Raw genomic sequence first — 57,671 nt, 5'->3', positions numbered from 1 at the left:
ACTTTAAGTTTAATACTACCTTGATGGCTATGATAACGTTTATTCAAATAATAGTTATAATCCAACGAAATAATCGTATTCTTAACACTTCCTATAATACCCCCTCCTAAATTATAGGCTGTTTTTGCTTGTTTCGGTATTATATGATTTTGCGTAAATTTATTACCTTGTATTTGAATAGTTCTATTTACTCTCTGAGTTTTTTCATTGAAATTATGCTCTATGGAACTATGCAGCGTAAGCCCTAAATTATTATTTTTTAAAGGTATTTTCGTTTTAGCACCGATAATTCCTGATAATATATTATTTTCTTTCGTTGCAAGAGCTATTTCTTGAATACTAATACCTGTTTCATTATATACACCATCTCGTGATTTTCCGTATCTTAAACCGATATTTGGCGTAATGACTATATTATTTGTAGCCAGATAATTATAATTAAGTAAAGCTTCTGCGTTATAGCTATGGTTACGATGTTTTACATTACTCTTAAATTTAGTATTATTAAATAAATAAGTAGTTTTATTTTTAATAAAGTTCTTAGAAGCAACAACTAAACCTTGCAATACAAAATTTTTCGGTAATTCTTTTTGCCCATAGATAGAAACTATATGACTTTTAATAATTTCTTTATCATTATTATTGTTATTTTTAAACTTAAATACTGAATGAACGTTACTATAAGCAATACCTATAATATTATTATCGATCTCAACGTCAAAACCAACAGTACCACCTTTATTAATACCTCTATAGCCATTAATATTATTAACTCTACCTTGGTTATTAACACCGTACATAGTACGCATCCATAGACCTCTTTTAACTGGTGACTCTTCATCACCAGCTGCTATAGCAGCGTTATTATCTTCATTAATTTTAACTACTGCAATAGAATCAAGTCTAGTAAAAATAGAATCTTTCGTCACTTTCTGAACAGTTTGAATTTGTTGATTAGTAGTAGGAGCAATTGCTGCAACACTCTTTTTTACTTCTTCTACTGCTTGCGGAAGAGGGATAGTTGTAATTGCATCAATCTTTTTAAGCGGTTTACTATATTCTAAATCTTCTTCTATACCTGAATCATAATCATCATCACTATCTATTAATTTTAAAAAGCTATCTTCATCCTTTTCGCCACTCTTTAACCTTAAGAAACTACGTTTATCATCACCATCTTTTAATTTTAAAGAATCATTTTCATTTTCTCTACCATCGCTTAATGCTAAAAGACCATGCTCATCATCACTACCATCACTTAGCCCTAAGAACCTATCTTCTTCCTCTTTACCATCACTTACTCCTAACAAGCTATGTTCACTTTTTCTGCCATCACTTAGCCTTAATGAGCTAGGTTTATCCTCTCTACCATCACTTAGCCCTAAGAATCTATCTTCTTCCTCTTTACCATCACTTACTCCTAACAAGTTATATTCACTTTTTCCGCCATCACTTGATTCTGATGAGCTAGGTTTATCCTCTCTACCATTACTTACTCCCAAGGAGCTATGTTCATTAGTTGATAATAATAGTTGATCAGAAGCATCTTCAGTTTTTGTACCAATATTTGCGTTAGGTTGATCGTTTAAGCCTTTCGCTGCAGTTAGTGTTTCAAGTTCTGAATTTATATCTGCAGTTATTTTTTCAAAGCCTTCTAGAACTTCTTTAAATTCTGCATCTCTATCTATCTTAGACTCATTGTTTAAGCCTTCAGCTTCAACTAATTTTTCAAATTCTACGCTTAAGTCTTCTTTACTACCAACTAGATCACTAATGCTATGAACTGAAGCATATTTCTTTAACGGTGTTGCACTATATCCTTTAGCCTTTATTTCTACATCACTATCTGATGAATTACTAAGGCTATCATCTTCTAGACTCTTGACCTCTGCTTGCAATGACAACTGCTCAGATAAATTAAGTGCTTCCATAGCTAACTTTTTAAGCCGTGAATCCTCTTCAACATTTTCCAGATTTTGGGGCTTCTCACTACGTTCTGCAATATAGCTCTCTTCCGCCTTTTGAACCTTATCCTCTAAATCTAAATAATCTAATATACTTAAATCTTTTTGAGTAGGTTTTACTAATTTTTCAAACTTTTTATATGCTTCTTTTATTACATCATTAACTTCTGATATAATCTCTCCATTTTCTAGTATTTCAGAATTATTCTTAAGACTTTCAAAACTTGAATCATATCTTTGAGGTGGATTTGCACTATATCCTTGAACCTTTATTTCTACCTCACTATATGATGAATTACTAGAGCTAGGAGTTGAACCTAAATCCTCTATATCTTGTTGTAACTGTGATTCTTGTTTTGATAAATTTAGAGCTTCCTGGGCTAAATCCTGAAGTGATTGTGAATTTTCAGGGTCTAATCTTTTTCGGCGTAATTCATGATATTGTGCTTCAACATTACTTTTTTTGGTGGATACTTTTTGAAGCTCTTCATCCAGCTCATCATGTTTTCGTAGTGAGGTAAATTTCTCTTCAAGTGCTAAATATTCTAAATTAGATGATGCTGGACTTTGTATACCATTACTTTTTCTACTATCTTCTTTGTAATTTTCAAATGCTTCTTCAACTAATTTTATATCATTATTATATTGTTTTAATAATGCCTCAGCTGCTTCTATTTGCCTGTTTTCATCACCATTTAAATCTTTATTTTCTTTATATATAATAAATTGCTCCCATACTGCTTTAGCTTCGTCTTTTTTCTTATTTAAATCTTTAAGTAATCTATCAAACAATACTGGACGCTTATTACTATTAGCACTATTAATTCTATGTAATGAGTACTCAATATTTTGATGTCCTAAAAGAGCTAAATTATTTTTTGGAACAATATGCGTATCTTCTTTATTAGCTGCAATAAATCCTACATTCGTCTTTATCTTATCTTGGTATCCATTTATCCTGCTTTCAATTTGTTTTGCTTCAGCAAGTTTTTCCTCAATTCGCCTATTATAGCTTATTTCATTTTGTGGCTTGTTAACTAGCTTTAATCTTAATATATTTAATTCTTGAATTATATTTTCTAAGTTTTTTTGCTCTTTTTTTATACTTGCTAAACTTGTATCAATTAATTTTTGCTGAGAAGAACTAGGTGTTTTTTGTAGGTTTTTTATTAGTCCTCCTACTTCCATATATGTTTCAACCAATGGCAACATACGTACGTTTAAATCCGCTTGAGTAAACGTAGGATATTGTTTTGACTGATCTTCTTTTTGAGGCTGCACATTTACAACTGGATCTGGAAATACTTCTATATAGTCCTGTACTGAGGGCGGGTTTGGTTTTAAATATCCTCCTGAATCATACTTGCTATTATCTACAATCCTTTGCACTCTAGGTGTTACAGGAATGCTTACATTATTAGTGTTATTTTTATTTCGAGCAGGTAGTTGCGGTGGAAAAGTAATTTGTCCTATTTCAGTTTTTATTTCTCCAGAAATCCTTTCTACTTTCTCATAATATTTCTTTATATCATTATGATTTGGCTTTTCCTTAGCCAGTTCTCCTATTATTTTTAGTTTTAAGTCTTCTTGCTTTTCTTGTTTTTTTTCTATTTTTAATAATTTCTTTTCTGCTACAGTTTTATCTTCGTACGATTCTATTCGTCCTATCCCTTCTCTTGTAGTCTCTAAAGATTCTGGATTTTGATTTAATATTTTTTTTATTTTTTCTAATTGGTTTAAATCATCTTGAACCTGCTGTTCACTCTCTTGGTTATTTAATAATACTCTTTTCTTTTCTATCTCCGCTCCTAATGCAACCATTAATAGATTTTTTTGTATCCGTGCCTCTCCTATATTATTTTTTTTCTTTGCTGCTGCGTATGCTTTAGCTGCCTGTTTTTTTCGTACTTCTTGTGCTTTTTTTTGTGCTTCTTTATCAACTTTAATTTTTTCTATTCTTTCGTTATTATCTTGCTCTATCTGTGCTTGATATTCTGCACTTTTTCTTTTTACTTCATCCGTAGTTGCTTTATTTTTATCAGCTACACCCTGCCTAGCAGCCTTAGTTCTTTGTAATTGTTCTTGAGATTTTGTAAGCTTTGTTGGCTCTTCCGCTGATGTATTATCATCTTTTTTACCTTTACCAAAAAGACGAGAAAATACTCCACATTTTTTAGGCGTGCTAGCCTGTGCAGACTTAAAATCACTTTGTGAGTTTGGCTCTTGTTGTACCGGTGAGCTATTTTTATAAAAATCTTCTATATCTTGGCTTGAATCATTACTTTTAAGGCTTTCTCTTCCTTTTTTTGTTGAAGGTCTACGTTTTACACTACTAGCTCTATTTAATGCTTTCTTATACTCCATTATATCTTGGTAAGTATCTTTGCTACTTGCTACTCCTTCAAAAGGTACTGCAATTATTGCTGCTGCTGATATAGAAGCAAGTAAAGAATATTTTAAAAGTCTTAGTTTTTTTACGGAATTATTTGTGGTTATTTTACTCATATTTTGAATACCTAAAATTTAGTTATGCTTACCAAAGTCGCATATAATAGTAATGTGGTTAATAAAAATCAATAATATAGTTAATTTATTTTAATAATTTGATCTTGCTATTGAAAAAGGATCGCTGGGCGGGTATAATGCGTTTTTAACTTATAATTGAAAATGCTAGATTATTTAAAAGCAATTTTTGAAGCCGAATATAACCATCTTAATTTATGGTATTTCGTTAGTTTCATCTGCGGAATTATAGTTTATTTTTCTTTAAATTTTGATTTTTCATTTTCAACTATTGGGATTATTTTACTTGTACTTTTAATATTATCTACTAGCAAAAGATATAGCATCATCATCAAGTTTATTTATGGTATTATTATTGCATTTGCAATTGGTTTATTAGTCGCAAAATACCGCACGGCAAGTGTGCATGGTCAAACCATTCATAAGCCTATAATTACTCTAGTTGGCGGCAAAATAGAATCTATCAAACCAACCATCATCGGAGGACAAGTAGTATTAAGCGAAATAAAAATCGAGAAAATTAATCGTGATTTACAAAAGGTAAAAATTAGTATACCGAAAAAATATTTACAGGAAATTCGTGTAAATGACTATATAACTTTACTTGCTAAGCTTTATAAACCTCAAAATAGTATATTACCTGGTGGCTATGATTTCGGGTTTTATGCATATCTTGCTGATATAGGAGCAAATGGCTATGCGATGTCAGAACCTAAAATTTTAGCACGCAATGAAACTACTATTGATAGCTTTATTTATAAAATACGTATTTTCATTTATAATAATTTAATAAATAAGCTTGGTAGTGATAAAGGAAATTTTGCAGCTGCGATATTACTTGGTGAGACGAAAGGCTTAAACAGGCAAATCATGCAAGATATGCGACAAAGCGGTATATCACACGTATTATGCGTTTCAGGGCTACATTTGTCGCTAGTGGTAATGATTATTTTCATTACTACAAGGTTTTTGCTGAATATATCAAATTATTTGGCATATAATTACAATATAAAATTGGTTTCTGCTTACTGTGCATTAATCGGCAGCTTTGGATATTTAGAGCTAAGCGGGATGCAAATCGCAGCAACCAGAGCTTTTATTACGGCAGCGATTTTTATTTATGGGATTATTATAGGAAGAGCTGGTTTTCCTATTCGTTCTCTTGCTATTGCTGCATTTATAATATTATCGCTAAATCCCGAATATATTTTTCATCCGAGTTTTCAGCTATCTTTTATTGCAGTATTATCACTTGTGGCAGGTTATGAGTTTTATCTTAAAAATTCGTGGTTACTTGGAAAGAAAAAAGGCATTTTTGGAGCAATAAAATTTTATACCATATCAAATATTTACTCTAGTTTTTTAGCAAGCATCATTACTGCCCCCGTAGTAATAAATCAGTTTTTTATATTCTCTACTTACTCAGTACCGACAAATCTTATTGCCGTGCCTATAATGTCTTTTTTTCTGATGCCTCTTGCTCTATTGTCCTTGCCTTTTACTATGATTGGGTTTGATAGTTATATTTTGAAGATTATAGGGTTTTTTATTGAAATAATAATTAAATCAGCCCACTATTTTAATAATTTACCTGGCTCAGTTTGGTATTTCGGCTATATCACAAATTTTAGTATTTTACTCTTTTTATTTGGATTTTTCTGGATTTGTATATGGAAAACTACATGGCGACTATTTGGACTAGTAATTATGGTAATATCCTTTATATTTATGCTTTATTCGCCAAAACCTGAATTAATATTTGATGCAAGTAATATGGCAATTGGTATTAAGAATAAGCAAGGTAAGCTTGAAATTTATGCCGATAAGATGGCAAAATTTAATAGGATTTATTGGGCTAATTGGTTTGGACAAGAAGATAGTATATTATTGCCGCTACAAGATAATCTTTTCATAACTAATTATGGGCAAAGAATTATCTTTAATAAAAATAACTATTGCAACGAAGCCGAAATTCATATCAATCTTAATCATAGAGCAAAATGCACGGGAAATCTGATGACTATTAATAGAGATTTTTTAAGCAAAAGTCCGGTTATACTTATATTTTGCAATTCTAAAAAATGTAGAATAAAATCTAGTCATGCAAACTATTAATAAAACATTAAACATTCCTTCAAAAGGATATGAAAAAATCTTGAATCTTCTTAATAAAAAAGGAGAAGCAAGATTAATTGGCGGCTCAGTTCGTGATGCTTTACTTGATAAAGAGAGCTATGATATTGATATAGCAACGAACTTACTACCAAATGAAGTAACAAGCATTTTATCCCAAGCTAAGATAAAAACTATCCCAACCGGCTTAAAATTTGGCACAATTACAGCTATTTTAGAAAAGGAACAGTTCCAAATCACCACTCTTCGGAAAGATATTGAATGTAACGGCAGACACGCTAAAGTAGTATTCACAAATGATTTTGCTGAAGATGCAGAAAGAAGAGACTTCACTATTAATGCTTTAAGCTATTGCCCTTTTAAAGGTAAAATATATGATTATTTCAATGGATTTGAAGATTTAAAGCAGCAAAAAGTAGTATTTATAAGAGCTGCTCACCAAAGAATTAAAGAAGATTATTTACGTATTTTACGATTCTTTCGTTTTTCTAGCTATTATGCAAATAGGCTTGATCCAGAAGGATTTAAAGCATGCGATGAACTAAAAAGCGGCTTAATGAGTTTATCACGAGAACGCATAAAAAGTGAATTTGATAGAATTATAGTTTCTAGTAATAGCCCTGAAGTTTTAAAAGCCATGTTTGAAATAAGGATTTTGGCATTGATATTTTCCATCCAAAATTATGAAATAAAAATTGCAGAGCAAGCCAAAAGCTTTAATCTAGAATTAAGTACTAGATATGCATTATTATTATATTATCAAAAAGATTTAAACCTAAAAAATTTTCTAGATTGGAAATTCTCAAAACATGAAACTATCCAGATATTATCTATATTAGATTTTATTCATAAAAATATAATCACTGAATTTGATATAAAAAAAATCTGGCTGGAGCATAAAAACTATAAAGAATATTTATTAGCAGCAAGTATATTAGGGAAAATAGATTATTCACAAATAACAAAATTTATAAATATATATGATTCATTAGAACGACCTAAATTCCCAATAAATGGTCATGATTTACTAAATATAAATATAGAACAAAAAGACATAGGCGAAAAACTAAATTACTTAAAAAAGATTTGGATAGATCAAGATTTTAAGTTAAGTAAGTCGGAGTTATTGGATATGATAACGTCATTCCCGCGTAGGCGGGAATCCAGTCATTAATTAGGAATCAAAACTATGAAATATAAAAATTTCTTTTTTCTGGATTCCCGCCTACGCGGGAATGACATCAGATCCATTCCACAACGCTGGACAAGCCGCGGGATGACAATAATCCTTCTCTCTTTCATATTCTTCAGCTTTACTAGCTACGCTAAACCTAAAATAGTAACGAGCATTACTCCAATTGCAAGTATAGCTGCAATGCTTGTTAAAGATAAAGCGGAGATAGAGAGTTTAGCCATAAGTAACGGCTGCCCGCATCATTATAATTTAAAACCAAGTGATCTAGCGAAAGTCAAAAACGCCAATATCGCTATTTATATAGATAAAGAATTTGATGGGTTTGCTGAGAAGTTAATTAATAATCATGCTAACACCATTATAAAAATCAGCGATATTAAAGATTTAAACATCATAAAAGGTAATTGGCATATTTGGCTTGATCTTGATAACGTAAAAGTTTTACTACAGGAATTTACTAAAATATTTAGTGAAAAATTTCCTGAATTACAACAAGATATTAATAATAATCTTGAGCTAGCAATGAAAGAATTACAAGATTTGCAAGAAGCTAAAAATAACGAGTTTGCTAATATAAAGGATGTGATTTTATTAAGCGACAGTAGCGAGTATTTTTTTGTTGATACAAATATCCGTACGACAAAATTATATAGCGACAGTCAAAAAAGCTTAAGATATTTCAGTAAATTAGACTCTTTAATTAAAGAGTCTAATAATAAATGTCTTGTTTTAAGTACTGAGCAAAATCCAAACTTATATAACAAATTAAATGTTAAAACAGTAATACTAAATAGTGAAAACTGGGATATCAAAAATATTGATTCCGAAAGCTACCGGAACCAATATCTACAGATGATTAACCAAGTTAGAGGGTGTTTGTAAATATTAAATGCGTAATATCTAAAAACAGAAAAACTAAATTTCTTGAATTTTTAATTAATTAGTGCTAAATTGAAACTGCTGAATTCAATTAGGCAATATTTAAAATGTATCAACGTTTTATACAAGGAGTTTTAGAAAAATTTTCTAAATTTTACCCAGTTTTAGGTATTACTGGACCAAGACAATCAGGGAAAACTACTCTTGCAAAAATATTATTTCCTCTGATAAAATATTAAAATAATCGTTATTACAAAAATTAATATAATCCTAATAAATATAGTACCAAATTCCTAAGATTGCCGCGTCAATGCTACGCATCTAACAAACTATATCATTTCAAATACTGCTTTAGATACCTACCGGTATGGCTTTCAGAGCAAGCAGCAATATCGGCAGGGGTGCCATGTACCACTATCTTACCACCTTTATCACCACCCTCAGGACCAACATCAATAATATAATCAGCTGTTTTTATAACATCTAGATTATGCTCGATAACTAAAACAGTATTACCCATATCAACAAGTTTATGCAGTACTTTTAACAATTTATTGATATCGTCAATATGCAGCCCTGTAGTCGGCTCATCTAGTATGTAAAGAGTTTTACCGGTTGAACGCCTTGATAGCTCTTTAGCAAGTTTAACACGCTGTGCCTCCCCTCCTGAAAGAGTAGTTGCCGATTGACCGATTTTAATGTAACCAAGCCCCACTTCATTTAAGGTAATAAGTTTTTCATAGATTAATGGGATTTTTTCAAAGAATTGCATCGCATCTTCTACCGTCATCATTAATATATCAGCAATAGATTTACCTTTATATTTTATCTCTAAAGTTTCTCTATTATATCTATGACCGTTACAAATGTCGCATTTTACATATACATCAGGCAAGAAGTGCATCTCTATCTTAATTAGCCCATCACCTTGACATGCCTCACATCTACCACCCTTAACGTTAAATGAAAACCTACCAACCTTATAACCTCTGGCTTTTGACTCAGGCAGTTCTACAAACCAGTCTCTAATATGAGTAAACGCACCGGTATAAGTTGCAGGGTTAGAACGCGGAGTTCTGCCGATTGGCGACTGATTAATATCGATAATTTTGTCTATATATTCAAGCCCTTTTAATTTTTGATATTTTCCTGGAAATACTTTTGCTGTAGGCTCTAGGTGCTTTAAAGCAGCCTTATATAGAGTATGGATCATCAAACTTGATTTTCCGCTTCCTGATACCCCTGTTATAGCAGTAAATGTACCAAGCGGAATTTTTATATCGACATTATCCAAATTATTAGAAACAGCTCCAATAAGCTCTATTGCTCTATTATCATGTCCTGTTCGTGTTTGTGTTGGCACTTTAATTGTTTGACGACCGCTTAAATATCTTCCTGTAATACTTTCTTCAAAATTCTTTATTTCTTCGGCATTACCCTCAGCAATAACCCGACCACCATGAATACCAGCACCAGGTCCTATATCGATAATATGATCAGCCTCATACATTGTTTCTTCGTCATGCTCAACCACTAAAACAGTATTACCAAGATCTCTTAGCCTTTTTAGCGTTTCAATTAATCTAGTATTATCACGTTGATGCAAGCCAATAGATGGCTCGTCAAGTACGTATAAAACACCGCTTAAGCCCGATCCTATTTGCGAAGCAAGACGAATACGCTGACTTTCACCTCCTGATAAAGTACCAGACTCTCTTGACAATGTTAGGTAATCAAGCCCGACATTCATCAAAAATTTTAGTCTTTCATTAATTTCTTTAAGGATACGTTCAGCGATAAATAATTGTTTTTTATTTAATTTTTGTTCTAGGTGAGCAAACCATTGTTGCAGTGTTGCAATACTCATATCTGCTACTTCACCTATATGAATATTTACTATTTTAACACATAAAGCTTCATCTTTTAGCCTATAGCCATTACAAGCCGTACATTTATGTTCTGACTTAAATTTAGCTAACTCTTCCTTGATTAAAACCGATTCTATAGTGCGATCTTTTTCTTGCAAACTCGGTATTATTCCAGCGAATGGCTGATGAATTACTTGTGTTTTAGAACCATCATGAAACTCAAATCTTATCGCTTCTTCTCCAGAACCTTCAAATAAAATTGTTTTAATATTATCAGATAAAGCTGAAAAAGGTGAGTCTATAGAAAATCTATAATGCTCAGCAAGTGCTTTTAATGTCTCTAGGATAAATTTTGAGGACGTACTGCCCCACGGCACTATTGCACCATCTTTAATAGATATTCTGTGATCTGGTACGATTAAATCACGATCGAAGAAAAACTCTTTACCAATTCCCTCACATTTAGGACATGCACCAAAAGGACTATTAAAGGAAAATATTCTTGGTTCAATTTCTGTAAGCTGAAATCCTGACACTGGACAAGAATATTTTTCAGAAAAAGTTATACGCTGATTTTTTTCGTATTCAGTATTAGCTACAGTTGGTAATTCTACGATTTCTAGGTAGGTAATACCATCAGCAAGATTTAATGAACTCTCTAAACTATCAGCTAGCCTATTGCCTAAATTCTCATCTAAAACTATCCTATCAACAATTACTTCAATATTATGTTTTTTATTTTTATCAAGCTTCGGCAAATCATCTATTTCACAAGTTTCCCCATTAACAATTAACTTCTGGAATCCTTGCTTTTTCAGATTCATAATCTCACGTTTGAATTCCCCTTTATGCCCTCTAACAATCGGAGCTAGTAAATATATCTTCGTTCCCGTAGGTAATTCGTTTATTATATCTACCATTTCAGAAACAGTTTGACTATGTATAGGCAGACCCGTTGCCGGAGAATAAGGAATCCCAACCCTTGCATATAATAACCTGAGATAATCGTAAATCTCGGTTATAGTTCCAACTGTAGAACGTGGATTCTTAGAAGTAGTTTTCTGATCAATCGCAATAGCTGGCGATAATCCAGAAATAGACTCGACATTCGGTTTATTTTGCAAATGCAAAAATTGTCTTGCATATGAAGATAAGCTCTCAACATATCTTCTTTGACCCTCTGCATAAATCGTATCAAACGCTAAGGAAGATTTACCCGAACCGCTAAGACCAGTTATAACGACAAATTTATTCCTTGGAATATCAACATTTATATTCTTTAGATTGTGCTCTTTAGCACCACGTACCTTGATATATTCTTGGTTCATATCACTCTTACTGAAAAATTTTAGGATATTTTAAAAAACCTGTAGTATTATAGGCTCTTTTATTTTATTATTGCAATAATAATATTTTTAAAATAGGTAATCTATGGCAGGTAGCTTAAATAAAGTGACATTAATAGGCAATTTAGGACGTGATCCTGAAATTAGAACTACGGGGGAAGGAAAGGAAATAGCGAATCTTTCTTTAGCCACCAACGACATTTGGAAAGACCGTGTTACCGGTGAAAAAAAAGAAAAGACCGAATGGCATAGAGTAGTGATATTTAACGAAGGGTTAGTATCTGTTGTAAAAAATTACGTTAAAAAAGGTAGTAAATTATATATTGAAGGCTCGTTACAAACTCGTAAATGGAATGATAGTTCAGGTGTGGAAAAATATACTACAGAAATCGTATTGCAAAATTTTAATTCACAATTAATATTGTTGGATAGCAAAAATTCTACTAGTTCTAGTCTTCAAGATTCAGGTCATAGTGAATATAAGCATTCCAAGCCTTCTTTTGATCATAGCGACTTAGATGACGAAATACCGTTCTAATTATCGTAACGTCATTGCGAGGAGTGGCAAAGCCTACGGTGTCATCCCGTGGCTTGGGAACTAGATCCAGTAAAAATACTAATAATATTAGTATTTTTTGTTATTTTTTCTGGATTTCCACGCTCCTTTTATTCGCTCGCAATGACGAGGAAAATAACCATTAAATACATTATGAAAAATTTTATTTGGATAATATTTTTAGTTTCTGTTCTACTTTCCGGTTGTTCTACTACCCATGATGTGGCAAGTAGAGTGAAACATTTGCAAGACATAGCTAAACAAAATAATTTTCAGCAACAACTTGTAAAAGGTGGTGATTTTACTCTTACAACTTATCAGCGTGTTACTGATCGTAATCAGCCTTTTGTATTTTACATTGAAGGGGATGGACATCTTGCAGATGGAGGCGTTAATTCTGACAACCCTACCTCTGTTAATCCAATGTTGTTAAGACTTGCTACAATCGATAAGCGACCAAATATTGTTTATATAGCAAGACCTTGTCAATATACTCCTTTAGAGATGAACGCAAAATGTGTTAATGATTATTGGTTAGATAAAAGAATGAACTATGAAGTAGTAAATTCAATTAATGATGTTATAAATACTATTAATAACGGGCAGAAATTCAGCTTAGTCGGCTTTTCAGGTGGCGGCGGGCTTACAATATTAATCGCTAGCCAAAATAGTAATGTGAAAGATATTATAACGATTGCCGGTAATTTAGATACTGAGAAATTTGACAAGCATCATAATTATCGTGGTTATCTAACTAAATCATTAAATCCAATAAATTACGCAAAGCAAATTAGCCACATTCCTCAATTGCATCTCTCCGGAGCAGATGACAAAAGAGTTCCAACTTTTATTACAGAACTTTATATAAAAGCTAGCTCATCTAACTGTGTTAAGTATAAGGTCTTCCCTAACATTACCCATACAAAAGGCTGGGATACAGTTTGGAATAATATATTAAATATTCCACTAAACTGTAATTAATACAATTTTGTGAGATTGCCCACGTGGCTTAATTGTACCTCTGTCACCCCGTGATTTATTCACGGGGTCCAGTTAAAAATATCAATATTATTGATATTTTTAGTTATTTTACTGGATCCCGTGGACAAGCCACGGGATGACACCGAGGACGACTTTCGACCCACGCAACAATGCATACGCAGGAATGACATCGGAGCTATGCAGCAACCTAGGTATAACCGACTAGATGACACCGATGGTGCTTTTCGGTCCACGCAGTCAATGCCATAACACCACTATTTTTGCTTATAGACAGTCACCCGCATCTGGTGTATTGCCTTAAAGCCTAAATAAACTGCGATACGTTCTAGTATAATTTCTTGGTAAAAAGATATTTCTAAAGCTGTTGCATGATCTTCTGCTTGTATAAATAGCGTATTAATCTTTTGCTTTTTATTAGTATCAGCAATTATTTTTAAAGGTAATACCTTATCGCTAAATTTAAATCCGACTATTTTATTCCAATTAAACATAATTTCAGGAAGCAAAGGATGCTGCCTTGCAAATATATGCCTAACTATTTTATGAATATCATCTTTAATTAGCTTCATCTTAATAGACTTTGGACAGTTAAAGTAATTACTCCTAAAGCAAGCATTACAGATATTATAGGTGAGTATAACGATAGTACTGATAACATCATCAAAAATACATTACAAATCGCTATAATCGATACTACCCGTTTATGGGATTTGCCTTTTTTGACAGCTTTTTGGAAAAAATGCTTTAAATGAGGCTGCCAAATTTTTTCTTTATTTACTAATCTAATTAATATAGTCAGTACCGCATCAGTTAAGTAATACAAGCTAGCGATAAAACAAGCTATAAATAGGTTAATATTTGTAGTAGCAAGCATTAACAAACAAAGACCCAGTAAAAAACCAAGGCTAATGCTACCCACATCTCCTAAGAATATTTTTGCTGGCTGCCAATTAAATATTAAAAATCCAATAGAACAACCAAGTATAACAATATTCATACTAAATATAAAATATGGATTAGCAAGTACCTGAAATTGTAGTAAACATAATATAAGTATAGTACTTGATAGATGAATAGACTCTATACAACTCATGCCATCTATACCATCCATAAAATTATATATATTAATGAAGCCGCTTAAAGCTACAATTAGTATAATGAAAATAAGATATATTGGGATAGGAATATTAACAGCAAAATCTAGAGGAATTAAAAGAGAAATAGCAAAAGCAGAACAAATTAAATGAGTTATCAAACGGATAAGTACCCGCACAGGTTTTAAATCATCTAAAAAAGAGACTGTCGCAATTACAAATAATGGCGGTAATATTTTTGCCGAGTTAGTAAGCAAACCGCTTGTTATATATTCAAAACTACTTAAAGCAATCATTACAACAATTACGATAGCAAGACCACCACCACGTGGGGTAATCTTATTATGAGAACGACGCTGACTAGGTATATCAACTAAACCAATTGTCTTAAAATATTTGGTCAATATATATGTTAATATAGTAGTTGCTATAAAAGAAAAAATAAATAATACAATATAGCTATTTATATTCATAGTAACATGTTAGATTTAAAGCTAAAATATTTATTATTACTGATAATTACATGATCATGCACTACAATATTTATTGTTTTACACATATCTACTATTATATTTGTCATATCAATATCGGCTTTTGAAGGATCAGGGCTACCACTTGGATGATTATGAACAAGTATAATATTACTCGCCTCATTAAACAACGCTCTTTTAATTATCTCTCGTGGGTATACAGCAGCCTGATCAATAGTTCCTTGGCTTAAAACTTCATCAGCAATCAAAATATTTTTTTTGTTCAAAAATAATACCCGAAATTGTTCAAGCCGCATATTACCCATATTAACTTTTAAATAATCAATCAAAGAACCCTATGAAGCAATAATATTTTTATTTATTATCTTTTGTTTTAATGCTCTATTTATTAATTCACGTACTATAGCAAAATTGATATATAAATTCTCATTAGTACCACTAATACTAAGCAATCTTTCTTTATCAATATTGATTAAATCAGTAATACTATTAAAACTTTCCAGTAATTTTTTTGCTAGAGGCTTTACATCTTTACGAGGAATAGAAGAAAATAACATCAGCTCTAAGAGTTCATAATCGGAAAAATTTGCCGCTCCTGAAGTCACAAATCGCTCTTTTACGATGACCTATATAATGAGGGGTTGCCTCTTCTTTTATAGCTATATCGGGAACTATCTCAGGTTCGCTGTCAAAGAATTCCATTAGCTTATAGTTTAACATATGGAGGATGATCTAATTTTTTAGGGGATAATGTAAATATTTCAAAGCCGTCTTTAGTAACGCCTATAGTATGCTCAAATTGTGCTGATAAAGACTTGTCACGTGTGGTAACTGTCCAACCATCAAGGCTACTTAATATAGTATCATATCCGCCGGCATTTACCATTGGTTCAACAGTAAAAAACATACCTTCTTCTAGAACAAGCCCTGTTCCGCTGCGACCATAATTTAATATTGATGGCTCATCATGAAACACGCGACCGATCCCATGACCAGTATAATCACGCACCACAGAATAATTATGCTTCTCAGCATAGCTTTGAATAGCATGACCTATATCACCGAGCCTTGCTCCTGGCTTTACTACCTCAATCCCTTTCATCATTGCGTCATAAGTTACTTGAATAAGGCGTTTCGGCTTTATTGCTACATTGCCAACATAATACATACGGCTAGTGTCACCATACCAACCATCTAAAATTACTGTAACATCAATATTTATGATATCACCATTCCGTAATGGCTTATCGTTTGGAATGCCGTGACAAACTACGTGATTTATCGAGGTGCAAATAGATTTTGGAAAACCTTTATAATTTAAAGGTGCAGGAATGGCATTATTCGAAATAATAAAATTATGACAAAGATCGTTTAAACTATTTGTAGTAACGCCCGGCTTTACATGCGGTTCTATAAAATCAAGTGTTTCAGCAGCTAACCTGCCAGCTGCACGCATTTTCTCAAAATCTTTCTCGGAATGAATTTTTATGGTCATGTTATACTATGTGTTCTCTATAGAACTATATTATAACATAGTTTTTTAAAAGGTGTAAATTCTATTTACCTTATATTCTCTAGGTGGGCTTTTAAGAATTCAGGAGCAAAATCTGCTCCGTTAGACCAAGCAATAGTCTGCAATTCTTCGTCAAGGGTTACTCTAGCAAATAAATTTTTGTCCTTAAGAGGTTCAAATACTGAACCAACCAAATGCTTATATAAGTTTATATTTCCTCTAGTACCATCATCAAAAGACAATTGTAAATAATAATCATCAATATATTTTACAGATATTACATGTAACATTTTTTTACTTCAATGGATATCATCGTCATTCCCGCTTAGGCTTTTTTAAATCATAAAAATAATACATGTCCTTTTATAGAGTTTAAGTATAACATTTTTCCGCAAGGTGTAAATTTTCTTGTTTAATTTACTTCAAAATAGTATGTTATAGTAAATTTTTATCAATAACTAATGCTATACTACGTAAACAAATTTCTTTCAAATAGTAAAGTACAAGCTGTTATTTTAGGAATAATCGGTCTTGCTACTATTCTTGTGCTTATATCATATAAGCTTGATGACCCGTCTTTTAATTCGGCAACAACTGGATATACTAATAATTTATTAGGGATTTTTGGTTCTTATTTATCTGATTTTTTATATCAATTTTTTGGGGTAGCAGCTTTTATAATACCGCTTTCTTGTTTTATTTGGGGGAAGAATTGCTGGCAACAGAAATATCGCAAATCCTTTATCCGTATATCGGTAATGCTACTTGCTCTTTTCAGCACCGCAGCTTTACTATCTAATTTTGATTTAGAATTCGTACCCTCTAATGGTGGTGGAGCAGCCGGTATAATTATTTTTCATTTTCTTAAACAATTCACAAATCAGCTTCATTTATTATTAGTATTTTTTACATTTATTATATTTGTTGTTTTATTTGAAATTAAATTTACTTCTTTAAGCAGCTTTATCATTAAATTAGGTAAATTCTTAGCATATAAAATACAAACTTTTTTCTATAATCTATTTTCACAATTAACTTTGCCAAAATTATTTTCCGGTAAAGCAAATAATAAAATAAAGATTACCCCTTCTTATACAAAACCGGTAAGCGAAAAAATAAGATTTACAGAAGAGCCAAAGCATATTATGGCTAAACCAGCACCTGTAAATCCAATAAAATTCTTTAATAAACCTGCTGCTCCTAAAATATCTCAAAATGACGCAGCAGCACTGCCGCCAATTTCGCTACTACGTAACCCTGAAAATCATCATATAAAAGGTGCTTCATCGTCAGAATTAAAGCAAAAAGCCGAAGAATTGCTAACTGTGCTAAATGATTTTGGTGTGAAAGGACAAATAATTAATATAAGCCAAGGTCCGGTAGTAACTTTATATGAGTTTGAACCGGCAGCAGGCACTAAAACCTCAAGAGTAGTAGGGTTATCTGATGATATAGCCCGCTCGCTCTCAGCCCTATCAACAAGGATTGCAGTAGTACCTGGTAAAAATGTGCTTGGTATTGAGCTACCTAATAAGCAGCGAGAATTCTTTTGCTTAAAAGAGCTTATAGAAACACCAGAATACCAAGATACATCTACTTTATTGCCTTTAGTCTTAGGTAAAGATTTAGCGGGCAAACCGCTTATTGCAGACCTTGCCAAAATGCCGCACTTACTTGTTGCAGGGACAACCGGTTCAGGTAAATCGGTGGGAATTAACGCTATGATCGTTTCGCTGTTATATCGCTATACCCCTGAAGAGTGCCGCTTTATCATGATTGACCCGAAAATGCTTGAGCTATCAGCTTATGACGGAATACCGCATTTATTAACGCCCGTGGTAACTGAACCGGCTAAAGCAGTGGTGGCACTGAAATGGGCAGTTAAAGAAATGGAAAACCGCTATAGAATGATGAGCAATATCGGTGTTAAGAATATTGCCGGCTATAATACTAAGATTCAGGAAGCAGTTAAAGAGGGAAGAATAATTGAGAAGTCAATTCAAACAGGCTTTGATCCTGAAACCGGCAGACCCATCTATGAAACCGTGGCAATGAATATGGAAAAGCTGCCGTTCATAGTGGTGATTGTTGATGAGATGGCTGATTTAATGCTGGTTGCCGGTAAAGATATCGAGATGTTGATACAGCGTTTAGCTCAAATGGCAAGAGCTGCCGGCATCCATATTATTATGGCAACCCAAAGACCATCTGTTGACGTTATTACTGGTGTGATCAAGGCTAACTTCCCAAGCCGTATCAGCTTTAAGGTTACCTCTAAAATCGACAGCCGTACAATCTTAGGCGAACAGGGTTCAGAGCAGTTACTTGGTATGGGTGACATGCTATTTATGGGTAATACCTCTAAAATTACTAGGGTACATGGACCTTTTGTTAACGAATCTGAGATCGAGCAAATTACGGAATATTTAAAAGAAACAGGCACACCAGAATATATATCTGCTGTAACAGAGCAGCCTGATGAAGATGATACTAGTATTGATATCGGTGATGGTACATCAGACGAAGTACTTTATAAAAAAGCTGTGCAGATAGTACGTGATGAACGTAAATCTTCTATTAGCTATATTCAAAGATCGCTTAGAATCGGTTATAACAAAGCTGCCAATTTAGTTGAGAAAATGGAAAAAGAAGGAATAGTCTCCGTACCAAATCATACGGGTAAAAGAGAGATATTATTACCGGAGAGGTAGAGTTTGGAATGTGTCTCCTATGCGGGAAGGCATTGCCTGTATGGATCATTCTTCCCCCTGTCATCCCGTGATTTATAAACTAGAGCCAGTTAAAAATACTAATGAAATTAGTATTTTTTATTATTTTCTGGATGCCGTGGTCAAGCCACGGCATGACACCGAAAGTACTTTTCGATCCACGCAACAATGCCACGCGGGAATGACATATAAAAATTATAGAATCAACAATTTAAAACAAAATCAATGAAATTACTAACTGCTAAGACTTACTTAATATTTCAAACAATCACTAGAATAGCTTTGTGCATATATGCATTGTTCTATAAACAAGTTTCGCTTATAGAATTGCCATTACTGTTCATTTTCGGATTAGTTAACGATCTTATTTCTACAGTTTATTTCTTGCCTATAATGTTAGTGTTAATATTGCTAGGCAATTTAGCATTATCAAGATTTAGGCTAGTCTACACGCCGCTTTGTTACTTATTTTACTGCGGTTTTATTGCCTCACTAATCTTTATTACAGCAGCTGAACTTACTTTTTGGGATGAGTTTGGTACTCGCTTTAATTTTATTGCCGTTGATTATCTAGTATATACTCATGAAATTATCGGCACAGTTAAAGAATCTATGCCCTATATAGAGATCATTAGCGGAATTCTGATAGTTAGTGCTATTACTACCTATATCTTACGAAAAGCTGTTATTGATGCAGCATATAATATAAATAGAAAATGTTGTTTAGCTACAGCAATTATTCTAGCTGCAATTAGTTTTATTGCATTTAAATTTTATAGCCCTGAAAAGCTAAATTTCCACTCTAATAAATATGCAGAAGAGCTTGCTAAAAACGGTCCTTATGAGATTTTCTCGGCTTATCTTAATAACAGCTTAAACTATAATAGCTTTTATCCCACTATAGATGATAAGCAGGCTTTAAGCATAGTACGTGATAGCTTACAAAATAATAGTGATAAATTTGTAGATAATGAATCTATCGAGCGTATTATTATCTCTAAAAATTCGAATAAGCAAAAATATAATGTAATCTTTATTACAGTAGAAAGCTTAAGTGCCAAATTCATGCAAAGCTTTGGTAATAGCGATAATATTACGCCTTACTTGGATGAATTAACAAATAAAGCTATGTTCTTCACTAATATTTATGCTACTGGTACAAGGACAGTGCGGGGACTTGAAGCTATAACTTTATCAATTCCTCCAACTCCAGGCTCGTCAATAGTGCGTAGACCTGATAACCAGAATTTATTTAATATCGGCACTGTGTTTAGAAATCAAGGATATAATACTAACTTTATATTTGGTGGTTATAGCTATTTTGATAATTTACGTAATTATTTCGGCGGTAATCACTATAATATAATAGACCGAGGTAACTTAACAGCTTCAGAGATAAGCTTTGCAAATGTATGGGGAGTAGCAGACGAGGATATTCTAAACAAGGCAATAGAGCAAGCTGATATAGATTATAAAAATGGTAAGTCATTTTTCTCGTTAATTATGACTACCTCAAACCACCGACCTTATACTTTCCCTGAGAATAGGATTGATCTACCATCAGGTGGTGGACGTAATGCAGCAGTTAAATATACCGATTATGCGATAAATAAGTTCTTAGAAACTGCTAAAACTAAAGAATGGTTTAACGATACTATCTTTGTTATTACTGCCGATCATTGTGCTTCAAGTGCCGGTAAAACGGAGCTACCTGTAGAGAAGTATCATATACCACTAATTATCTATGCACCACAAATATTAAAGCCGAAAAAAATAGATAATCTAGCAAGTCAAATAGATATAGCCCCAACAATTTTCGGCTTGCTAGGCTTTGAATATAAAAGCAAATTATGGGGACAGGATATAATAAATAATCCAGCAAATAGAGCTTTTATAAGCACTTATCAGTTACTAGGCTTTTTAAAAGATGATAAGCTAGTAATTTTAAGCCCTAAACTACACCCAAAAACCTATATATTATTAGGAGAAGAAAAAGAAGAAATCCCGAGTTCTATTAGCCTTACCGAGGAAGCAATTAGCTTTTACCAAACCGCATACGATTTTTACGTACAAGGTAAATTAGTTGAATAAAAGATAGTGGTATTAAGTTATAATTATTTTTAAGAAAATTTAAGTCCGATTATAGATACTATTAAGGTAGTAACAAAAAATAAGCATAATATAGATACCGGTTCATTGAAAACAAGTATACCTAATATAACTGTACCTGCCGCACCTATGCCTGTCCATACAGCATATGCAGTACCCATTGGGATCTTACCCAAGGTTTTAGCAAGACAGGTAAAGCTTAAAGCTCCAAAAAAAATAAAGGCAACTGTAGGTTTTAGTTTTGTCAAACCATCTGAATATCTTAATGAAATAACAAATGCTATTTCAAATAATCCTGCTAGAATAAGAAGTAACCAATACATAAGATAATTCTATAAAAAAATTAATATATACAATAATGCTACCCACAAGAGGTTTTACTAATTAAATCATAACTTGTCTTAATATTACTAAAACCATACTAAAAAATAAATAAAATATTGAAAATTTTAATATTTTTTACTGTCTTCTATGATATTTAAGCTTAAGCACACAAGATTATATTGAGAAGATTTTTATTCTACTTATCAACATCATTTAGCCTTAGTACAATAACGTTTTTCATTGACATTATCATTAATATATTTTAATAATTACGCCCGAAATATATTAATTAATGAAAATAACTATGACTACAGCCTACTACAGACACAAATATTGCCCAGATACTAGCTATTTAAGACCAAAGCATATGCCTATTTCAAAAACTCCTATAAGAAAGTTTTTTGAATCTTTAATACCCCCCAAAATTATAGATTCTGAAAAATGGACAGATTTGCATTTAGCAGTAGGATATAAAAATATAGAGTTAGTACAGAGTGTATGTAACAAGCAAAATATTAATATTAAAGATGCCAAAGGTAGAACTGCTTTAGAACTAGCAATACTTGGCGGTAATTTAGATGTGGTACATTTTCTAGTTCAAAATGGCGGACAAATTGCTCCTAACATGCATGGTTGGTCTGCTATTCATTTAGCCATCAAAGTTGGTAATTTAGATACAGTAAAATATTTATATGAGAATACTAAATTTAATAAGTTTGATAAATATGGTTTAACCTTACAAGATTGGGCAGAAAAAATTGGTAATGAGCAGATACAAAGATTTTTCTTTGATATAAATCATAATAACAAAACGCCATTAGAGCTTGCTGTAGAATCTAAAAATATCTCATCAATTAAGACATTAATTAGCAAAGAAGCTAAATTTGACATTAAAAGTGAGCTTGGATATCAAATTTTCAATCTCGCTATTGATTCTAAAAGTGTAAGCCTTATTGAGTACTTAACTAATAAATTCTTAAACTTAAACTCTAAACAAACACTACTAGAGAAAATAGTTCAAATCCACGATAAGAAGATAAATATTACAAAGTTAGCTAAAACTTTAATTGAGAAGTCAGATTGTACTAAAATTGATAATACAATTGGGCAGAAGCTTTTAATTAAAGCCACCTATGCTAATGATCTAGATTTAGTAAAAGCATTACACGATAAAGGAGTTAAGCTTGGGACTAAAGACTTGCTTGGACGCACCTCTTTACATCATGCAATTAAAGCGGGAGCGGGGAAAGATTTAATAGAGTTCTTAATTGATAATGCTGATATTGATATTAATGCTTGTGATAAATCAGGCTCTACTCTTATGCATTGGGCTGTAAATAGTCACCATATACCTGCTATAAAATTACTACAAACCAAAAAAGCTGATTATTTTACACCCGATTATTTAGGACAAACTCCTTTAAAGCTAGCCGAATATTATGGACATGATGATGTAATAGAGTTGCTTGCAGAAAATAGTTCAGCAGGATATTACGTTTAGAATAAGTAAAGGATAAGATCTGAAAAATCTTATCCTTTATCTATTTGAGGTTAGTTTTTTAGAAGTTTAGTTTAAGTCTTAAAGTACCACTTTGTGCATGGTATTTTTTAGCAAAGTTAAGACCATAATGTACTCCATACTCCATATTACCTTTCTTAACTACTACACCTGCTCCTAGATCATATAACATTTTAGTAGCCTTAGGTGTTTGTACTGGTAATGGCTTGTTAATACCATTAAGCTCTGCAACGATTGCTGGTGTTTTACCACTAAAGTCGTAATTAATAAACGCATGGGCTTGTGGTCTAATTATGAAATCATCCTTATAGAATGTCGTCTTAATTTCAGCACCAAGTATACCCTCAACCTTATTATATTGACGCTTCTTAATAGTTAAGTTTTGGAAAGTAGTCCCCTGCTCTTGATATCCGGAATCTTTAATTCTAGTGAATCTTAGACCTGCCATTGGTGCAAGAGAACTATCTTTCCATAAGTAGTTATAACCTCCTACTACTTGAGCACTATAAGAAGTTGAGTTGTATTTACCATACGCATTCTCAGTACCATCTACAGTACCACGTAACTCATTAGTCTTAATTCTACTACGTGAATAGGTGGTTATACCCTCTATAAATAGATTATCTGCAAAATTGTATAATCCGTATACAGAACCCATATTAGTTTCGACTTTTGTAACATTACCAGATTTTGAATCTTTATAACGTAATTTCGTATCGATTCTAGTATAAGCAGCACCAAGGACTATATTATCATTTATAACAGTATCAACACCGACTGATCCACCCTCAGATTTAGCTGTATAACCACTAAATCCGTCGCTTAGAGCTTTCTTGTACTGCTTTTCCGTAATATGGACTTATCCATACACCGTAAACATTACCGGTATTATAATCATCACAATCACCACCTCCGACTGCTGCACCACGTTTACGTGAATCAGCTTCTTCCGAATCAGGGCTAGTGCCGTCTGCGTTTTTAACAGCTTCCATTCTCTTATTGATTTCTTGATTACCAATGCTCGCATTATCTTTAGCAGCATTAAAGCCATCATTAGCATTAGAACGACTTATTCCACTATTTGAACTTCCGCCATTACCACTACCACCTGCACCTACTTGGTTATCTCTGCTGCTACCGATAGCAGATATATCCGAAGCAGAACCATTATTATTTGAAGGTTGGTAAGTGCTTCCGCTTGCATTGTTAGCAGGAACAACACCAACTGCACCATTTGTTGCTGAACCATTATAGCTTGAACCAGTAGATGATTTGTAGCCGTTCGGACTGCTGCCAGTGCTACTTACTCCACCATTTGAACCAGCTGATGAGTTATAGTTGTAGTTGCCTGAGCTATTGCCTGTGTTACCACCATACGCATTATTACCTGTAGCACCTATATTACCACCAGATGCAGGGTTATAGTTGCTTGAGCTGTTACCTGTATTGCCACCTGTCCCTACTGATGGGTTATAGTTACTTGGGCTGTTACCTGTATTTCCTCCAGTTCCTACTGATGGATTGTAATTACTTGGGCTGTTACCTGTATTGCCACCTGTCCCTACTGATGGGTTATAGTTACTTGGACTGTTGCCGGTATTTCCTCCACTTCCTACTGATGGGTTGTAATTACTTGGGCTGTTACCTGTATTTCCTCCACTTCCTACTGATGGATTGTAGTTGCTTGGGCTATTACCCGCACTTCCTCCAGTCCCAACTGATGGGTTATAGTTACTTGGACTGTTGCCGGTACTTCCTCCAGTTCCTACTGATGGGTTATAATTGCTTGGGCTATTACCTGTATTTCCTCCAGTCCCAACGGATGGATTGTAATTGCTTGGGCTGTTGCCTGTATTTCCTCCAGTTCCTACTGATGGGTTGTAATTGCTTGGACTATTGCCTGTGTTACCACCTGTTCCCACTGATGGGTTGTAGTTGCTTGGACTATTACCGGTATTTCCTCCAGTTCCTACTGATGGGTTGTAGTTGCTTGGACTATTACCGGTATTACCACCTGTCCCTACTGATGGGTTATAGTTACTTGGGCTATTACCTGTATTTCCTCCAGTCCCAACGGATGGGTTGTAGTTGCTTGGACTATTACCAGTATTTCCACCTGTTCCTACTGATGGGTTATAGTTGCTTGGGCTATTACCTGTATTGCCACCTGTTCCAACGGATGGATTGTAGTTGCTTGGACTATTACCAGTATTGCCACCTGTTCCAACGGATGGAGTGTATGGGTTATTTCCTGTACTTCCACCTGTCCCTATTGATGGAGTGCTTCCACCAGTACCTGGACCGCTAGGCACTACGCTGTTACTTGGATTGCTTGGAGTATATACGCCACCGATCACAGAGCCGCCTGTAACTGGACTGTTAGGAGTATTACCACCGCTACCTATTGATGGTGTATTACCGCCTGTTCTAATTGACGGAGTGTTGCCACCTGATACAATTGATGGCGTATTTCCGCCTGTCCCTATTGATGGAGTGCTTTCACCAGTACCCGGACCGCTAGGCACTACGCTATTACTTGGATTGCTTGGAGTATATACACCACCGATCACAGAGCCGCCTGTAACTGGACTGTTAGGAGTATTACCACCGCTACCTATTGATGGTGTATTACCGCCTGTTCTAATTGACGGAGTGTTGCCACCTGATACAATTGATGGCGTATTTCCACCTGAGCCGATTGATGGAGTGCTTCCACCAGTACCCGGACCGCTAGGCACTACGCTATTGCTTGGGTTGCTTGGAGTATATACGCCACCGATCACAGAGCCGCCTGTAACTGGTCCGTTAGGAGTATTGCCACCACTACCTATTGATGGTGTATTCCCACCATTAACAATTACTGGGTTGTTACCAGTTACAACAACATTATTACCTGGGAATTTGGATCAACTGGAGTAAATACGCCACCTGTTACGCTACCTGTGCCTGGAGTTGCAGGAGTAAAGCCATTAGTGATTGGGTTTATAATATCTATATCAGGTATAATTATATTTGGATTGCTGTGAATTATTCTATGTATTGCAATTGAAGGTCTTGAAATTGTAGGTATTATATCTGCTGTTGCTGTATAAAGTATGAATGAATCATCATTTATAACCCATCTGACAAAGTTCTTTTCATTAGCTATAACATTGAAAGGTAATTTTGCTGCAGCACCTGGTATTATACTACCACCTTTTGAGCTGACTAAAGGATAAGCACTTCCGAGCCTTATACCATTCGGGTTATTCTGAGCAGTTAGAATAACTTGAATTGAGTCTACTTTTGATAAATCAAGTACAGCACCATTTGCTAAAACTATATTACCACTATTAGTATTTGCTGTTTTCCCTGCATTAGTCGTATCATATAAGACATTAAACATCAGATTACCGGTAGGAGTAGCAGTCCCATCATATACAACTGTATTATTACCAAGATCAAAGGTAACGTTACTTCCTGTTATATTACCTTGTGCCGGAATAGTTGCATTATCACCAACAAACACCATAGTTGTTTGATCAGCAACTATATTATTTGCTCCTACACCTGCACTTATCAATGCGTTTTTCTGCGGTGCAAAAGTAATAGTGTTAACATTTGTTACAGGTTTTTGTAGCCATACGTCATCTTCGAATGTTAGATTACCATTATTAATCGGTGCTTGTACTAATGCAGCATTAGTAAACTTGGCAGAGGTAGTATTATCAGTACCTTGGAAATCACTAGAAGAAACTACAGTTTGATAATTAAATTGTGGTGTTGATCTTGGAACTGTAACCCCGCCAACTGTTGATGAAGGCACACTTGTGCTTCTGCTATTATAACCGCTGAAAATTGCCGATTTACCTGAATCTATAGTAACATTTTCAGAATAGGTATCCCCTTTAACTGTACCCTCAACACTACTAAATTGTACAGTTTTAAGACTGTTAGTGCTATCCCCTAAATCATCAGTAAAGCCGTTATCGGCATCAAACAATACAGTACCCATATTATTTGTATTAGTTGTAACACCAGAATAGAAATCTTCACTATGAATATTTATTTTACCACCTGTTAATAATCGAACAGATTTTAAGCTGTTAACAGGATCACCAAATGGGGCAGTACCGGTTGTTAAGTCACCAGATATAGCAATTGTGTGTAAATCATCAGCATTAGGAGTAGTAAAATTAACAACTGATATATTTATAGTATCATTTGTTAAGGTTACGTCACCACCACTAATATATATAGGTATTGGACCAGTTGGACCTATAGGATCATTATTTATCACAGGATCGGAATCTTTAAAATATGCCCCTCCTCCTGTAATTATTGGAGCAGGTGCTATAAAGGCTCGTGCAGTAATAGGGGCTTGAGCTATTCCGCCTGGAAAATTAATATTGCTTGTATTAAAAACGACACTTGCATTATTGAAGTCAACATATAATGTATTACCGTTCATAATACTATCAGGTACACTATTTGGTATGCCAAGATTTAATGTTCCTCCTAAAACTAAAATATCTCCAACCGGCGTATTACTACCAACATTACCAAGGATACTACCACCATTATTGAAAGTTAAGTTAACGGCTGAACCACCTGTCTCATTAATATTTGTGTTTATAGTAGGGTTTTCTTGCGTAAGTACTATTGTACCAGTACCAGTCCCTTGGATTTCACCAATTGACATATCACCGCCGGAATTAACTGTAACAGTACTATTATCAGCACCAGCTTTTAACATTGCAATGTTCGTAATCGTGTTTGTTGAAACTCCGTTACTATCTACTGTGTCTATAGTACCGTTTTGCGTGCCGGTGCTTGCTATATTACCGCTAATAAGAGCCGGTAAATTATTTACTGTATCAGAAGCAAGTACTACATTTGCAGCATTACCTTGAAAATCTATATCACCATTAATTTGAACGCCAGCAAGAGTAGCTGGACCAGTAAAGAACACATCCGAATTCACTTCCGCTATAGCAAGTTTTGAAACAGACACCTCTATAGCCGGAGTACTAATAGCTGTTACTTCTATTGTTCCATCCCCAGTGAATTTTATTTTACTCATAGGAAGAGCTAATGTTCCGATTGAGTAACCATTACTAGTACCATCTATTACTAATGTAGATCCGGCATTTTTAGCATTTATTTCAACTATAGCAGTGTTAGGATTAGGAGGTGTTATATCACCTGTTAATTGTATAGTACTAGTAATACCAGTTGCTGCACTAGTCATTAATTTTAAAACTGATGAGTCATTTTTAAATGCTAAACCGGGTGCAGCAAATGGGAAATTACCATTTACTGCGTCAAGTGCATAGACACCAGGACCGCTAGTATCACCAATAAAAATTTGTGGAATTAAAGCAGAAGTAATATTTGGAGTTGCATATGCAAATATCCCGCCAGCTGCAATAGTAAGATTTTTTGCATTACTTACATCGAGTTTATTAGTAGAAGTTCCTATAACTCCGACATTACCAGTAACATATATTTGCTCTAAAGGTGCAGCACTTGTTCCAAGCGTTTGAGTACCACCAGAGCTTTGGATTTCAAGTATAGTACCGTTTTGGCTATCTAAAACAACAATACCGCCACCACCTGCTATACCGGGGAAGCTATTATTAAAAGTAACTTGTTGATTAATACTAGTAGTTAAACCAAGTGTAGAAGCAGGATCATTAAAGGTAACAGTGCTGCTAGGTGACTGTAGTAAAGTTAATAACCCTTTTGTTACGTCTACAGTCAGTGTGTTAGGTGCATTTTTTTGACCGATAGCGATTGTTTGAATTGTTCCGATTGATGGTTCAATAGCTGTTAAGTTAGTAAAAACGTTTAATGTTCCGTTCCCACCATTTTTAATTACGCTACTAAGCTCGTAGCCGTTTGGATCTGTTCCTGAGAATTGTAAAATACCGCCATTAGGGTTAGGACCAAAATCAATATTACCAGTAGGGTCAGTGTTAAGAGATCCTTTAAAATCGGCTGTTCCTCCATTACCAAATAATACTGATGCAACTGAAACATTTTTTTGGAACTCTGCTGTTGTACCACCTATTCCGTTAACTTGTATTTGATTAATATTATTTACAGTTCCTGTAATTGTTCCGCTTCCTGCTATAGCTAAAAGACCAACATTTGTTCCTTGGCTACTCATAACAGTTGCTAAACTACCACCTGCCTTAAGAACTACTGCACCTGCTTGACCTGCAAAATTAGTTGTTCCAGCAATATTAGTTACTGTTAAATTAGTAGGTCCAGCATAATTAACGCCAACTCCAACTGTTCCAAGTTGTAATACCGCTACACTTGTAGTAATAGGTGTAGTTATGGTTGGGTCATTATTATTGAACCAGCTCCACTAAAGTCTATTGATTGTACTGTATTACCTCCAGCGATACCGACATTAAAAGCACCAGCAACAGTTAAGGTTGCACCAGCATTAACTGAGCTTATTTTAATTATACCAGTATTTGCTGTCCCAGGATCAATATCACCACCTAGAGTAATCGTGCTACTACCATTAGTTCCAATACTGGTTTGTAATTGTAATACAGAATTTTGATTACCAAAAGTTACGCCAGGTGTGATGTTAAAATTACCATTTACTGCATCAAGTACATAAGTACCAGCACCTGTAGCTCCAGCAGCTCCTATAGTTATTGTTGGAATACTAGCTGAAGTAACGCTTTGATCAACAAATGTTGTACCTGCTCCAATAGTTAGAGCAGCTGCACCGTTTGTAAAGCTTAATTGATTAGCTCCTACAAGATTTATAGCTTTTAACTGATTAGTCGCCCCTACAGTTTCATTACCTGTTGCACCTTGTAACGTTAAATCGCCATTAGTTGCATCAAAGTCTAAAATACCGCCACCTGTTCCTGTAGTACCATCTAAATTACCTCCAAAAGTTATAGCTTGTGCTTGTCCTGGTAGTATGTTTAATGTTGAACCCCGTTGAAACTAATAGATCCACCTGCAGCAAGTAAACTTAATGCTGGTTGGTTAACTACTATATTAAGAGCATTCGGTGTGCCTAGCTGACCTATGTTAATTGTTTTTATCTCTCCAATAGATGCGTCAGTAGATGTTAAATTAGTATAAACATTTAATGTTCCAGTCTGACCATTTGTAACTGCACTATTAAATGAATAGCCGTCTGGATCTGTTCCTGAGAACTGTAAAATACCACCATTAGTACCGAAATTAAGACTACCAGTAAGCGATCCTTTTAAATCAGCTGTTCCCCCGTTAGTAAAGCTAAGAGAGGTTACTGATATATCATAGCCAAAAGTTACTTTTTGATTTGTTGCCCCCTCTATAACTATTGTCGAGATATTATTTATAGCACCTGTAACAGTGGCATTAGCTGTAAATCCTACATTACCTGCAGTAGTTGTTGTACTACTTGTAACGCTTGTTAAGCTACCATTATCAGCAACAGTAACTGTACTATTATTACCCGCAAAATCGATTGGTCCACCAACAGTAGTAGTATCAAGAGCTCCTCCTGCAGCTGTAAACGTGACACTACTACCAACATTACCGGCAACATGTCCTGCACCTAAAGATAAAGTACCGCCAGTATTACCAGTCATTTGTCCTGTAGTTACAGTTGTATTACCAGTTACATCACCTGTAAGCTCACCAGCATTTACAGCTGCATTACCACCAACACTACCATTAATTTGTCCATCACCTGTAATAGTTGCATTTTGGCTTACACCACCCGTTATTGTTCCATCATTAACAGAAGCATTTCCATCAATATTAGAATTAAATTCACCGTCACCTGCAACTACATCACCGGTAACTCCGTTACCATCATTAACGACTGTTCCACCTTGAGCGATAGTAAAAGTTCCGGCACTAGAAGCATTAGTCAAAGTAACTAGACCAGGTCCATTAAAATTAACTGCTCCTGCGTTCTGAATAGAATTAATTGTTCCAGCTCCTGCAAAATTAACAGTACCTGCCGGAGTCCCAACTATACTACTTGTAATAATTCCTAAATTACCTCCATCATTAACATTTAATTTACCCTCATTTCCTGCAAAATCGGTTTGACCGCCAATAGTTGTAGTATTAATAGTTCCTGCACCCGTATATGTAGCAGTACCTCCTATATTACCGATAATTTGCCCATTTACACCTACGCTTGCATTACCGCCAGTATTACCTGTAAGCTGACCAGAGTTTACAGTTGCATTACCATCAACATTACCAGTAATTTGTCCAGTAGCGGTAATAGTAGCATCCTTGCTTATACTACCAGTTATTGAACCGGTATTAACAGAAGCATTTCCGTTAATAGTAGCAAACACTGCTCCATCTCCAGCAGCAACGATACCGGTAGTAGGAGTAGTAAGATTAGCAGGGGCATCAGCTGTATTAATTTGTACTCCTGAGGCTGTAACAGTAAAATTACCAGCATCGGAAGGCGAAGTTAAGGTAACTAGACCTGCACCCTGAAAATTAACTGCCGTAACATTAGTAATGGCAGTACTTGTTCCTGCTCCTACAAAATTAACAGTACCTGCAGGAGTCCCAGCTATACTACTTGTGACAATGCCAACTATTCCATTATTATTAATATTTACTATACCTGTTTGACCTTTAAAATCAGTTGTTCCAATAACATTATTTACTGTGAGATTAGTTGCAGCAGCAAAATTAATACTAGTATTGACATTTCCGAGTATTAATTGACCATCTAAAAGTGTAGTAATAGGATTTGCAGTATTAATAGTTGGATTTACAGTAATATTACCTGTCCCTTTAAATTCCATAGTGTTTAAAAGATTGCCAGAGCCTGCTATACCTAAATTATTTGCGTTTGTTATTGTTAAAGTGCCACCAGTTGAATTTAATGAAATTGCACCACCGCCTGAGATACCTGGATCTAAATCCCCATTTAAATTGGCTGTTACATCACCATTACTTTGAATAGTTAATAGAGAATTGGTATTACCAAATTTCAGACCGTCTGAAGCAAGGTTAAAATTTTCTGTTGGAGTAAGTATATAGCCTGAAGCACCACTACTGTCACCAATAATTATAGAAGCAATATTTGACGAGGTAACACCCTGATCTGTAAGATTACTATTCCCGGCGATAGTAAGAGATGTAAAGCCACCAATATTAATTAGACTTGCTCCACCTGAAGCTGTAACATTTCCTATAACATTTAAATTATTAAATTTTTTAGTAGCCCCTATAGTTTTATCATTGGTAGTTCCTTGAATAGTTAAAGGTTGAGTACCATTTAAGACCATGTTACTAGTACCATCAGTAAAACCATCTATACTATCACCAAAGGCTACAGTTTGTTGAGTAGGAGCATCAAAAGTTAGACTAGAATTAGCTTGAGCAAAAGTAAGTTTACTACCATTTGCCAAAAGAGTAAGATTTGGTTGATTAATTGCGTAAGTCAGTGCTCCAGGAAGCGTTGTTGATCCTATTTGAGTAACTCCAATGTCAGCAATACTAGGGTCAGTTACTGTAAGATTAGTAGCTACTGTTATTCCACCAGCTGATTGGCTAATAACAGGGCTTGAAAAAACATAAGATCCTCCTGTCCCATCAAATATAAGTGTTCCTTTTTGGTTATTAAAATTTACTCCTGATATAGCAGTTAATGTTCCGCCTACATCAGCCATACCATCACTAGTAAAATTAAAATTTTCAACAGTCACATCTCCCTGAAGATCAACTAGTGTATTATTATCACCTTGAATATTTAACGCATAAATAGGATTACTTCCTGTAACATTTCCCCCTACGCTACCGGTAACTGTATTATCTCCAGCGAAATTCAAGTTCTGAGTTCCTCCTGCTACGGAATTAATTATATTACCCGTTATATTAACTTCGGAATCTATTATTGCTGTTGCACCCGTTCCATTAAAATCCATATTAGAGGTTATAGCTGCTTGGAACTCTGAAATACTAGAACTACCAAATTTTATTACCCCTCCTGCTCCGGTATCAATCGGTGTTTGCCATTTAAGCTGTGTAGTACCGGCAGGCACGTCTGAAGGGTTTTGATTAATTCCAATAGTTTGAGCAAAAATAGTACCGGTAATAGTTGTTATATTCTTACCATCAGTAATAAAAGTATTTAGTCTTTGCTTATTGCTAAGTCCGATATTTACAGCAATAGTTGTTTCTGAGGTAGAAACGTGAAAGGCTGCTGCCCCATAGCTGTCTGTTATTGTTCCACTGTTATCAGTGATAGGTGCTATAGGTTTACCGGATACAAATGCATAGCTTTGACTGCTTTCATTACTAAAATCAACTGAAGAAGTTTGACCTCGAAATATAAAAGTTTGCCCGGCTGGATATACGTTAACATCACCAGTTAAGCCGTTAATATATTTATATCCTGTTCCTATTGTTGCTGTTAAAGCTGGAGCAATATCAATTGTCCCCATACTAGTCCAAGTTTTGTCTTTTACCTGTATAGTAGTACCAGCCCCGATTATTGTAGTAGCATCCGCAGCATTAGCAATAATAGTAGGTGTAGTGCCGGTAGCAAAATCCATTAAGCCAGAAGTTTTGGCATTCATCTCAATTATTCCATTACCGTTTTGGAAATCTATACTTGCGATATCACTTTGATTAGTTGCAGTACCAGCAAAAGGATTTGAGTTCCCAGAAGCATCTTTTGCATCTGGATCAGCGGGATACCCTACACCTGTCAGGGTAACGTGTACTCCTGGCGTTATAACCATACTTAATGCGTTTGGGTTACCATTTGAGCTTTGAATAGCATCAATTGTTGTATTTGGATTTGTAAAGGTCATAACAGTACCTGAAGCACTTAGATATGTTCCGTTAACCGTGGGCGTGTTAACATTGATGTTGGACTGTATTGGAACTGTAAGCATTTGACCAGGGAGAAGTGGTGCTCCTGCATCAAGTCCCGCCCCGCTGTTTAAATCTGCAGTACTTCCTGTCACATCACGATTTATTAACGTTGATGTACCGAAAGCACTTTCTGCTGTGAGCATTGTTGCAGCCATAGAGGTACTGACTAGTGCCTTTTTTACGAAATCCTTTATGTTATTTTTTTGACTTGACATAACGTCTCCTAAAGTTTGCTTAATCTTTAAATTAAAATTTGAGATCTGTATTTTCTCAGCAAATATTGTTCTGTATTGCGTGAAGATTGGTAAATACTTCGTGCAAAAGATAATATAAAAATGTTAATGTTTTTGTTATGTTTAACCTTAGAAATGGTTAATAATAAAATTAATATTTTTACTCTGTATTTTAATTAATATTAATAATAAAAAAGGAATAGCAGAAATAATTAATAATTGTTAAAACAATAAAATTTTCCTAGTGCATAAATTTGTTCTATAAAAAACACACTACTTTTAATTGAAAATTATTAATTATATGTAACAAATACATAAATAAAGCTAGAATTTAAAAGGAAGTTATAGAATCAATTAACAACTTATAATTGTTTTTCTTTTATTAAAGAAAATTAAATTTTGTAGATTTTTTGTAATAACTTCATAAAACCTAAATAAAATTTAATTTTTTCGCTTAAATATAATTAATTTTAACCATAGTTAAAATTTTATTAACATGAGTTAATCTATACTTAGTAAGATGTCGAGTGGATAAGGTAGTAATTACTGTTTTTATTGTTAAATAAGCTAATATTTACATATTTTTAAATAAACAAATTGATTTGTTGCGAATAATGGAGTATATAATATAAGAAATTAACTCTCGGGGCGTAGCGCAGCCTGGTAGCGCATCTGGTTTGGGACCAGAGGGTCGGGAGTTCGAATCTCTCCGCCCCGACCATTTATAAATATAAATTAATGTCAAAAGACGATCTCATTCAGTTTACGGGTACAGTAATTGAGCTTGCACCTAACGCTACTTTTAGAGTGAAGTTGGAAAATGGTCATGTAATTATTGCTCACACCGCTGGTAGAATGCGTAAAAATCGTATTAGAATATTATTGGGTGATAAAGTTACAGTAGAAATGACTCCTTACGATTTAACTAAGGGACGTGTAATTCTTCGTCACCAATCTTAAGCATGCAATATCGATCAAAAAACCTACCTATAATACTAGCATCACAGTCACCTGCAAGGGTTGAGCTTCTTAAAAGAATTAAAATTATACCTGCACAAATTATTCCAGCAGATATAGACGAAACGCCTAATCTACGTGAATCACCAAATCATTTAGCGACAAGGCTTGCTTACGAAAAAGCTACAAAAGTTGCCTCTCAAATAGAAGATTCTGCTATTATCATAGCAGCAGATACTGTAACGGCACTTGGAAGAAGAATATTGCCAAAAGCAAGTAGCCCTGAAGAAGTAAGATATTGTATGAATATATTATCCGGACGTCGTCATCGTGTTTATACCGGTTTGTGCATCATCAAAAAAGATAAAGATCAGTTGGTTACTAGGCAGAAAATAGTCCAAACAGTCCTTAAGTTTAAAAGATTAAGCGAAGAAGAGCTAAATTTTTATTGCTCGCTAGATGAGGGGATTGATAAAGCTGGAGGATGTAAAATCTCTGGTTACGCCGAAGCTTTCATTTCATTTATTTCCGGCTCTTATTCAAATGTTATGGGATTACCATTATTTGAAACAGTAAACTCCCTGAATTCTCTGGGATTTATAAGTTATAAATAAACATCACCTTACTTTTTGCATTGCCTGCGTGGATCAAAAAGCACACTAGGGTAGTCATCTAGTTGCTTGACCAATAAGACCAGATAGTTTTTATGTCATTCCCGCGGAAGCGGGAGGCATTGTTGCGTGGATACCAAATCGTCATTGCGAGCGACTGCAAGGAGCGTGGCAATCCAGAAAAAAATAATAAAAAATGTTATAGAGTTAGCATTTTTTACTGGATTGCTTTGTCAATTACTTCGTAATTTCCTCGCAATGACGACTCTCAATCCACGCAACAATGCCGAAGCTGGAATCCAGCATAAAGCGAGATACCTAAGCTTTTAATTTTAAAAACTTGCTGCTTTTATATTTATTTTTCTGGATTCCCGCTTCCGCAGGAAGGCATTGCCCGCGTGGATCATTCTCCCCCTGTCATCCTGTGATTTATTCACAGGATCCAGTTAAAAATACTAATAATAATTAGTATTTTTTATTATTTTCTGGATCTAGTTCCCAAGCCACGGCATGACACCGAGGGCGTTTTTCGATCCATGCTGGCAAAACTAATCACTCCCCATTAATCAGCTTTTTAAAATAATTGATTTTATAAGACCAGAAGTAATTTTCATTACTTTTTAAGGCTTTTATATCTAGAGCGAAATCATTTTCATCATAGATGAAAATTTTAATTAACTTGAGATATGATAAAGTACCGAGAATAATAGAACGAAATAAACCTAAATAGGATTTTAGCAATTGTTTATCAATTATAAGTATAATCTTATTGCATGGCGATTTGAATAAACTACGAATTAGAGTATAATAAGCATCTATGCCATTTGTTGTCATCCCGTGGCTTGTCCACGGGATCCAGAAAAAAGCGAGAAAAATCGAGCTTTTAATTTTAAAATTTGCTGTATTTAGGCTTTTTAAGTACTGGATCCCGTGGACAAGCCACGGGATGACAATACAAAACTTTAAATAAGTCAATCTGATTTTGTAAGCTTTTAACTGCAATTTAGATAAACAATTATAGAAAACCAAAACTGTCTTGTTGCAGGGATCGATTTTTTCCGTCTGAGCTAAGGAAATTACAAAGTAATTGACGAAGCAATCCAGTAAAATGCATAGCATTTTTAACTGGATCCTGCTACAAGCTCGCGGGATGACAAAGAAGACGACACCAATTTTTGAAGTTCATCGACATACAAAGTTTAATTTGAAAAAGGGCGAGATACCTCGGAGCTTTTGACCGCAGCGTATACGTTAATACGTGAGGATCAAAAGCAAGAAGTACCGAAGCCATTACAATTGAGAACAGTAGACGAAGTTTTATTTGGAAAAGAGCAAGGCGTCTTGAAGCTGATAACCGCAGCGTACAAAAAGTACGTGAGGATTATCAGCAAAAGACAACATAGCCAATTTTTCAAATAAAACGAGTCTATGCGATTTTTTGATATTCAAAATATATCTTTCTCACCGCATAAATCCAAGCAAGACATACGAAAGTAAACACCACCATTAGAACAGGTGAAATAGAGGTAAAAGTTGCAGTTGGGATTATGGTAAATATAATAGATTGTACAAGCCCACTTGATGATTTACCAACTTTTGCACTTATCACGTCAACAGCAGCTTTACCTTTTGTTTTTAACTCTTGATCAAGAGGGATATATAGCATTTCTCTTGAAGTATCCCATATAGAATATTTTGTTCCTTTGGCTAAAATATTCTGGATTCCGCCGATAGATACGGCGAGTGCAAGAGGTGACATTAAAATTGCCCCATCAAATAATGAGAGGATTTTTTGATCAAATACAATAAGCACAAAGAACAGAACTCCGGTAACCATTATTATTACAGGTGAGATTACAGCCGCAACAAACCAGTTATGCATACGCATAACATTATTGCCGATAATAGTCATAACCATAATGGCAACGCCGGTCCAAAGTATGTACAGACTATTGAATTCAGCATAAGTATTAACAGTTGGATATAACTCCTTAATTTTTGCTTTCCATACGGCTTCAACCAAATTAATAGCAAAACCAAATGCTGCCGAGCAGATTAAAAGTAGCCATAAATATTTAGATTTTGCAATATATTTAAAGCTCTTAATGATCCCCATACGCTCGGAAGTTGATTGCCCACTTTTTGCCTTAGCGTAAAATAAAGGATTAGTAAAAACATTTCTGCTAATAAAACGAATTAGTAGACAACATATAACTGCAACGATTGTAACCAAAATAGTTGATATTTGTACTAAAGTGATTTTGCTGTCAGAAATATTTATAAAATGCTTCACAATAGTTTCTTCAGATGATAAATTCATCATTAAGAAGCCGACTAATATTAAAGATGAATTACCGAATAACGAGAAAAGCGTATAGAATCTCTTAGCTTCTTCAGTAGTGGTAAGCTCATTGGCGAATTGCCAAAATAATAGTACGTAAAAAATATTAGGCCAAAGTTCGGCAAGGCTGTAATATACTATATAACCCCAATTGCCTATTAATGATATATACCATTTAAAATGCGGGTAACGTTCCATCCAATCAGCTAGATGGTCCGGATGTACATGAAAAACATGAATATTAGGGTAGATAACAAAAGCAAATAAAACAAAGAAACCGATAAAAAATGCAGTTAAATAATAAAAAATCTTCTCAAAAGTGAGATGATTAATCATTTTAGCATAAATAATTACAAATAAAGCAGCTGCAGGTGTAACACAATAAACTTTAGCAAAACCAGCTATCTCTGCACTAATTTCAGAAATTAAGATACTATCTTTTAATATGCGTAAAATATTCTGATTGAATAAAATGCAAAACATTAAGGCACTCATCGGAATAAATTTTCCGAGTTCGTAATTATGAATAGACCAAAAAGCGGCTCTAAATTTGCTTTTAAACGGTCGCGATGATGAGGTACTTAGCATTATAAAGCCCTAGGGACAAAAAAAAAATTTAAGCACTTCGAGATTTTATGAAAAGTTATTTTCTCTAAAAAATTTAGAGACTATATACTGTTTTGTTACATTCTGAAGATGCGAAAGTTTATACAATATTTTTGGTCCAATGTCAAGAAAGATTAATATAATATAAGAAAGTTAGGATGCAGAATAACGATAAATATCAGAAATATTTTGACCTATATAATAGTTACGCAAAAAATCATAAATTAGGTAATAAATATTTAGAGCTGGGAGAAATAGTAGCAGAAACGAAATATTATAGGGTGGTGTATTATTGCTCTATGTCATCCCTTGGCTTGACCGGTGATCGTCATTGCGAGCGAGAAAAACAAGCGTGGCAATCTCATAAAAATGTCCTGAGATTGCCGCGTCGAGACTCCGTCTCTCCTCGCAATGACGGGAAAACATTCCTAATCATCCCTTCTATTTTCAATTCACCGGAAATATTTTTCTTAAGCCGCAATAAAAGCTTTATAGAAAATTTAAGAGAACAAGGTGAAGTTTATTTAATAGATTGGTTAGAGGTTAAAGAATCAAACTATTTATTAGATGATTATGTACATAAAATAGTTGAAGTAATACATAATTTAAATGTGAATAATATTAATTTGATAGGGCATTGTATCGGCGGTAACCTTGCAATAGCTGCAAATATAATCGCATCTAAATCTATAAAAACTTTAACTTTACTTACCTGCCCTTGGGATTTTTCTCACTTCTTTTATGTAAAAATGTTGCATCAATATTTGAAGCTAGATGCTTATGTAGAAAATTTGCCCTTAATTCCTAAAATCCATATACAAATTTTATTCTTTCTGCTATTTCCTGATTATTTTCAGGTTAAGCTGGATAAATTTTTTTCCTTAACCTCCGAAAAAGAGCAAGAACTAGCTTTCAGAATTGAGAACTGGCTAATGTCCGGTCACGATATACCGAGCGACACTTATAATCAGATTATGCAGAATATATTAGGCGAAAATATGTTTGTGAATTTGAAATGGAAAATAGATGACACAGTAATTGATCCAAACGTAATTAACTGCCCTGTATATATTATAGTTGCAAAAAATGATCAAATAGTGCCTGAATCTTCTATTTTATCTTTGCAAAAATTGTTTAAAAACTCTACTCTTATAGAAGTACCAGGCGGACATATTAGTTATTTGATAAATAATAAACTAGCGGATTTATTTTAACATTAAGGTCATCCCGTGGCTTGTCCACGGGGTCTTTTGTCACAGATTATGTCCTAAGATACCGCGGTCAAGCCGCGGTATGACAGGCTAAATTCAATATTATTTTAAGGAGTATATATCATGATAAAACCGGTTTACATCACTCATGCGAAAAGAACGGCTTTCGGCTCGTTTATGGGTAGTCTTAGTACTACTCCTGCACCGATGATTGCGACGCACTTAATAAAAGATATTTTGCAGAATAGTAAAATTGATCCAGCTTTAGTAAATGAGGTGATACTCGGGCAGGTGATCACAGGCGGTAGTGGACAGAATCCGGCAAGACAAACCCTAATTCATGCAGGTATTCCTAAAGAAGTACCAGGCTATACAATTAATAAGGTTTGCGGTTCAGGTCTTAAAACAGTAGCACTTGCAGCAGCCTCAATTATGACTGGCGATAACGATATTGTGATAGCAGGTGGGCAGGAAAATATGTCGCTCGGTATGCATGGCAGCTATATAAGAGCAGGAGCTAAATTTGGTGATATTAAAATGGTTGATCTCATGCAGTATGACGGGTTAACCGATGTATTTTCAGGGGTATTTATGGGTATTACTGCTGAAAATATTTCAAAGCAGTTTAATATTACTAGAGAGCAGCAAGATGAATTTGCCCTAAGCTCACATCAAAAAGCTGCGAAAGCCCAAAAAGCCGGAATATTTAAAGATGAGATCTTACCTATTGAAGTGACGATTAAAAAAACTGCTAGCTTATTTGATCATGATGAGACAGTAAGACCTGATACCAGCCTTGAGATTTTAGGTAAATTACGCCCTGCTTTCGATAAAAACGGTACAGTTACTGCTGGTAATGCTTCCTCAATTAATGATGGTGCTGCATGTCTTATGGCAGTATCCGAAGAAGCATTAAAAAAGCATAATCTAACGCCGCTTGCTCGTATTGTCTCTTATGCTTCTGCCGGTGTTGATCCAAGTATTATGGGGACTGCTCCCGTTCCTGCCTCTCAAAAAGCTTTAAGCAAAGCCGGCTGGAGTGTTAATGATTTAGATCTTATCGAGGTTAATGAAGCTTTTGCCGCTCAAAGTATTTATGTTAATCGTGAAATGAAATGGGATATGAGCAAGGTTAATGTGAATGGCGGAGCAATAGCAATCGGTCATCCAATCGGTGCTAGTGGCGGTCGTGTTCTTATTACTTTAATACATGGATTAAGAAGAAATAAGGCTAAAAAGGGCTTAGTTACCTTATGTATCGGTGGCGGTATGGGTATGGCTATGTGCGTTGAAGCGTATACTCGATGAACTTGAAAAATTGGCGGCGTCGTCTTTGTAAGTCCTCCGGTGCTCACGTATTAAGTACACGCTCCGCTCCTCGGCTTATAGACTCCTTGTTCTTTTCCAAGTTGATCTTCGTATACTAAACTTATTTACTTGAAATATGGATATGAAAACTGATAAAAAGAAAACTAGTATCATAAATGTTGATAATGTGATTGATGAAATGCATAAAATTTTTATAAAAAATCAACCAAGTGAAAATAAAAAAATTTCTATGGTAGATGATTTTATAGCTGATAAACTTCAAGAATATTTCATAGAAGAAGCAAGAAGTAGAAAATAATATTTGATGCATCAGCATTTTAGATGTTCAGTATCGTCATTGCGAGCGGTCGTAGACCCGCGTGGCAATGACGGAAAAAATGATCTACGCAACAACGCCGCCACGGTATGACACCGAGGGCGTTTTCCGATCCACGAACAAACCTTGCAAACGGTCGGAGACTGCGTGGCAATCTCATGAGTGTTGTACTGTTTTATGAGATTGCCTCCGCCCTCTGCTATGCATCTCCTCACAATGATGGGAAAACTAATCTACATAAGCAACACTCAACAGTAATTGACTATAAACTATCTTAATATATATCTGATATAATATCTCTACAACCTAATAATGCATCCTCGCAGTGTGTCATTATGTTTATGGACTCACGAAATATAGAAAAATCAGAAAATGCTTCCGGTTCGTAATTCTCCCAATAATTTTCCGCTGTTTCTACTTTATTACAAGCACGCTTTAGCTTCTGACCAAAATGCTCAAAAATATTTCCTAAATTTTTTGCCCAGTTCCACACTATAAGATAGTTAGGATTAGAATCAGTAGAATCTTTAATAGAAGTTAGCTTAAAATGCTCTAATAAATTAGAAAAGTTATCGATGAATCTATGAGAAGTTAGTGATTTATCCGGTACATATTCAGGATCAAATTTATGAAATATTTTTAATATTTTTAAGCATACAGGTATTTCCTTAGCAAGCTCTACATAACGAGAAGCAGGATATTTTGTGCTATGAAAAGTAAAATTTTGACTATTACTCAGCTCGTGCGTATCCTTGACCAGATATGCATTAGTATCATCAATTAAACAAGAAAATATATAACTTACGGCAGCTAATTGCATGGTTGGTGACCAGTTTATAGGATTCCAAGAAGACCAGACACTAGAGGCTATATATTTAATGACTTCCCTATTATTATCCATTACATTTGCTCCTTTTAATAAATTAAAAGAAATATATTGAATGAATCTATGAAAAATACAAAAAGATTTATTGAGAATTATTAAGAGTTTAGTGATAAGCGTGTGAATTATACACAAATTTTAGAACTATAAATAGCAATATAAAAAAGTTGTTTACAACCTATCTTTTCATACTTAGGATATTTTCTATTTTAAGTATAAAATTTTGTCTATGTATAATCAATCGGACGAGCAAGTTAAAAATGTTCTAGATGTATGGAAAGTTATTGAAGTATTAACTCCCAATAAAAATGAAAATTTAAATAGATATTTTGAGATTATCAGAGAGCATACAGACCAAAAAGGTAGTTTTAGTTGCAAACTTGATAAAAAAGAGACTCTTTTTTTCTTAAAAGATGCACCATTTGAAAAGTTAGACAAAAATAAACTTGGGTTTGAACTTGAGAAATACGAGGTAGCTGTTCATTGGCATATTTATTTAGGATATCTAAAATGGTCGGAAGCAGAAATTGATATTTTAAAGAAAATTCAAAATATGAATAAGCTAGATCAAGAATTTTTAAATGATTACAATAATTTTAAGGGATATCAAGAGCAACCGACTATCACGCCTATTGCCGGCTTAACTATTGATGAAAACGGCAAATATGTTGAACGTTCGATGGTTATTTCCACTGCTGCTTATGCTCTCGGTAGAATCATGAAAGATGATTTTCAAGAAAAAGAGTTAAAAGATTTAGCAAATTTTATAGATAATAATAACAGTTTAATAGATCAAGTATTTTCTGAAAGTGAGAAAATATATTTTAAGGATAAAAAGCAAGATTCCTTAGTTAGAACTCTAGATTTAGAAATGATTAATTTGATGATTGACCTTTTAGTACAGAAGTTAGAAATTAATGAAAAATATTTATTTAATCGCTCTGAAATATGCATAAGAAGAGTTACCTCGCATAAAAAGAAAAAAGATAAACCGGTAGTTTATAATTTTACTCCTCCCTCATTGGAAATGTTTAATAGTTTTTTTCTAAAGCCGTTAGATTTTATCCGGACTAATAACACAAATATCAAACCAGAGTCAGCAGCGGCAAAATATCTTGGAAAGGAAGATAAGCCTACTTCTATAGATGTTTTGAAGCAGAAAGAAGCTTTGCAAAAGCTATTATCGCCTCTTAAGATGCAGCCGACACGTTGGTGTTCATCACCTAAAAACTCTCTTGCTGCTTTACAAGCTGCTGCAATCAATGAAGTATTGTCTCCTACTTCAGAAAAGCTTTTTGCCGTTAACGGTCCACCCGGGACAGGTAAAACTACCATACTTTTTGATATTATAGCAAATATCTATGTAGATCGTGCTTTAAATTTAATAAGTCTAAAAGATCCTAAAAGTGGATTTCAAAAAGGAAAAACTTCTCTTAGTACTCCGGAGTTTGATTATCATATTAGTTCTTTAATACCGGAGTTACAGAATTACGGTATGGTTGTAGCATCTTCAAATAATAATGCTGTTGAAAATATCTCTAATGAAATATCGCTATATAGTAAAATATATGAATTATATCATGAAGATTTAAGTTATTTTAAAAAACTTGTGTGCGGTGATGATAAAAAAAAATTTGGGGCTTGTTTGCTACGCCTTTAGGTAATCTTAGAAATAAAAAAAGATTCGTAGAAAAGTTTTGGAAGTATAAGGATGAAGAAAACGGCAAAGATGAAGATTACACAATGCTGCAATATCTTAACTTGCTAAATAATAATGGCTGTAAGGATAAAGCACCTGCACATTTTAAACCCAAATATTGTAATTCTTCGGAAGAGCTAAATAAGGCATGGACTGAAGCTTGCACTTACTTTAAAAAACTACATGATGAAATTTACAATAATATTTCATCAGCTATTGAGCTTAACAAGGAAAAGCACGATATATTAAAAAAACACAATATTGTTAACAAAAATAATATAAAAGAGTACGAAGACGAAAAAGCCTATTTAGAATCTATCTTAACTCATACAAGAAACGAGATAATGATAAATACGGCAAAAATTAATGATTATAATCTTGATTATTTCAAAGTTTTTTATAAATTATTCAAAACAGAGAAATACCTTGCTTATAGTAGTTTGTTGCATCAACAAGAAGAAAAAATAAATCACGAGAAAGCAATTATAACAAAAATTGATGATTTCAAAAGATTGATAATTATATGTGGAACTTTAGCAGTATCATATAATTTTTTAGAAGAAGAGGGTTTTGATATCAAAAATTTTGAAGAAGATTGGTTTTGGCAAAATTGGCAAGAAAATTTTAACGATTTAAATAAAATCACTCCTTATTTTAATCCCATGTTTGAAATATTAAGATCAAATTTATTTATTAGTGCCGTTAAATTACATGAGATATTTATTAATGCTAATGCTGATATTTTTTGGCATAGTCTAAAATATTTTTTTGATGTAGCTATACATTCTTCAGGTAAGCCTGAAATGAACAAGATTGCTTGGCAAAACTTTTTTATGGTTATTCCTGTTGTGTCTACAACTTTCCACTCGTTCGATAGAATGTTTGCTACTGCTGATCATAACGAAGTTCCGTGGCTATTTATTGACGAAGCAGGACAGATACCTCCGCAATATGCAGCTAGTGCTATTTATAAATCAAACAAAGTTATAGTGGTTGGTGATCCGCTACAAACAGAGCCTATTTCTATATTAAAACAAGATTTAATCAAAAAATTATGTGAAAATTTTAAAGTTTCATATTATGATTGGTCTCCGTCAGAAGTTTCGCTACAAAATTTAGCCGATCGAAATTCTTTATATCAAACCAAAATAGATGATACAACTGTTGGCTTTCCTTTATTAGTACATAGAAGATGTCAAAATCCGATGTTCAGCATATGTAATAAAATAGCTTACGGCAATAAGATGATTTTTGCGACTTCTAACTGTAAATCCGACATTAGAGATATTTTAGGTGTTTCAAAATGGATAGATGTAAAGGACAATAAAATCCAACGTTATAAATATGAATCAGAAGCCGAATTTCAAAAATTATTGCATATATTGATGCAGATTTTAGCAGAAAAAGACTGGACTAATTTACTGAAACAAATTTACATTATAACTATGTATAAGGATTACAGCGAATCTGTCCGTAGAAAATTGAGCGAAATATATGAGGATTCAAAATTTGAGAAAATAATTAAAGAATTTGGAAATAACAATATCGGCATGATACATGCTTTTCAGGGCAAAGAAAACGATACGGTAATTATGATGCTAGGAGCTCAACATCCTGAAGATAAGGGAGCAAGGAGCATCATGACAAGCAAGCCGAATGTCTTAAACGTCGGTATTAGTAGGGCTAAAAATAATCTCTATGTTATCGGTAATGCGGAGCTTTGGCTGAAACATAAATATATGCAGGAAATATATAATATGCTTTCTTAGTTGTCACCCCGTAGCAGCATTGCCCACGTGGATTGAGAGTCGTCTGAGCTACGCGAATAAAATGAGCGTGGCAATCCAGAAAAATAATAAAAAATGCTATAAATTAGCATTTTTTATACTTCCTTGCTTCGTCAGTTACTTCGTAATTTCCTTAGCTCAGACGGAAAAACTGATCCGTGCAACAACGCCCCCAGTGGTTTGCTCCTAAAATACCTTGGACAATCAACTGGATGACAGCTTTAAAGCGAATGGCAATTTAATTCCGCTTCTTTCGTTCTTGTAAAATAATTGCATGTATTTGTTGAAGAGTATCGTTAAAATCATCGTTAGTAATTATATGATCATATTCGTTAGAATGTGATATTTCCGCTTGTGCTGAAGCCATGCGTAGTTGTATTGCTTCTTCATTATCAGCAGCTCTATTTCTTAAACGTTGCTCCAGTATTTCAAGGTTAGGAGGTAAAATAAATATAGAAACGGCATTAACTGCATTTTGCTTTATACTCCTTGCACCTTGCCAATCAATATCGAATAAAACATCTAGCCCTTGATTTAGCAAATTTTCGACATGTTTTTTAGGGGTACCATAATAATTATCATATATTTTAGCATGTTCAAGAAATTGATTTTGTTTAACTAATTCTTCAAATTCAGATTTAGTTTTAAAATAATAATTCACCCCGTCTTGCTCATTTGGTCGTGGTTTTCTAGTAGTTGCCGAAATTGATAAGCGTAGATTATTATCGATTTCTAATAATGCCTTTGCTAAGCTTGATTTACCTGCACCAGATGGGGAAGATAAAATTATGATCAACCCTTTATTTTTTGTCATATTTACTAACTATTCGTATTAGGTACAGTTCTCTTTATTACCTCATCAGTAGTACAACTAAAATATTTTGCTATTTTTAAAATTGTATCTATTTCAGGATTAAATTCACGATTTACTTCCGCTCTCATAATTCTGCTAATGGTAGTGTAAGGGACATCGGTAACCTCAGCGAGATATTTACGGTCTATTTTTTCTTGTTTTAACTTTTCTTCTAAAAATTCTTTTACTTTAGTAGCAAGTGCCATATTGTTATGCTCCAAATAGTTGGATTAAATATTTGTATCACGATGAAAAACACTTTTGGTGTCATCCCCGCGTAGTATTGTTGCGTGGATCGAAAAACGCCCTCGGTGTCATACCGTGGCTTGGGAACTAGATCCAGAAAATAATAAAAAATACTAATTTTATTAGTATTTTTAACTGGATCCCGTGAACAAATCACGGGATGACAGGGGGAGAATGATCCACACAACAATGCCGCCACGGGATGACATATGAGCCATTTACCAGCAGTTCTTTATAATTATAGGAAATTTATACGGACTGACAATAACTAAATCAAAGCGAATATTATAATTATTATATTTACTATTGCTGCTTAAGAACATTTCAGCTGCTCGCTTAATTCTTTTTTGCTGATTAAAAGATACAAATCTATCATCAATGTTAGAACTTCTTGCTTTTACTTCAATAAAAACAATTTCTTTATTACGCAATGCGATGATATCTATTTCACCGACATAATAACGTTTTCTATGATGAAGAATTTGATAAAATTTTATTTTATAGATTATTATACAGATATATTCGGCGATAATACCAAGATATTTTTTCTTAATATTATTTACAGTATGTAGACGAAGATCAACTTTAAAAAGAGCAAGGAGACTATAAGTCAAGGATCGCAGCGTATAATAATACGTGAGAACCGCAGATCTTATAAGGCGACGTAGCCAATTTTTCAAGTTCATCGAGTATACATTATTCTTTAGGCAATAATACTTGCACAAACTCAGTTTTAGATAGATCGGCAGCGATGTTAACTATAACATCATTTTCTGTAACTTTAGTGACATAACCAACTAAGATACCTGCTGGGTAAGTACTGCCATGACCAGAAGTTATTATCTCTTCATCTTTCTGCACTAAATGATTATTAGGTAAGTATAAAATTTTACTATTGTTATTATTACCTGCTAAAATGCCTTGTTCTCTCGAGGAACTTGTTTTAATGGGTATTCTAGAGTTAACATCACTAATTAGCATCACTTTAGCATAATTATTACTTACTTCTATTACTTTGCCGACTAATCCTTGTGAATTGGTCGTAACAATTTGATCAGGTTCAACTCCGTGTTTTCTACCAGCAGAAATTAATGCTGTTTTAGAAAAAGGACTAAAAGACACACTTAATAACTTAGCAGTAACATATTTAAATTCTTCTTCCTCGGTAACTGTTAAGAGATCTTTCAGAGCAATATTTTCAGCCCTTACTGATTCTACTTCGCTCTGAAGATGTTTGAGCCTTGCTACTTCAAGCTCAAGCTCTATATTTCGTTTTTCTAGATCTTGAAAATAAACGAATTTTTGTTTTATAGAATTTACACTTTCAAATATATTTTCATAAAATACTAATCCAGCTGATAATACGCTGCCTGTTATTTCAATAGATACATTGGATATTTTTTTAGGTGAAACAAGAAATAAATATAAAGATAATCCAAGAAAAAATATGACAAAAAAGCGTTTAAGAGTAACTATTATAGTTCTTACTAGCTCCAAGGAACTTGAAGAATTTTTTACTCTATTCGCAAGTATCGCCATCTTTAATCCTGTTTAAATAGTACATGTTTTAGCTTTGTAAAATCTTCAAGTGCTTTTCCTGTGCCGAGTGCTACACATGATAGTGCATCATCTGCAATTATCACAGGTAATTTTGTTGCCTCACTAAGAACAAAATCAAGATTTCGAAGTAATGAACCACCACCTGTTAGCACTATTCCTTTATCCACTATATCAGAAGATAATTCGGGAGGCGTCGCCTCTAATGCTACTTTTACCGCCTCAACAATTTGACTTACTGGTTCTATTAGACTATCAGCAATTTGCCTTTCATTCAATACCATTTCTTTTGGAATACCATAAATTAAATCACGACCTTTTATTTCCATAACCCTTGGTTCTGCATTTTGATCTACATAAGCAGTACCTATTTCTTGCTTTATCTTTTCGGCTGTAGCCTCACCAATTAGCAGGTTATAATGCCTTCTTATATATGAAATAATAGCCTCGTCCATCTTGTCGCCACCGACTCTTACGGACCTTGCATATACTATGCCACCTAGTGACAAAACTGCAACTTCTGTAGTACCACCGCCAATGTCAACAATCATTGAGCCAGTTGCTTCTGTTACAGGAAGCCCTGCACCAATTGCTGCCGCCATAGGCTCTTCAATTAAATATACGTCCTTACCACCCGCACTTTCTGCTGCTTCTTGAATAGCACGGCGTTCAACAGGGGTAGAGCCTGACGGTACACAAACAACAATCGTTGGACCAAAAAAAGAACGACGATTATGTACCATTTTAATAAAGTACTTAATCATTTCTTCTGCACCTTTAAAATCGGCAATCACGCCGTCTTTCAAAGGTCTTTTAGCTTCAATATCAGTTGGAGTACGACCAAGCATCATTTTTGCTTCATGACCAAAAGCATAAGGCACAAAAGAGCCATCTTTTTTTATTAATGCAACTACTGAAGGTTCACGAAGAACAATACCGCGTCCTTTTTGATATACGATAGTATTTGCCGTACCAAGATCAATAGCCATACCGGAAGAAAACCCTTCCAAAAATTTCATTATCATTTTTCTTTTTCTCTCTAAATTCTAAAAATTCTTCTATGCTAAATTAATTATAGACGAAGTTTTATTTGGAAAAGAGCAAGGCGTTTCATATTTTTTGACCGCAGCGTATACTTAATACGTGAGGATTAAAAAATATGAAACAACGCCGCCAATTTTTCAAATAAAACGAGTATAATTTAAATTTCTTTATAATGTAAAATAATAAAGTTACTAATAAAAAATATTAACATACTTGGTAACAAAATAGCAGCAATTAAAGATAGATTATTATAGGTCAGTACTTTAAGCAATATTTCTGATAATGAATATACTATAAAACCTGAAAATAATCCCAATATTAATATTTTTTCTTGCGAGTTATCATGTTGTTTTAGGCTAATAAAACAGCTTGCTAAAATTATAGTCGCTATCATCATTGCAGGTTTAAATAGTTGCTTATAATAATAAACTTGGTAATTAGTAATAGGTAGACCTGAATTTAATAATTCATTGATTAATTTAGGTAGATTCCAAATGGAAACCATTTCAGGATGAGTAAACTTATTGACCAAGCTGTTAACAGATAAATTAGTTGGTATAGTTAAGTTGTTATGTGCTTCGGTACTGTCTTTTGTAAAAACTTTGACCCTGTTTAAATGCAGTGATTTATTTTCAATGATGCCATATAATGCATCAATTCTTTTTAGAAAATTATTGTTATTATCAATAAATAAAACTGTAATATTGTTTAATTTTTTCTCAGAAATATTAATAAATTGCGTTTGAATTATTTGATTTTTCCCATTTAAAGCTTCAAAAAATAGTAAACCTGATTTAGATATTACTGCTTCATTATGTGTTTTTTTAGTAAGCTTTGCTTCTAGTAAATCATATTTTTGTAAGCCTAAAGCCCCGATAGGATTTAATATAGTCGTAAAAACTATACCTAAAATTAAAGTTACGATACACGGAATTATCAATACCTGCCAAATATGAATACCGCTAGATAATATAGCAGTTAACTCATTATTTTTTGTTAAGTTTCTAAGGAAAAAAAGCATAGAAGTAAAGCTGATTAAAGCAGAAACTTGATTCAAAAGATATGGAACTTTATATAATATAAATCGCCAAAAAAAATCAAAAGGCACATACATGTTTTTGAATTTTTGTAAGAGATCAAAGAGATTGGATATGATTAATAATCCAATTAAAATAGATAATATAATAAAAAAACACTTGAAATATAATTTAGCAAGATACCAAGAAAGTGTTTTTAAATTAATCATTTAAATTCAATTTAATAATGATTTTTTATATAACTCGTCATTGCGAGCGAATGAAATGAGCGTGGCAATCCAGAAAATACTATAAGTTGGCATTTTTTATATTTCCTTGCTTCGTCAATTACTTCGTAATTTCCTTCAATGACAAGAAAATTGACATACTCAACAAAGCCGTTCTGCGATTAAGCCACTATGATGACACATATAAATTTGTGTGGTGGGGCTGGTAGGACTTGAACCTACGACCACACCGTTATGAGCGGCGTGCTCTAACCAACTGAGCTACAGCCCCATGTTCATCTGAATTTTATATAATTATTATGGCTATAAGTCCAGCAAAATTTTTATATTTTTTTAATATATATTTTAAATTTAGCTATTTTTTGCTACGAGTAAACTAGCTTTCATTTATCTATAGATATATACTCGTTTTATTTGAAAAATTGGCTACGTCGTCCTATAAGTACTGTGGTGCTCACGTATTAAGTATACGCTCCGCTCCTCGTCTTATGGACTCCTTGCTCTTTTCCAAATAAAACTTCGTCTATCCAACTCTTCATTTATTAGTAGTATACTCAAATGATTTGGAAAATTGAAATATAAAATAAGAGGCGAACACGCAGAGCCTAACTTAATAGGTGAGCATGTGAGTTTCCAAAAGTTTTGCAGAGCTCCAATTCTTCAAAGCAGAAGAGTATACAAATAAAAAAGGTCGAGTAATAATTACTCGACCTTTCCTATAAATACTAAATCTAATGATTTAGAAGATTTTTAGTGATGTACAACTGTTACAGCTCTACGATTGTAAGCAAAAGCTTCTTCAGTGTTACCCATCATAGCAGGTCTATCTTTACCATAAGATATTGTGCTTACTCTATGATGCTCGATTCCTTTATGTTTTAGGAATTCCGCAGCTTTTTGTGCTCTTCTTTCACCTAAAGCTAAGTTATACTCTCTAGTACCTCTTTCATCACAATGTCCTTCGACAGTAGCTTTTACATGAGGATGTCTTGATAACCAGCAAGCTTGTCTTTGTAATTCTTCTTTAGCTTTTTCAGATAAAGCAGAACTATCGAAAGCAAACCATACAGCATTACCTGCTTGCTTTTCAAAATCTTTCATTATAGATGTTTCTTCTGATTGATTCATTCCACAACCATGTGACGCTCTTTTGGTTTTATTACACCCTGCAAGCACAAATAATGCAAGAAAAGCTAATGTTATTTTTGTTATTTTCATAATTAAACTCCTTGAGGTTATAATTTATTAAAATTTAAATTATTCAGTTAGATAACAAGTTTAAACTAACTAAAACTATGAGGTTAGTATATATGATTATTTTATGAGTTTAAAGGCTAAAATACTATAAAATACAAATAGTACTATATAAATGTGGTAAAAATATCATTGACCTTTCCCCAAAACTCCCTTTAAAGAAGTCATAATAGGTTTGAATTAGTAATATTTAAGGATGTTAAATTATAGTAGATAGACGAAGATCAACTTCAAAAGAGCTAGGAGTTCATAAGGCGAGGAACGGAGCGTATAGTTAATACGTGAGTATCACAGCTCTTATAGAATGACAACGCCAATTTTTGAAATTCATCGAGTATATCACCATCTTAGTAAAGCACTACCCCAAGTAAGACCGGCACCAATAGCTGAGAATAAAATAATATCACCTTTTTTAATTTTATTTGAAGCTTTGAGAGTACTTAAAGCAAGTGGAATAGAAGCAGCTGAACAATTAGCGTGTTTTTCTACAGTTTTTACTACTTTATGATCTTCGACATTTAATAGCTCGGCAAGCTTATTAATGATACGTACATTTGCTTGATGGGGGATAAAATAGTTAATATCGTTTACAGTGAAATTATTATTGCGTAATAATTCCTCTATAGATTGGTGCATTTTCTCTACTGCAAGACGGAATAGTTTCTGCCCCTGCATAATTATTTTACCGCTGCTGCCATTCATACTTACGCCGCCGTTGGTATATAGTATTTCGTAATCTGCACCGCTTGAGAAAATATTACTGTCTATTACACCGGAGTTATCATCGCTACGTTGTAGGATTACACTGCCTGCTCCATCGCCAAATAAAACACAAGTAGCTCTATCTTCCCAATCTAATAAAGATGTCATTTTTTCAGCACCTATCAGTAAAATAGTTTTATATTTACCGGAAGAAATAAGAGAGTTTGCTACTTGCACGCCATAAACAAAACCGGCACATACGGCTTGTAAATCAAATGATGGAACGTTAGTTAAACCAAGATAACCTTGTAGTTTAGTTGCAACTGATGGGAAGCTATTATCAGGAGTAGTAGTGCATGTAATAATTAAATCAATCTCATTTACTGAAATGCCAGCATCTGCTATAGCCTTTTCAGCGGCTTTTAAAGCAATATGAGAAGTATATTCAGTATCACCTGCTATATGACGTTGTGAGATACCGGTTCTTGTTCTAATCCATTCATCGTTAGTGTCAACAAATTTTGCAAGCTCATCATTGCTAACAATTTTTGACGGAAGATACCCGCCGCAGCCAATAATTTTACAGGTCATAAAAATTTAGATTTAAGCTACTTCTTCTTCAGCTTCGATTTTTTTCGTTACTACTTGACGATTATTATAAGTACCATCAACTAAAGAAACGTGATGCGGAAGTTTATATTCACCAGTTTGAGAGTCAACTATTACATTAACTTTACCAAGTGCTAAATGTGAACGTCTCATATTACGTCTTGATTTTGATGTTTTCTTCTTTGGAACTGCCATTATTTACCTCTTTTATTAAAAAGTATTTGTCAAATTAGTGAAGCAGTATATTATAATCTTATAATAAAATCTAGATAAAATTAAACTTATGAAATTTTTCTTAATATTCGTCTCCAGTATATTCGTCATTTTTTCCTTAAGCGGTTGCCAAACTATTGAAAATAGAGGGCAATCTATAGATGACTCAGCACTTACAAAATTAGAAGCAAAAAAACTAAGTAAAACAGAAGTGGTAGAGCTGATTGGCACTCCTACCATGATCCCAGAATATTCTCAAGATACATGGTATTATGTTGAGCGAGTGATGTCACAAAGAGCTTGGCTTAATCCTAAAATCGTAAAACAGAGAATAGTAAAAATTACCTTTGATAGCCATAATTTAATGCAAGAGGTTGTTGTAATTGATGATTCACATAGACATGATATAGAAACGATCAGTGAATATACGAAAACATACGGCACTGAACTTAATGGCTTACAAAAATTCGTTAAAAACCTAGGTAGATTTAATAAAACTACTGGCGGAAATAAGAATAAAAATAAAAGCAAGAAAAAGAAATAAGTTGTTGTACTGTTATCCTGCGTAAGGCTTGCCTTGCGTGGATACCAAGTCGTCATGAGCTGGCATTGTTGCGTAGATCAGTTTTCCAGTTGTCATCCCGTGATTTATTCACGTGATCCAGCTTTTAATAATAAAATTATTAGTATTAAAAGTTATTTTTACTTACTACCGTGGTCAAGTAACTAGATGACACTGAGGACGTTTTTCGATCTACGCAACAATGCCGTAGGCTTTGCCCGAGTGGATACCAAATCGTCATTGCGAGGAAATTATGAAGTAATTGTACGTACGCAATCCAGCTAAAAAATGCTAACTTATAGCATTTTTTATTATTATTTCTGGATTGCCTCGCTCATTTCATTCGCTCGCAATGACGGGAAACTAATCCACGCTAGGCAAGCGGGAATAAGATATGAAACGCACTACAAGCTATCGCTGTCATGTATTTTCAGAAACTTCACCGGAAATTATAACATTATTTTGCTCTGTAATAATATCTGTTTGTTTAATAATGCTTACTGTTTCACAAATAAGTGTATTGAGATTACCGATAATTTTAGAATCTGAGCTAGTGACATCTAGCATTATATTGCTAATAAATTTTTTGATTAAATTATCTCTATCCACTATTAGATCATGGCTATGTTTTTCTTCTACAACTTCCTTGTTAATTTTTACAAATCCAAATAAAAATACTTTTACTCTAAGATAATTAACATTTTCATAAGCCTTATTGAAACATTCTATGGCTTTAAGATTATTTTCTTTTATTTGTTCATTTAATCTAATTAAGGAACATCCTTTGTAGAAATAACAGGCAGCAATAATATCGGGGTTAGAATTTTTACTATTTTGCTCTAAAGCTTGATCAAAAAAATCTACAGCCTTTTCATTTTTTCCTGCAAAATATGCAGCTAGCCCTTTGCAATAATCAGATTCTTGATTTTTATTTAGTTTGCTTAAAGCTGCTGCTTTAGCTAAATAACTCTCTTCGAAGCTAATATTAATAAACCGCTCACCATTTTTTTCATACTTATTTTTATAATTAATGAATTTATCTAAAGCGTTTATTTCTTCTTCATATTTTTGGAGAGTATTAAAAAGATGGGCTTTCTTATAATAAGCATAAATACAATGTTCATCTTGTGAATGATGAGGATTAAGCGTTAAAAGCTTATCATAAATCATAATAGCTTCTTAAGCCTTTCCTAACTTTCCCAAACAAGCTGCTTTACCAAAATAAGCGGAATACATATATTTATTGTAAATAGTAGCCTCACCATAATTGATTGCAGCTTCATCAAATTGTTTTAATTTTTCTAATAAATACGCTTTATACAGATAGGCTTTAGCAAGTCCATCATTATAATTATTAATTTCTTCTTCATAATAGATATTTTTAGTATCTATATAAAAATTACTTGCCATATTTATAGCTTTGTTAAAAAATGCTAGTGCTTTTTCAGATTGTTCATTTTCAAAAATAAGCCCTAATCCTAGGTAAGGAATAGGATAATAATTATCTATAAAAAATTTATTATCTTTGCCGTATTCTATAGCTAATTTATAAGCAGCCATTGCTTCTTGAATATTACCTTGGTTAAGTAATTTATTTCCTATAGTGCCGTAGTTAAAGATTATTTCTTCAGTGGAATTAAATATTTGAAATGGAATATGTTTGTTTATTTCATCTGAAAGTCTATTTCTTTCTTCTAATGTTTTAGGTAACTCTTGTGCCAGTATTTCTTCATCTGATTCGTTGAAACATGATATTGGATCTCTCATGATTCTTTTTAATTTGCGGATATGTTCTTCAGTTAATTTTCGTTTCATAGTTTAATAATATTTTTCATTGATATATTTATACCTTTGATACTGCAAAATTTATTAAATCAATTTGGGATTCGTGTTTGCTCACGTATTTTTATACGCCTAGCTTAACTCACCACTCACTTGATTTCTAACCTTTGAAGTATCTACGGTATGCATTAAAAATTATTAAAATTTTTAACCGCTCGAATCATATAAAAAAATTAAATAAAATAATTCTTGAATTGATAGTTTTATTAAGTGGAATTGATGTGTGAGATTCTATAATTGAATAGAATTTGAAAAATTGGCACAAAGTTAGATAAGGATATGCCAACTCTTCATTTATTAGCAGCATAAACCACTAGTAAATGAAGAGAATTGTTAGATAATAATGAAAATAAAGCAATTAATTAGAAACTTTTACTGCATTTAATTTATTATATAGTTTGTAAATAGACTGTTCAGCATCGTTAATTTTTCTATTAACTACTTTCAATAATTTTTTTGAAGGCTCTTCAGTTATTTGTGCAGCAGAGCTTATTTGTTCTGCTAAATTTTTAAGAGATTCTTGTATTTCTATAAAGGATCTTCTAAATTGCTCTTTAATCGTAGTAGATGATTCTTCAAGCTCTTTTATTTTTAAACATAAATTTTCTAAAAGCTGCTCTACCTTAGCTTGCATTAAGTTTAATTTTTGCTTCTCTTTTTCACTAAGATAACTTAATGTTTCTTGCATTTTTGCTTGAATTCTTACCTTTGTAATACGATCAAGTTCTGAAGCAAGCCCAACCTTACTCATCAAGAATATTATCCATTTGTGGACATCAAAATGATACCATTTTGCACCATTACGATAGTCTGAAGGGAAAGCATGGTGATAATTATGCCAATTTTCTCCAAGTAAAAATAAAGCCATCCACCAAATATCTCCAGCAGTTCCTTTGTAATATTTTTTACTACCGACAAAGTGACATAAAGAATTTACACAAAAAGTTGCTTGTTGTTGCAAGAATCTACCAAGCCCCATGAATAAAAATCCCATATATGCCGAATGTAGAGTACCGCCAACTAGATAGCCTATAATTAATGGTACAGCTACATTCATAAAGACTGCTATCTGCCAATAATATCTTAGCTGCCACTTTAATAAACTGTTTTTACCAAGCTTAACCCAAGTAATACGATCGATAGATTTATAGCTGCCTTGCCCAACTAACATCCAGCCTATATGAGACCAAATAAAACCTAAAACCCTATTTTCAAATTTTAAAGGACTATGCGGATCTTGATCTGTATCTGTTTTAGCATGGTGCTTATAGTGGTTTGAAGCCCAAGATAAAGCAGGTCCTTGCAAAGTTCCAGCAGATAGTACAACTAAAACAAACTCAGCATATTTATTTATCTTATAAGAATGATGAGACCATAATCTATGCAATCCAATTCCAACCGTAATATTATTAACATAATAACTGCTAATCAGAAAAATAATTTC

44 protein-coding genes, 2 tRNA genes and 3 pseudogenes (2 of these 49 running past the window's edge) are annotated in these 57,671 nt (G+C 33.6%); 20 read left to right on the top strand and 29 right to left on the bottom strand.

The features are described from left to right. Positions 1-4,469 carry the 5' portion of an autotransporter domain-containing protein gene (locus AAHF54_RS00820; RefSeq protein ID WP_342170051.1) on the bottom strand. The gene continues 10 nt to the left of window position 1, outside the view, so the window shows 4,469 of its 4,479 coding nt (coding positions 1-4,469); its start codon is at positions 4,467-4,469; the stop codon falls past the left edge of the window. A 162-nt stretch (positions 4,470-4,631) separates the two neighbouring features. On the opposite strand from AAHF54_RS00820, the pseudogene AAHF54_RS00815 reads away from it, so the two are divergent. The 5 genes and pseudogenes from AAHF54_RS00815 to AAHF54_RS00795 form a co-directional block, all read left to right on the top strand. Further along, positions 4,632-5,138 (top strand): annotated as a pseudogene (locus tag AAHF54_RS00815) (hypothetical protein); the annotation flags it as partial. Positions 5,139-5,366: 228 nt separating this feature from the next. Next, positions 5,367-6,602, top strand: coding sequence for a ComEC/Rec2 family competence protein (locus AAHF54_RS00810; RefSeq protein ID WP_342170248.1), 1,236 nt, complete (start codon positions 5,367-5,369; stop codon positions 6,600-6,602). Beyond that, entirely contained in the window at positions 6,589-7,794 is a 1,206-nt protein-coding gene (locus AAHF54_RS00805) for a CCA tRNA nucleotidyltransferase (RefSeq protein ID WP_341788736.1), read from the top strand. The genes AAHF54_RS00810 and AAHF54_RS00805 overlap by 14 nt, the downstream gene beginning before the upstream one ends. A gap of 102 nt (positions 7,795-7,896) precedes the next feature. Next, on the top strand, positions 7,897-8,697 hold the full coding sequence (locus AAHF54_RS00800; protein WP_341789256.1) for a metal ABC transporter substrate-binding protein: 801 nt from the start codon (positions 7,897-7,899) through the stop codon (positions 8,695-8,697). Positions 8,698-8,801: 104 nt separating this feature from the next. Next, positions 8,802-8,933 (top strand): hypothetical protein, encoded by a 132-nt coding sequence (locus AAHF54_RS00795; RefSeq protein WP_341788735.1) that lies wholly within the window; start codon positions 8,802-8,804, stop codon positions 8,931-8,933. Positions 8,934-9,028: 95 nt separating this feature from the next. On the opposite strand, the gene uvrA is transcribed toward AAHF54_RS00795, so the two are convergent. Next, entirely contained in the window at positions 9,029-11,890 is a 2,862-nt protein-coding gene (uvrA, locus tag AAHF54_RS00790) for an excinuclease ABC subunit UvrA (RefSeq protein WP_341788734.1), read from the bottom strand. A 103-nt stretch (positions 11,891-11,993) separates the two neighbouring features. Between uvrA and ssb the strand changes: the two genes are divergently transcribed. Both ssb and AAHF54_RS00780 read left to right on the top strand, forming a co-directional pair. Further along, a complete protein-coding gene (gene ssb, locus AAHF54_RS00785; protein WP_341788733.1) occupies positions 11,994-12,446 on the top strand; it encodes a single-stranded DNA-binding protein in 453 nt (150 codons plus the stop codon). A 171-nt stretch (positions 12,447-12,617) separates the two neighbouring features. Beyond that, a complete protein-coding gene (locus tag AAHF54_RS00780) occupies positions 12,618-13,445 on the top strand; it encodes an alpha/beta hydrolase (RefSeq protein WP_342170050.1) in 828 nt (275 codons plus the stop codon). Positions 13,446-13,720: 275 nt separating this feature from the next. Here AAHF54_RS00780 and AAHF54_RS00775 read toward each other — a convergent pair whose 3' ends face one another. From AAHF54_RS00775 to AAHF54_RS00750, 6 genes and pseudogenes are all read right to left on the bottom strand, one after another. Beyond that, on the bottom strand, positions 13,721-14,035 hold the full coding sequence (locus AAHF54_RS00775; protein ID WP_016948096.1) for a DUF721 domain-containing protein: 315 nt from the start codon (positions 14,033-14,035) through the stop codon (positions 13,721-13,723). Then, the gene (locus tag AAHF54_RS00770) at positions 14,032-15,033 is read right to left on the bottom strand and encodes a glycosyltransferase family 4 protein (RefSeq protein ID WP_341788731.1); all 1,002 of its coding nucleotides are present in this window, start codon (positions 15,031-15,033) and stop codon (positions 14,032-14,034) included. The genes AAHF54_RS00775 and AAHF54_RS00770 overlap by 4 nt, the downstream gene beginning before the upstream one ends. Beyond that, a complete protein-coding gene (locus AAHF54_RS00765) occupies positions 15,030-15,380 on the bottom strand; it encodes a RadC family protein (RefSeq protein WP_341788730.1) in 351 nt (116 codons plus the stop codon). Before AAHF54_RS00765 ends, AAHF54_RS00770 begins: the two co-directional genes overlap by 4 nt. A 6-nt stretch (positions 15,381-15,386) precedes the next feature. Then, a pseudogene (locus AAHF54_RS00760) lies at positions 15,387-15,771 on the bottom strand (UPF0758 domain-containing protein). Further along, complete coding sequence (gene map / locus AAHF54_RS00755) at positions 15,758-16,546, bottom strand: type I methionyl aminopeptidase (RefSeq protein ID WP_341788729.1); 789 nt, start codon at positions 16,544-16,546, stop codon at positions 15,758-15,760. The pseudogene AAHF54_RS00760 and the gene map overlap by 14 nt, the downstream one beginning before the upstream one ends. A 65-nt stretch (positions 16,547-16,611) precedes the next feature. Next, positions 16,612-16,854, bottom strand: a complete 243-nt coding sequence (locus tag AAHF54_RS00750; RefSeq protein WP_341788728.1) for a DUF2442 domain-containing protein — start codon at positions 16,852-16,854, stop codon at positions 16,612-16,614. Between the two features lie 171 nt (positions 16,855-17,025). On the opposite strand from AAHF54_RS00750, the gene AAHF54_RS00745 reads away from it, so the two are divergent. Both AAHF54_RS00745 and AAHF54_RS00740 read left to right on the top strand, forming a co-directional pair. Further along, positions 17,026-19,275: a DNA translocase FtsK gene (locus AAHF54_RS00745; protein WP_342170049.1), complete on the top strand. Its 2,250-nt coding sequence runs from the start codon at positions 17,026-17,028 to the stop codon at positions 19,273-19,275. Between the two features lie 243 nt (positions 19,276-19,518). Then, a complete protein-coding gene (locus tag AAHF54_RS00740; RefSeq protein WP_341794774.1) occupies positions 19,519-21,384 on the top strand; it encodes an LTA synthase family protein in 1,866 nt (621 codons plus the stop codon). Between the two features lie 29 nt (positions 21,385-21,413). Here the strand turns inward: AAHF54_RS00740 and AAHF54_RS00735 are convergent, their stop codons facing one another. Beyond that, positions 21,414-21,725 (bottom strand): multidrug efflux SMR transporter, encoded by a 312-nt coding sequence (locus AAHF54_RS00735; protein WP_341788725.1) that lies wholly within the window; start codon positions 21,723-21,725, stop codon positions 21,414-21,416. Positions 21,726-22,018: 293 nt separating this feature from the next. On the opposite strand from AAHF54_RS00735, the pseudogene AAHF54_RS00730 reads away from it, so the two are divergent. Next, positions 22,019-22,561: pseudogene (locus AAHF54_RS00730) on the top strand (ankyrin repeat domain-containing protein); the annotation flags it as partial. A gap of 93 nt (positions 22,562-22,654) precedes the next feature. Further along, a complete protein-coding gene (locus AAHF54_RS00725; RefSeq protein WP_341789254.1) occupies positions 22,655-23,227 on the top strand; it encodes an ankyrin repeat domain-containing protein in 573 nt (190 codons plus the stop codon). 58 nt (positions 23,228-23,285) lie between these two features. Here AAHF54_RS00725 and AAHF54_RS00720 read toward each other — a convergent pair whose 3' ends face one another. The 4 genes from AAHF54_RS00720 to AAHF54_RS00705 form a co-directional block, all read right to left on the bottom strand. Next, on the bottom strand, positions 23,286-24,098 hold the full coding sequence (locus AAHF54_RS00720) for an autotransporter outer membrane beta-barrel domain-containing protein (protein ID WP_342170247.1): 813 nt from the start codon (positions 24,096-24,098) through the stop codon (positions 23,286-23,288). Continuing rightward, positions 24,055-26,028, bottom strand: a complete 1,974-nt coding sequence (locus AAHF54_RS00715; RefSeq protein ID WP_342170047.1) for a hypothetical protein — start codon at positions 26,026-26,028, stop codon at positions 24,055-24,057. Before AAHF54_RS00715 ends, AAHF54_RS00720 begins: the two co-directional genes overlap by 44 nt. A 92-nt stretch (positions 26,029-26,120) precedes the next feature. Then, the gene (locus tag AAHF54_RS00710) at positions 26,121-29,396 is read right to left on the bottom strand and encodes a hypothetical protein (protein WP_342170046.1); all 3,276 of its coding nucleotides are present in this window, start codon (positions 29,394-29,396) and stop codon (positions 26,121-26,123) included. Between the two features lie 784 nt (positions 29,397-30,180). Beyond that, positions 30,181-34,323 carry a hypothetical protein gene (locus tag AAHF54_RS00705; RefSeq protein WP_342170045.1) on the bottom strand — a complete coding sequence of 1,381 codons (4,143 nt, stop codon included), beginning with the start codon at positions 34,321-34,323 and terminating at the stop codon, positions 30,181-30,183. A gap of 662 nt (positions 34,324-34,985) precedes the next feature. On the opposite strand from AAHF54_RS00705, the gene AAHF54_RS00700 reads away from it, so the two are divergent. The 3 genes from AAHF54_RS00700 to AAHF54_RS00690 all read left to right on the top strand — a co-directional run bounded on the left by AAHF54_RS00700 (position 34,986) and on the right by AAHF54_RS00690 (position 35,912). Further along, a tRNA-Pro gene (locus tag AAHF54_RS00700) sits at positions 34,986-35,062 on the top strand. Positions 35,063-35,079: 17 nt separating this feature from the next. Next, the gene (gene infA, locus AAHF54_RS00695) at positions 35,080-35,301 is read left to right on the top strand and encodes a translation initiation factor IF-1 (RefSeq protein ID WP_011476840.1); all 222 of its coding nucleotides are present in this window, start codon (positions 35,080-35,082) and stop codon (positions 35,299-35,301) included. A gap of 2 nt (positions 35,302-35,303) precedes the next feature. After that, entirely contained in the window at positions 35,304-35,912 is a 609-nt protein-coding gene (locus AAHF54_RS00690; RefSeq protein WP_341788719.1) for a nucleoside triphosphate pyrophosphatase, read from the top strand. Positions 35,913-36,461: 549 nt separating this feature from the next. On the opposite strand, the gene AAHF54_RS00685 is transcribed toward AAHF54_RS00690, so the two are convergent. Continuing rightward, positions 36,462-36,743: a hypothetical protein gene (locus AAHF54_RS00685; protein ID WP_341788718.1), complete on the bottom strand. Its 282-nt coding sequence runs from the start codon at positions 36,741-36,743 to the stop codon at positions 36,462-36,464. Between the two features lie 592 nt (positions 36,744-37,335). Continuing rightward, positions 37,336-38,838, bottom strand: a complete 1,503-nt coding sequence (tlc5, locus tag AAHF54_RS00680) for a GTP/GDP exchange transporter Tlc5 (RefSeq protein ID WP_341788717.1) — start codon at positions 38,836-38,838, stop codon at positions 37,336-37,338. Between the two features lie 176 nt (positions 38,839-39,014). On the opposite strand from tlc5, the gene AAHF54_RS00675 reads away from it, so the two are divergent. The 3 genes from AAHF54_RS00675 (at position 39,015) to AAHF54_RS00660 (ending at position 41,694) form a co-directional block, all read left to right on the top strand. Next, positions 39,015-40,070, top strand: a complete 1,056-nt coding sequence (locus AAHF54_RS00675; RefSeq protein ID WP_341788716.1) for an alpha/beta fold hydrolase — start codon at positions 39,015-39,017, stop codon at positions 40,068-40,070. Between the two features lie 120 nt (positions 40,071-40,190). Next, complete coding sequence (locus AAHF54_RS00670) at positions 40,191-41,375, top strand: acetyl-CoA C-acetyltransferase (RefSeq protein ID WP_341788715.1); 1,185 nt, start codon at positions 40,191-40,193, stop codon at positions 41,373-41,375. Positions 41,376-41,517: 142 nt separating this feature from the next. Next, a complete protein-coding gene (locus AAHF54_RS00660) occupies positions 41,518-41,694 on the top strand; it encodes an AbrB/MazE/SpoVT family DNA-binding domain-containing protein (protein ID WP_341788714.1) in 177 nt (58 codons plus the stop codon). Positions 41,695-41,986: 292 nt separating this feature from the next. Here AAHF54_RS00660 and AAHF54_RS00655 read toward each other — a convergent pair whose 3' ends face one another. Further along, a complete protein-coding gene (locus AAHF54_RS00655) occupies positions 41,987-42,613 on the bottom strand; it encodes a hypothetical protein (protein ID WP_341788713.1) in 627 nt (208 codons plus the stop codon). Positions 42,614-42,824: 211 nt separating this feature from the next. Here AAHF54_RS00655 and AAHF54_RS00650 point away from each other — a divergent pair, with 211 nt between their 5' ends. Both AAHF54_RS00650 and AAHF54_RS00645 read left to right on the top strand, forming a co-directional pair. Beyond that, positions 42,825-44,255 (top strand): hypothetical protein, encoded by a 1,431-nt coding sequence (locus tag AAHF54_RS00650; RefSeq protein WP_341788712.1) that lies wholly within the window; start codon positions 42,825-42,827, stop codon positions 44,253-44,255. Continuing rightward, a complete protein-coding gene (locus AAHF54_RS00645) occupies positions 44,237-46,063 on the top strand; it encodes a DEAD/DEAH box helicase (protein WP_342170044.1) in 1,827 nt (608 codons plus the stop codon). Before AAHF54_RS00650 ends, AAHF54_RS00645 begins: the two co-directional genes overlap by 19 nt. Positions 46,064-46,319: 256 nt before the next feature. On the opposite strand, the gene gmk is transcribed toward AAHF54_RS00645, so the two are convergent. The 10 genes from gmk to rpmF form a co-directional block, all read right to left on the bottom strand. Further along, positions 46,320-46,895 (bottom strand): guanylate kinase, encoded by a 576-nt coding sequence (gene gmk / locus AAHF54_RS00640; protein ID WP_016948508.1) that lies wholly within the window; start codon positions 46,893-46,895, stop codon positions 46,320-46,322. A 5-nt stretch (positions 46,896-46,900) separates the two neighbouring features. Next, positions 46,901-47,140, bottom strand: coding sequence for a helix-turn-helix transcriptional regulator (locus AAHF54_RS00635; protein WP_012152230.1), 240 nt, complete (start codon positions 47,138-47,140; stop codon positions 46,901-46,903). A 258-nt stretch (positions 47,141-47,398) separates the two neighbouring features. Then, a complete protein-coding gene (locus AAHF54_RS00630) occupies positions 47,399-47,794 on the bottom strand; it encodes a YraN family protein (protein ID WP_341788710.1) in 396 nt (131 codons plus the stop codon). A gap of 82 nt (positions 47,795-47,876) precedes the next feature. After that, positions 47,877-48,719, bottom strand: a complete 843-nt coding sequence (gene mreC / locus AAHF54_RS00625; protein ID WP_341794731.1) for a rod shape-determining protein MreC — start codon at positions 48,717-48,719, stop codon at positions 47,877-47,879. A gap of 2 nt (positions 48,720-48,721) precedes the next feature. Beyond that, complete coding sequence (locus AAHF54_RS00620; protein WP_341788708.1) at positions 48,722-49,762, bottom strand: rod shape-determining protein; 1,041 nt, start codon at positions 49,760-49,762, stop codon at positions 48,722-48,724. Between the two features lie 176 nt (positions 49,763-49,938). After that, complete coding sequence (locus tag AAHF54_RS00615) at positions 49,939-51,027, bottom strand: LptF/LptG family permease (protein WP_342170042.1); 1,089 nt, start codon at positions 51,025-51,027, stop codon at positions 49,939-49,941. A gap of 212 nt (positions 51,028-51,239) precedes the next feature. Continuing rightward, a tRNA-Ile gene (locus AAHF54_RS00610) sits at positions 51,240-51,316 on the bottom strand. Between the two features lie 479 nt (positions 51,317-51,795). Next, the gene (pal, locus tag AAHF54_RS00605; protein WP_016948649.1) at positions 51,796-52,263 is read right to left on the bottom strand and encodes a peptidoglycan-associated lipoprotein Pal; all 468 of its coding nucleotides are present in this window, start codon (positions 52,261-52,263) and stop codon (positions 51,796-51,798) included. Between the two features lie 375 nt (positions 52,264-52,638). Continuing rightward, positions 52,639-53,592 carry a beta-ketoacyl-ACP synthase III gene (locus tag AAHF54_RS00600; protein ID WP_341788706.1) on the bottom strand — a complete coding sequence of 318 codons (954 nt, stop codon included), beginning with the start codon at positions 53,590-53,592 and terminating at the stop codon, positions 52,639-52,641. 12 nt (positions 53,593-53,604) lie between these two features. Then, entirely contained in the window at positions 53,605-53,805 is a 201-nt protein-coding gene (gene rpmF / locus AAHF54_RS00595) for a 50S ribosomal protein L32 (RefSeq protein ID WP_341788705.1), read from the bottom strand. Between the two features lie 88 nt (positions 53,806-53,893). Here rpmF and AAHF54_RS00590 point away from each other — a divergent pair, with 88 nt between their 5' ends. Next, complete coding sequence (locus AAHF54_RS00590) at positions 53,894-54,367, top strand: outer membrane protein assembly factor BamE (protein WP_341788704.1); 474 nt, start codon at positions 53,894-53,896, stop codon at positions 54,365-54,367. Positions 54,368-54,805: 438 nt separating this feature from the next. Here the strand turns inward: AAHF54_RS00590 and AAHF54_RS00585 are convergent, their stop codons facing one another. The 3 genes from AAHF54_RS00585 to AAHF54_RS00575 form a co-directional block, all read right to left on the bottom strand. Further along, positions 54,806-55,555, bottom strand: coding sequence for a hypothetical protein (locus AAHF54_RS00585; protein ID WP_341788703.1), 750 nt, complete (start codon positions 55,553-55,555; stop codon positions 54,806-54,808). 9 nt (positions 55,556-55,564) lie between these two features. Further along, positions 55,565-56,200: a hypothetical protein gene (locus AAHF54_RS00580; RefSeq protein ID WP_341788702.1), complete on the bottom strand. Its 636-nt coding sequence runs from the start codon at positions 56,198-56,200 to the stop codon at positions 55,565-55,567. 385 nt (positions 56,201-56,585) lie between these two features. Beyond that, positions 56,586-57,671, bottom strand: the 3' portion of a protein-coding gene (locus tag AAHF54_RS00575) for a fatty acid desaturase (RefSeq protein ID WP_341788701.1). Its footprint extends 108 nt past the window's final position; only the last 1,086 of its 1,194 coding nucleotides appear in the window; its start codon lies beyond the right edge, outside the window; it ends in the stop codon at positions 56,586-56,588.

The organism is Rickettsia endosymbiont of Seladonia tumulorum, assembly GCF_964030815.1.
In the GTDB taxonomy this organism is placed as follows: domain Bacteria; phylum Pseudomonadota; class Alphaproteobacteria; order Rickettsiales; family Rickettsiaceae; genus Rickettsia.
This window is presented reverse-complemented; position numbering and strand designations above follow the sequence as displayed.

Bases quoted from the DNA above. Each gene is read 5' to 3' on its own strand.
- mreC (WP_341794731.1), bottom strand. From the start codon at position 48,719: ATGGCGATACTTGCGAATAGAGTAAAAAATTCTTCAAGTTCCTTGGAG.
- AAHF54_RS00775 (WP_016948096.1), bottom strand. From the start codon at position 14,035: ATGAAGCTAATTAAAGATGATATTCATAAAATAGTTAGGCATATATTT.
- AAHF54_RS00670 (WP_341788715.1), top strand. From the start codon at position 40,191: ATGATAAAACCGGTTTACATCACTCATGCGAAAAGAACGGCTTTCGGC.
- AAHF54_RS00795 (WP_341788735.1), top strand. From the start codon at position 8,802: ATGTATCAACGTTTTATACAAGGAGTTTTAGAAAAATTTTCTAAATTT.
- AAHF54_RS00650 (WP_341788712.1), top strand. From the start codon at position 42,825: ATGTATAATCAATCGGACGAGCAAGTTAAAAATGTTCTAGATGTATGG.
- AAHF54_RS00745 (WP_342170049.1), top strand. From the start codon at position 17,026: ATGCTATACTACGTAAACAAATTTCTTTCAAATAGTAAAGTACAAGCT.
- AAHF54_RS00620 (WP_341788708.1), bottom strand. From the start codon at position 49,762: ATGATAATGAAATTTTTGGAAGGGTTTTCTTCCGGTATGGCTATTGAT.
- AAHF54_RS00590 (WP_341788704.1), top strand. From the start codon at position 53,894: ATGAAATTTTTCTTAATATTCGTCTCCAGTATATTCGTCATTTTTTCC.
- AAHF54_RS00735 (WP_341788725.1), bottom strand. From the start codon at position 21,725: ATGTATTGGTTACTTCTTATTCTAGCAGGATTATTTGAAATAGCATTT.
- AAHF54_RS00780 (WP_342170050.1), top strand. From the start codon at position 12,618: ATGAAAAATTTTATTTGGATAATATTTTTAGTTTCTGTTCTACTTTCC.
- AAHF54_RS00800 (WP_341789256.1), top strand. From the start codon at position 7,897: ATGACAATAATCCTTCTCTCTTTCATATTCTTCAGCTTTACTAGCTAC.
- AAHF54_RS00805 (WP_341788736.1), top strand. From the start codon at position 6,589: ATGCAAACTATTAATAAAACATTAAACATTCCTTCAAAAGGATATGAA.
- AAHF54_RS00660 (WP_341788714.1), top strand. From the start codon at position 41,518: ATGAAAACTGATAAAAAGAAAACTAGTATCATAAATGTTGATAATGTG.
- AAHF54_RS00600 (WP_341788706.1), bottom strand. From the start codon at position 53,592: ATGACCTGTAAAATTATTGGCTGCGGCGGGTATCTTCCGTCAAAAATT.
- AAHF54_RS00675 (WP_341788716.1), top strand. From the start codon at position 39,015: ATGCAGAATAACGATAAATATCAGAAATATTTTGACCTATATAATAGT.
- AAHF54_RS00705 (WP_342170045.1), bottom strand. From the start codon at position 34,323: ATGTCAAGTCAAAAAAATAACATAAAGGATTTCGTAAAAAAGGCACTA.
- AAHF54_RS00750 (WP_341788728.1), bottom strand. From the start codon at position 16,854: ATGTTACATGTAATATCTGTAAAATATATTGATGATTATTATTTACAA.
- AAHF54_RS00580 (WP_341788702.1), bottom strand. From the start codon at position 56,200: ATGAAACGAAAATTAACTGAAGAACATATCCGCAAATTAAAAAGAATC.
- AAHF54_RS00685 (WP_341788718.1), bottom strand. From the start codon at position 36,743: ATGACAACAAATGGCATAGATGCTTATTATACTCTAATTCGTAGTTTA.
- map (WP_341788729.1), bottom strand. From the start codon at position 16,546: ATGACCATAAAAATTCATTCCGAGAAAGATTTTGAGAAAATGCGTGCA.
- ssb (WP_341788733.1), top strand. From the start codon at position 11,994: ATGGCAGGTAGCTTAAATAAAGTGACATTAATAGGCAATTTAGGACGT.
- AAHF54_RS00690 (WP_341788719.1), top strand. From the start codon at position 35,304: ATGCAATATCGATCAAAAAACCTACCTATAATACTAGCATCACAGTCA.
- AAHF54_RS00710 (WP_342170046.1), bottom strand. From the start codon at position 29,396: ATGAGTAGCCAAGGAACAAATGTTGGTCTTTTAGCTATAGCAGGAAGC.
- tlc5 (WP_341788717.1), bottom strand. From the start codon at position 38,838: ATGCTAAGTACCTCATCATCGCGACCGTTTAAAAGCAAATTTAGAGCC.
- AAHF54_RS00635 (WP_012152230.1), bottom strand. From the start codon at position 47,140: ATGGCACTTGCTACTAAAGTAAAAGAATTTTTAGAAGAAAAGTTAAAA.
- AAHF54_RS00615 (WP_342170042.1), bottom strand. From the start codon at position 51,027: ATGATTAATTTAAAAACACTTTCTTGGTATCTTGCTAAATTATATTTC.
- pal (WP_016948649.1), bottom strand. From the start codon at position 52,263: ATGAAAATAACAAAAATAACATTAGCTTTTCTTGCATTATTTGTGCTT.
- AAHF54_RS00585 (WP_341788703.1), bottom strand. From the start codon at position 55,555: ATGATTTATGATAAGCTTTTAACGCTTAATCCTCATCATTCACAAGAT.
- infA (WP_011476840.1), top strand. From the start codon at position 35,080: ATGTCAAAAGACGATCTCATTCAGTTTACGGGTACAGTAATTGAGCTT.
- AAHF54_RS00740 (WP_341794774.1), top strand. From the start codon at position 19,519: ATGAAATTACTAACTGCTAAGACTTACTTAATATTTCAAACAATCACT.
- AAHF54_RS00655 (WP_341788713.1), bottom strand. From the start codon at position 42,613: ATGGATAATAATAGGGAAGTCATTAAATATATAGCCTCTAGTGTCTGG.
- uvrA (WP_341788734.1), bottom strand. From the start codon at position 11,890: ATGAACCAAGAATATATCAAGGTACGTGGTGCTAAAGAGCACAATCTA.
- rpmF (WP_341788705.1), bottom strand. From the start codon at position 53,805: ATGGCAGTTCCAAAGAAGAAAACATCAAAATCAAGACGTAATATGAGA.
- AAHF54_RS00810 (WP_342170248.1), top strand. From the start codon at position 5,367: ATGCGACAAAGCGGTATATCACACGTATTATGCGTTTCAGGGCTACAT.
- AAHF54_RS00770 (WP_341788731.1), bottom strand. From the start codon at position 15,033: ATGAATATAAATAGCTATATTGTATTATTTATTTTTTCTTTTATAGCA.
- gmk (WP_016948508.1), bottom strand. From the start codon at position 46,895: ATGACAAAAAATAAAGGGTTGATCATAATTTTATCTTCCCCATCTGGT.